Genomic DNA, 56,593 nt, shown 5'->3' on the forward strand with positions numbered 1-56,593 from the left:
AGTTGAAAGTTCCGAAGAACTATCCTTGACGTCGAACCTTGCACATCTGTCATCCAATCCAAAAGGACCGGATAATCATCTGTTCATCGTCCTCACTTGCGTGAGCCGACAAACAGTGAAGCTGACACTCTCATCATCGCCGAAGCTAGAGAGCCGATATGCAAGACCTTAGTCGATTACGACCAAACCGCCCGCATATCCCTTCATAATTCCATCAATGTCAAAAAGCAGAGGAAACAAAATCGCGGAAGATGCGCCATTCAAGCGACGCCCCTACCGGTCAGTCATTCCCAGATTGTCTTGCCTTCGCCTTGCGCCATCTGACCGTCTGGCCTGTCTGGCCCGCCTCTCCGGCCCGTTCAGCGTGTCCCGCCGTTCGGTGAAGCGGTGTTTACGGTCAGAGATCAGAACCCGCAAGCAGAAAAATCACCCCGACAGGAAGAAAAGTTGCAACACACTGAAAATAAACAAATCTTCACGCCGCAAAATCCCCCAAAATCCCCACCCCCATCACCACACACCCCACCAGGCCCGCAGAACCCACAAAGCCCCAAACATCCCCAAACCCCCACCAAACCCAGCATATGCTGACAAAACACCCAAAAACCCGATTCCCAAAATGCAAAACAAACAACCAGAATCAGGGACGCGGTGAGCAGAACAACCGCAGAAAGGAATCGGCCCAACCCCGACCAAAGGGCGCAACTTGACCCAAAGCAGCCTTCTACGAAGAAGAAAGGCCACCCCAACCCGCAGGTGTTGATCTGTCCAAGCTTCGCGCCCTAACATCGGCGAATCTCGCAAGAGAACCCTCGCGTCTACGTCGTCGGGTCTGCCGATCTTGGATCGTGCCGCGCCTGAAACCTTTTGGGGAGGAAAGGTCATGATGTGTTTTGAGGAGTTCAGTTCCTGTGTGCTCAGCAATTGCGGGCACTATTACAGCACGCCATTGAAGCGTAGCCGCGGCAGCGCGGGTGTCTTCAACATCCGCCGGCGTCACGGCATCGATATCGCGGACATGGAATGCACCATCGACCGGATCGACCGGACCCGCGCCGCCATCCGCCGCGACGACAACGAATACCTGTTCCTGATCATGCAGAGATCCGGCGAGACGGGGTATGTGCATAATGGCCGCGAAGAGACGCTGACCCCGGGCGACTGCCTTCTGATGGATTCCTCGCGCCCGGCGGAAATCCGGTTCGAGGGTCGCGCCGCGCATTTCCTGTCGGTTCACCTTCCCCGCGCCCTGTGCCTGGAGGGGCGGCAGGCGGTGCCCGAAACCGGCCGGCGGATCGCAAGGTCGCATCCGTTGCAGGCCAGCCTGCGCAGCCTGATTACCGGCAAGGGCGGCGAATCCGAGGGGATCGACGCTGAATACCTGTTCGACTTCGTCGCCATGATGTTTCGCGCCGAAGGCGGAAATCCGGGCGCGGCGGGCTTTCGCGACCGCGAAGGCCGCTATCGCTATGCCCGCGAAACGGTCGAGCGGCACCTGTCGGACCCAGAATTCTCGATCGAGATGCTGGCAAATCTGGTGAATATGTCCCGCCGTCAGTTGCAGCGCGACTTTACCGATCACGGCACCACCTTCACCCGGTTCGTGTCGGAACGGCGGGCGTCGCTGGTCGCTTCGCATCTCAGGCGTGCGGCCAGGATGGGGCAGCGCCCCGCCATCGCGGATCTGGCATTCCGCGCGGGCTTCAACGACCTGTCGCATTTCAACCGGACCTTCCGCCAGCATTACGATCTGACGCCGGGCGATTTCCACGCCCGCCACGCGACTCCGACAACGAATTGAATTTGTGCATTTTGTTTGGCGCAGCCCGCCCATGTCATGGCGCGGGCGGCCAAGACCGCACGCGGTTGGCGGACATATCCTGACGTCAGAAGCCGGCCGAGGACCGGCAAATGCGGAGGAACCCCATGGATATGAAAATGCTCATCGACGGGCAGCTGGTCGGTGCCGACCGGATGCTGGATGTCATCAACCCGGCGACCGAGGATGTCTTTGCCCGCGTGCCCCACGCAACCGAGGCCCAGCTTGATCAGGCGGTCGAGGCCGCGCGTCTGGCCCAGATCGAATGGGCCAGGACCTCCATGGCGGACCGCCGCGCCAAGGTCGAGGCGCTGGCCGCCGCGATCGGCGAACACGCCGATGAAATCGCCCGCATCATCACGCAGGAACAGGGCAAACCCCTGCCCGAGGCCGCCGGAGAGGTGGAATGGAGCCAGGGCTACCTGATGCACACGGCCAGCCTGCAACTGCCTGACCGGGTGATTCAGGACGATGCGCAGTTCCGGATCGAAACCCGCCACAAACCGCTTGGCGTGGTCGGCGCGATCATCGCCTGGAACTTTCCGCTGCTGCTGGCCTGCTGGAAGATCGGCCCCGCGCTGATGGCTGGCAATGCCCTGATCCTGAAGCCTGCGCCCACGACCCCGGTCGCGGCGCTGAAGCTGGGCGAATTGTGCGCCAAGGTCTTTCCTGCCGGGCTGGTCAATATCCTGACCGACAACAATGATCTGGGCCCCAAGATCACCACGCATCCGGGCATCGCCAAGATCGGCTTTACCGGCTCGTCAGAGACCGGCAAACGGATCATGGCCAGTGCCGCCAACACGATGAAGCGCGTGACACTTGAGATGGGCGGCAATGACGCGGCCATCGTGCTGCCCGATGTCGATGTGCGCCAGACGGCCGAAAAGGTCTATGGCGGCGCCTTCTTCAATGCCGGGCAGGTCTGTCTGGCGGTCAAGCGGGCCTATGTCCATGATGCGATCTATGACGAATTCTGCGACGCGCTGGCCGATATCGCCGCGACCGCTGTGGTCGATGACGGGCTGAAGCAGGGCACCACCGTTGGCCCGATCCAGAACAAGGCCCAGTTCGAAAAGGTCAAAGGCTATCTGGAGGACGCGCGCTCCAGCGGCAAGGTCATCGCGGGCGGCGACACGCGCGACGGCAAGGGCTATTTCATCAGCCCGACGATCGTGCGCGACGTACAGGACGGCCAGAAGATCGTCGATGAAGAACAGTTCGGCCCGATCCTGCCGGTCATTCGCTTCGACGATATCGACCAGGTGATCGCCCGTGCCAACGCCTCGGATTACGGGCTTGGCGGTTCGGTGCATTCGGCGGATCTGGACCGGGCGACCGATATCGCGGGCCGGATCGAGGCCGGAACGGTTTGGGTCAATCAACAGTTGAACATCGGACCACATATCCCGATGGCCGGGTTCAAGGGCTCGGGCCTGGGGGTGGAACAATCGGTCGAAGGTCTGGCCGAATACACCCAGATGCAGGTCATCAACGTCGCGCGCGCCTGAGGCAGCGCATGGGATAGACGGGGCGGGAAGAGGAGCCCGCCCCGTTCACATCAGGAGGAACAGATGCAGCCGACCCCTGCGCCGGACATGATACCCCAGAACGGGCTGTCCCATGTCATCGGCCCGACCGACCAGCCCCTTTACTGGGCCACGATCCCGCAATTGCTGCGACAGGCCGTCGACCAGAACCCCGAGGCCGAGGCGCTTGTCTTTCGTGAAAGCGGCCAACGGCTGACCTATCGTCAGTTTGCGCAGCGCGTGGATCACTGCGCGGCGGGTCTGCTGGCCCTGGGCATCGGCAAGGGCGACCGCGTCGGCATCTGGTCCCCGAACCGGCTGGAATGGGTGCTGACGCAATTCGCGACCGCCCGCATCGGCGCCATTCTGGTCAATATCAACCCGGCCTATCGGGTGTCGGAACTGGAATATGCGCTGCAAAAGGTCGGCTGTGCCGCCATCGTCGCGGCGCGGCGGTTCAAAAGCTCGGACTATGCGGCGATGCTGGCGCAGCTGATCCCCGAACTGGCCGAGGGCGCACCGCTGCGCAGCGCCACCTTCCCCGAGCTGCGCCACGTGATCCTGACCGAGGGCGAGGATCCCGGCACGATCAGCTTCGACAGCCTGTGCGACCGGGCGACCCCCGACCTGCTGGCGCGGCTGGATGACATCACCGACACGCTGTCGCCCGACGACGCGATCAACATCCAGTTCACCTCGGGCACGACCGGCGCGCCGAAGGGCGCAACGCTGTCGCATCTGAACATCGTCAACAATGCCCGCTTCGTCACCGACCGCATCCGCCTGACCCAGACCGACAGCCTGGTGATCCCGGTGCCGCTGTATCACTGCTTTGGCATGGTCATGGGGGTGCTGGGCGCGGTCAGCAAATCCGCGCGGATGATCTTTCCCGGCGAGGCCTTCGACCCATTGCAGGTGCTGGACGCCGTGGCCGAGGAACGCGCAACCGCCCTTTACGGCGTGCCGACGATGTTCGTCGCCATGCTGCAGGAACTGGACAACCGGCCCCGCGACCTGTCCAGCCTGCGCACCGGCATCATGGCCGGATCGCTTTGCCCGATCGAGGTGATGCGCCGAGTCACCCGCGACATGCATATGGATCAGGTCACGATCTGCTACGGCATGACCGAAACCTCGCCGGTCTCTTTCCAAAGCCTTACCGACGACCCGACCGAAAAGCGTTGCGAGACCGTTGGCCGGATCCATCCGCATTTGCAGGTCAAGATCGTCGATGCCGACGGCAATGCGGTCCCGGTCGGTCAGCGCGGCGAGATCTGGACCCGTGGCTATTCGGTGATGCAGGGCTATTGGGGCGATGATGCCGCGACCGCGAACAGCATCACCGATGGCTGGATGCAGACCGGCGATCTGGGCGTGCTGGACGATCAGGGCTTCTGCACCGTGGTCGGCCGGGTCAAGGACATGATCATCCGTGGCGGCGAAAACATCTACCCGCGCGAGATCGAGGAATTCCTGATCCGGCACCCGCAGATCAGCGAAGTTCAGATTTTCGGCATCCCCGATGAGAAATACGGCGAAGAGGTCTGTGCCTGGATCGTCGCGCGTCCCGGTGCGGGCCTGACCCCCGAAATCGTGCGCGACCATTGCAAGGGGCAGATCGCGCATTACAAGATCCCGCGCCATGTCCGCATCGTTGCCGCGCTGCCGATGACCGTCACCGGCAAGCCGCAGAAATTCGTGATGCGTGACCAGATGCAGGACATGCTGGCCAGCGAAGCCGGCTAGAAATCGTGGTCGGGCACGTGGCAGGCGCGGCATTGCCGCGTCGGCCCGCTGTCCTGTCCGGCATGCAGGGTTTCGGTGTGACAGCCCTGGCACAGGTCATGGAACTGCTGTTGCAGCCGGGCCGCAACGGTGCGGTCGGTGACATGGCAGGTCATGCAGGGCGGCCCGCTGCGACGCTCCACGAATTCATGGTGACAGTCATGGCAGGCCTGCCCGGCGTGATCGTCGTGCGAAAACCGCATCGGCAGGACCGCGTGCTGCCCACCAAATCGCGGGGCCCGGTCGCCCGGGCTCCACGGATGGCCAAGGACGATCAGCATGGTCAGAACCAGTGCCGCCGCCGCGATGAAACGGGGCAGCCTCATGGCAGACGCATCAGCACGAAGATCAACGTCGCTGCTGCACCGCCAAGGCCAAGGCAGCTTGGTGACAGGCCTGCCCATGCCGGGCGAAGCAGCGCCACAAGGATCAGCGGCAGCACGGCGATCAGCCCTGCCCCCGCGACATAGTACCCGCTGAACAGGACGTGGATCGCAACCGCCGCGATTGCGCAAAGGGCAGCGTGCCGATGCGCGCTGCGAAAGGCGCGATAGGTGGGATAAAGGCGAAAACGTTCGGGCAGCCGCGCCTGCAGGATCAGCCCCGCAAGGACAGCAAGCCCAGCCAATGCCGCCCACAGATGCACCGCACCGCCATTGCGCAGGTCAAAGCGCGTGATCGGGTCGACGATCAGGAACCACAGCGCATGGACAAGGCACAGCGCCAGAACCCACGGCGCCAGAAATCGATGTCGCTGGAAGGCGATCCCGTCGCGACATGGCAGCATTTGCAGAACCAGCCCGGCCAGCGCCCAGAACCCCAACGCGGCACCCAGATCCCAGACCCACCCCGCCGACCGATGGATCGGAATGGGCGCAAAGACCAAGATCAGCAGGGCAAGACCAAAGGCCACCGCCCTGCCGTCGTTCTTATGGCCAGGGATATTCGGCCAGCTCCACGCCATCGGCCCGCAGCTCCTCGACCACGCGGCGGCGGTAGACGACCACATCGCCGATCTCTTGCGCGCGACGCGCGGTGACCTCATCGGCCGAGAAATGCCCCTCGCCCTCGCCCCACTGATCCAGGATATAGTTCAGCACGGCGGCAATCTCGGCATCGCTCATGTCGTTCGAGATGACCCCCGGCACATGGACCATGTAGGTCCGACCGTTTTCCAGCCCGGCGATATGCTGGATCGAGTCGGGAAAGGCCGGGATGCCACCATTGACCGTGCCTTCCCCGGTCAGCGTATGACAGCCCGAGCAGTGCAGGATGTAATCCGACCTCGTCTTGCCATGTTCGCCGGCCCAAAGGGGCGCGGCGGTCAGGCAGGTCAGGGCGGCAGTCAGCAGCATCCGTGTCATGGCATCACTCGGTCTTGGGGCGCATGTCTTTCAGATCGGCATGCGTCAGATCGCTGTCACGGGCGGCGGTCACCTCCTCGGGGGTGATGGATTGCTCGACCTGCCCCAGATCGGCCAGAACCCAGTTGCCGATCTGGGCCAGTTCCTCGGCCGAGGCGCCGTTCACGCCGGGCATGACCATGCCCATGAAGCGTTCGCCGCGCACGGTGATCGGGGCGGCAAAGCCCTTGACCATCACGCCGGTCAGATAGGGCGCGGCATCCTCGCCCAGGTCCTGCCAGAACTCGGGACGGTCCAGCGCGGGGGCGAAGCCGGGCGTGCCGACGCCACCGCTGCTGTGGCACGCGGCGCAATGCGCCTCGAACAGGGCCGCACCATCCTGATCGGCCAGTGCCGGGCCGGACATCAGCCCGGCCACGACCATCGTCACAAAGGCGGAACGCATCATTCGGCCAGCCCGACGACGACCGACACCGTGCAGTGATAGCCCTTGTCCTCGTTCGCCATGCACCAGTTGATGTCGTTATACAGGCCCATCTTGTAGCCCGGACGCTCGCCTTCGTTGTTGTTGCAGAAGGTCGCGGTCGGGATCGCGGGCTTGCCGCAGCAATCGTTGTAGCTGACCAGATAGTCCTTGCCGTCATCGGGGTTGGTGCACGTGCCGACCCAGGACACCGCCGACACGGTCGAGCCCGGCGGGCAGGTCGTCAGCGAACCGCCCGATTCCGAACACAGGAAGCCATCGATGGCGCATTGCCGCCAATAGCTGCAGGCATCCTCGGCGGTCGAGGCATTGGCACGGCGGTCGAAAGGCAGGATCGGCGTGATGGCCGCTGCCCCCAGCATGGCCGAACCGGTGCGCGCCAGAAACGACCGGCGGCCATGATTGCGGGCCGAAGAACGGATATTCGCTTCGATGGTCTTGTCGAAACGCTTGAACAGAGTGTCGATGATGCGGGACATGATCGGTTTCCTCGTGAGATGCGCGTAAGATTAGGATGTCACACCGGCAACGGCCGCCTGATAGGACGGGATGCCGGTTTCGGATGCGGTGAACAGGCTTTCCAGCTGCTCGCGGCTGTTGACCAGGCCCTTGGCGGCCACCTTGCCGTCACCGTCCAGAAGGACGGCGAAGGGCAGTTTGGCGACCTTGAAGCTCATCCCCAGTTCAGAGGACAGCACATAGGGGAACTGGCTCAGTTTTTCGGCCTCGATCAGGCGGCGATGCAGCGCCTCGCGGCCATCGGATGCCAGAACGACATCCAGCCAGCGGCCTTCGTCCTCGGCAATCGATTTCAGCGCGGGCAGCAACGCCTTGCAGATCGGACAGCTGGTCGACAGGAAGAAGATCAGCTGCGATTTCCCCCCTGCCCGGCCAAGCGTCAGGCCCGGACCGTTCAGGTTCGGCAGATCCATCGCGGGCACCTTGTCGCCCAGGCCCGGCCCCATGTCCGAAACCATCGCGCCGACGGGCGAGACGCGCTCGAACAGGATGCCGATCTGGCGGGCCAGCGCAAAGATCACGCCGATCTGGATGACCACCACGATCCACAGCAAGATGTTGGAAAAGACCAGTAGGTTCATGTCAGAATTCTCCCTGCCTGATATGGGGCAGATGCGACGCCAGCTTCTCGATCGTGGCATAGATGGCCGACAGAACCAGCGCGGCGGCGATCGCCACGGCGGCGCCGCCCGGACTGACGCGATCGGCGGGCAGAACCGCCACCGTCAGCGCAAGCACGGTCAGCACGGCATTGCGCGACAGCGTAAAGGCCGACACGATCTGCGGCGCGCCGCCGCAACCGCAATCGATCTGCCGCCGCCCTTGCCACAGGGCCATTGCCATCAGCCCGCCATAGCTGGCAAACAGCGTCGCCGCCGAGACTGCGCCAAGGCTGCGAAACCAGGGCAACAGCAGTGCCAGGACGGTCAGCGCCTCGATCGCGGTCAGCGTCCGGACGATCGGCCCGGCCCAGCCATCAGGCACCAGCCCATAGCCCTGGGCAAAGCCGACGGTTTCCAGAAAGCTGTCGGCCTTGTGCCACGCAGCCCGCGCCAGAATGATCGCCAGAAAACTGGTGATCGTGACCGAAGCGAGTGAGGCCAGCGTCACCATATCAGTAATCGGTTGCAACGATGGTCGGGAAGAACGCCACGCCCTCGGCGGCGACGGCTTCGGTCAGGGTCACGCTGTCACCCATCTCGACCTCATAGCGATGCACGCCGCCCAGATGGTCGATGGCGATGACCTCGGGGGTTTCGCCCGAGGACACGGCAATGCTGGATTCGCCATGCGCCTCGGAACGGCCGACGACCTTCTGGCTTTCCATGTCGATGGCCCAGATCTCCTCGGCGGGAAACTTGTGTGAGCCGTCGCTGGGGTTCGAATGCATCAGCACGAACAGCGTGTTTGTCGGCGCGTTGTAACCCATCAGATTATAGCCCGACGGCGCCCAGCCTTCCTCGGCGAAATCGATCTTGGCCGACAATTCGGGTGCCTCGCCATTGTCATCGACGACATACAGGCTGCCACCGTAGGACACATAGACCAGCTTGTCGCCGACCCGCATCGCATCGCCCCACAGCGGATCGTCTTCGGCATCGAAGATCTTTTCGGATTTGGCCGGCTGATCAAAGCTGCCGTCATCGGCCCAGCTGTATTTGGCGATGGTGCCATCGCCGCACAGCGTGGTGAAGGACGATCCCTCGACCGAGGGATAGGCGGTCCAGCAGCCCGGCGTCGGGATCTCGACCAGATCCGCGCCTTCGGCCAGATCGACGATGTTGACCGAAGTTGCCGGCGTCGCGTTCTGAATCACCAGGAACTTGCCATCCGCCGTGATGTTCACCATGCCCTTCTGGCTCAGCGACTGGGCGTATTTGTTCGACACCATGAATTCACGGCGGGCCTTCAGGGTGACCGGGTCCCATTCATGGACCACGGCCTCGACCTCGCCATAGGTATAGCGGCGCAGATAGGCCGACAGCGAATACAGCGACGAATGATCCTTGGTCATCATCATCTGGGCAAAGGTGCCGGTGCCGATGCTGCCTTCCAGCGACAGGTCATCCGCGTTCAGCACATAGATCGGGCTGGACCCGTTGATCCCGAAATCCATCACGAATACATGCTCGCCTTCCGAGATGCGTTCCTCGACGGTCAGGGTTTCCGGTTCGATATCGACCTCTTGCGCGGCAACGAAAGTGCCGGACGCGACAAGCGCCGAGAACGAGGTAAGAAGCAGATGTTTCATGCGCGACCTGTTGGTGAGTGGGTGAAAGGACAAGGGCCGCCGGCGATCAAGCACAGGCGGCCGGAAAAATGACGCAGAAGGATGCCGTCGGCCGCATCGGCGCGGATCACGCGCCGGACATCGCGGTCCGGGATGCAAAAAGCTTGCATGGCTTACCTCCTATTGGCGGGCGCGCTGACGGCACCCTTGGCGATCATCACAGCAGGAACACCGACGCCCGTCTTGGACGAAAGCGCCATAGGTCCGGCACCATGCGCCAAAAGAACCCAGCAAAAACAATACTATCTGACGGCGACGGGCAGAACTTGGACCTTCAGCATAGCACGCGCGGTGCGCATCGCACGCCCATGCCCGCAGGCAAGCGCAAAAAGACGGCGCGGCCCGGCGCAACGACCGGGCCGCGAGCAGCCTTGCCTGATTTTTCGGCGCTGACCGGCTTAGGTCAGCAGCCGGGCCACCTGTTGACGCACCTGATCGGCAGCCTTGTGGCGTACCGGACCATAGCCCCGGATCTCGAACGGGGCCTGAAGGATCTGCCGGGCGCGATCCTGACCAAGACGGTCAAAGTCACGCTCGACCCGGTCCAGAACATCGCGGAACCATGCCAGCAATTCGCGGTCCAGTTTGCGGTCATCGGTGCGGGCGAAGATGTCCCAGCGCGTTCCGCGCAGATGCTTCATCCGCGCCAGCATCGCCATACCGTGTCGCATCCACGGGCCGAATGCCTTTTTCAGCGGCCGTCCGCGCCCATCCGTGCCGGTGGGCAACATCGGCGGCGCAAGGTGATAGCGGATGCGGTAATCGCCTTCGAAATGTCGCGCGATCTCTTGTTCGAAACCGGTCTGGCTGTGCAGACGGCCGACCTCGTATTCATCCTTGTAGGCCATCAGCCGGAACAGCGACCGCGCCGCCGCCATGCGCAGGTCGTCCGACGCATCCGGCAGCGCCTTACCGAATTTCGCGATCCGATCGCGGAATTCGTCCGCATAGGCCTGATCCTGATATTCAACCAGAAACGCCGCGCGATGATCGATCAGATCGGACAGCCCCTGCGGCATCTGCGGCGCCTCATCCACCAGATCGGCGGCCAGGGCGGTTGGATCGGCGGCCATCACCCGGCCCAGATCGAAGGCCATGGCGTTCTTTTCCACCGCAACGCCATTCAGCAGGATCGCCTGTTTCATCGCCACCTCGCTGACCGGGACCAGGCCCTGCTGCCACGCCGCACCCAACAGCATGATATTGGCAAAGACCGCATCGCCCATCAGCCGCTCGGCCGCGACATTGGCGTCAAAGCCCAGCAGGTTCGCGGCCCCCACGGTCTTTTCGATCAGCGCCTGCCGTTCGTCGATGCGCAGATCTGCATCGCGATGCAGAACCAGATCGCCGGTGGGCATTTCCGCACGGTTCAGCACGATCCGCGTGCCGTCCCGGTAATGGACCGAAGCCTTGGGCGAAGAACAGACCACCGCGTCGCAACCGATCACCGCATCCGCATGCCCCCGCTCGATCCGGACTTGATGGATGGCGGCAGGATCGCGTCCGATCCGGACATAGCCCAACACGGTTCCGAATTTCTGCGCAAAGCCGGTAAAATCCAGCACGCTTGAACCCTTGCCCTCCAGATGGGCGGCCATGGTGATCAATGCGCTGACCGTCACGACGCCGGTGCCGCCAACCCCGGCCACCAGCAGATCGAAAGGCTGGTCCAGATCGACCTGTTCGGGCTGCGGCAAACGGGCCACCAGCGCCGCGACATCCAGCCCGGCAGGTTTCGGCTTGCGCCGCTGACCGCCCTCGATGGTGACGAAACTTGGGCAAAAGCCGTTCAGGCAGGAAAAATCCTTGTTACAGCTGGACAGGTTGATCCGCCGTTTGCGCCCCAAGGGCGTTTCGACAGGTTCGACGCTCAGGCAGTTCGATTCCAGCGAACAATCGCCGCAACCCTCGCAGACAGCCTGATTGATGAAGGCGAATTTCGCCGGATCCTTCATCTTGCCACGCTTGCGGCGGCGCCGCTTTTCGGTGGCGCAGGTCTGTTCATAGATCAGCACCGTGACGCCCTCGATCTCGCGCAGTTCGCGCTGCAGGCTGTCCAGTTCGGCCCGGTCATGCAGGGTGGTGCCCGCCGGGAAATCACCCATGTCGAACCGCTGCGGATCGTCCGAGACCAGCGCGATCCGCGTCACCCCCTCGGCCCTGCAGCTTTGCGCGATCGCAGCGACGCTGACCGGACCGTCCACGGGCTGACCTCCGGTCATCGCCACCGCATCGTTATACAGGATCTTGTAGGTGATGTTCGCACCCGCGGCGACGGCCTGCCGGATCGCCAGGGACCCAGAGTGATACCACGTCCCCTCGCCCAGATTCTGGAACATGTGCCTGCCGCCGTTCCAGCGTTGGGCAACGGCCAGCGTCACCCCCTCGCCGCCCATCTGGGCATAACCGACGGTATCGCGATCCATCCAACCGGCCATAACGTGACAGCCGATGCCACTGGCCGCAGCGCTGCCTTCGGGCAGCTTTGTCGAACTGTTATGCGGACATCCCGAACAGAAATAGGGCGTGCGCGTGGCCCCCGGCACCTGCAGCACGGGAGCGGGATCCCTGGTCAGGGCCTTGGATCTGGTCAGCAGATCCTCGTCAGGGAAAAACGCGTGCAGCCGTTCCGCCAGAACCGGGACCAGCATCAGCGGCGTCAGCTCGCCCGTCCAGGGCAACAGCGGATCGCCCGCCGCGCGGTGCTTGCCGACCATCTTTTTCGGCTTCGCACCGGGCCAATCGTAGAAATATTCCTTGAACTGGCTTTCGATGATCCCGCGCTTTTCCTCGATCACCAGCACCTCTTCCTTGCCGGTGACAAAAGCCAACGCATCACGCCGCGCCAGCGGCCAGACCATGCCGACCTTGTAGATATCGATGCCAAGGCGGCGGCAGGCAGCCTCGTCCAGCCCCAGCAGGCGCATGGCCTCGAGGGTGTCCAGATAGGCCTTGCCGGTCGTCACGATCCCGAACCGCGCGTCGGGCAGGTCAAAGATGCGGCGGTCGATCGGGTTCGCCTCGGCAAAGGCCTCGACGGCGCGCAGCTTGTGGCCAATGCGGGTTTCGATCTCTGGGCTGGGCAGGTCCGACAGCCGCACATGGATGCCGCCCTGCGGTCCGGTGAAATCCGGCTGCACGAAGTCCCGGTCCGCAGGCAGGTCGACCGACTGTCCCGCCTCGACCGTTTCCGAGATTGCCTTGAAACCGACCCAGGTGCCGGAAAACCGCGACAGGGCAAAACCGTATTCCCCGAATTCCAGGTATTCGGCAATGCTGGCAGGGTTCAGCGTCGGCATGAACCACGACATGAAGGCGACATCCGACTGATGCGGCATGGATGAGGACACGCAGCCATGATCGTCGCCCGCAACGACCAGCACACCCCCTTTCGGCGCACTGCCATAGGCGTTGCCATGTTTCAGCGCATCGCCCGACCGATCGACCCCGGGCCCCTTCCCGTACCACATCGAAAACACGCCCTCGACTTGACAGGCGGGATCAAGGCTAGCCTGCTGCGCGCCCAACACGGCGGTTGCGGCCAGATCCTCGTTGACGGCAGGCAGAAACTCGATCCGCTGATCGGCCAGACGCTTGCCGATGCGCCATAGCTCCTGATCCAGACCGCCAAGGGGCGAGCCCCGATAGCCCGACACGAAACCGGCCGTGTTGCGCCCTGCCGCGCGGTCGCGCCGCGCCTGATCCAGCATCACCCGAACCAATGCCTGCGTGCCCGTCATGAAGACCCGGCCCGTGACCCGGTCATATCGGTCGTTCAGCTGATAGGTGTCGAACCGTGAATCGTGATGGGTCATGGGCTGCGCCTTTCCTCGGGGTCGTGGCTGTGATCAGTCTACGCCTGCCCGACTGAAAAATCTGACCAATCTTCTTTCATTTACCTCGATGAAAGGATAATTATTCCGTAATATCCAGAAAGCTGAAAGATGATACCGCGCATGGACGATATCGACCAAAAGCTTGTCAACGCGCTGCGCCGTGACAGTCGCATCTCGAACGCCGATCTGGCGGCGCAGGTCGGCCTGTCGCCCTCATCCTGCTGGCGACGCACGCGCGCGTTGGAAGAAAGCGGGGCGATCCGCCGCTATACGGTCGAACTGGATGATGCTGCGGTGGGGCTGGGTTTCAAGGCCTTCGTGCATGTGCAGATGACCCGGCACGATCAGGGGCTGGTCAAGGAATTCATCCGCATGATCGGCACCAAGGAAGAAGTCCGCGCCTGCTATGCGACGACCGGCGCGTCGGATTATCACCTGCATGTCGTGTGCCGCGACCTGGAAGCCTATAACCGCTTCCTCGAGGATTTCCTGTTCCGTATTCCAGCGGTCGCCAGTGCCCAGACAAATCTGGTTCTGCGCACGGTCAAGGATTAGCGCGGGGTCGGGGGGGCCGGGGGGCAGACAGCCCCCCGGCGGCCGCGGGACGCAATCAGCGCGACCGGGCGGCGGCAAACATCGGCCCGCCGGTCCAGCGCGGAAAGCCATAACCGTGAATTTCAACCAGATCGATGTCCGAAGCGCGGCTGGCGATCCCCTCGGCCAGGATCTTCCGGCCCTCATCCGCCATTGCATCGACCAGACGTGCCGCGATCTGCGCCGACGACAGCCCGCCCGCACCCGCGATATGAGGTGCCAGCACCTCCTGCGCCGCGGCCGAGGGTCTGGGTGTCCGATCGCCCTTGGCATAGTCATACCAGCCGCCTGCGGTCTTCTGACCCTTGCGGCCAGCGCGAACCAGCCGGTCGCTCAGCGTGTCGGGCACGTCCTGACCCTCGGCGCGCAGCCCTTCCCGCTGCAGGAACGCAATGTCCAGCCCACTCAGGTCCTGCGCCTCGAACGGCCCCATGCGAAAGCCAAAGTCACGGGCGGCGGCGTCGACCTGCTGGACCTCATGGCCCTCGACCAACAGCTTCTCGGCCTCGGCGCGATAGCGTTTGAAGATCCGGTTGCCGATGAAGCCTTCACAGATCCCGGCCCGCACCGGCATCTTGCCCAGACGCCCCGCCAGCGCAAAGGCCGTCGCCAGCACGTCCGGCGCCGTATCGGGCGTCGGGACGATCTCCAGCAGTTTCATGATATGGGCAGGGCTGAAGAAATGCAGCCCGACACAGCGATCCTGCCCCGGCACACCCTCAAAGATCCGGCGCGGATCCAGATACGAGGTGTTGGTCGCCAGAACCGCATCCGCCCGGCAGACACGGGCCAGTTCGGCAAAAACCGCCTGCTTGACGCCGATCTCTTCAAAGACGGCCTCGATCACCAGATCGCAGGGGGCCAGCCGCGCATAATCGGCACTCGCCTCGACCCCCGCCAGGCGGTCGGCCATCTGCGCCTCGGTCAGTTTTCCGCGCTTGACGCTGCCCGCAAGGATGGCGCGGATATTGGACACCCCCCGTGCGGCGGCCTCGTCATCGCGTTCGACCATCACCACCGGCACCCCGGCATTGCGACAGGCAACGGCAATGCCCGCACCCATCGTGCCCCCGCCGACGATACCGACGCGGGCAACGCCGCGCGGGGTTACGCCTTTCAGTTCGGGCGGACGCGGTGCCGCGCGTTCGGCAAAGAACACATGGCGCAGCGCCGCGGCCTGATCGCTGTCACGTAATGCAACGAAGATCCGGCGCTCATTCCGCATCGCACTGTCGAAGGGATGTTCCGTCGCATAGCGCAGCGACTCGACCGCCCGCGCCTGCGCCTGCTGACCCGGCCCGGCGAATGCCGCGGCCGCGCGGTCCCAGACCGCCGCATCCAATGGCGCCACGGGTCTGACCGATACCGGCAGAGGCAGTTCGGCCGACAGCGCAGCGCGGGCAAATTTCACCGCACCCTCGGGCAGATCGCCTTCGACGACGGCGTCGATCAGACCTGCGGTCAGCGCCTGCTGCGCCCGCCATGGCCTGCCCGATGTGACCAGACCGATCGCGGCCTCGGCCCCGATCAGACGCGGCGTCCGCACCGTCCCCGAGGCCCCCGGAATGATGCCCAGATTGACCTCGGGCAATCCCAATTTCGCGTCCGGCGCCGCCACGCGGAACCGGCAGCCCATCGCGATTTCCAGCCCCCCGCCCAGGGCGGATCCGTGAATGGCTGCGACCCAGGGCTTTTCGGCCCGCTCGATACGGTCCACCAGATCAGGCAGATGCGGCTCGACCGGGGGCTGGCCGAACTCGCGCACATCGGCCCCCGCGATAAAGGTGCGGCCCGCGCATGTCAGCAGCACCGCGCGCACCGCTGGATCGGCATCCAGCCGGTCGACGGCCTGCCACAATTCCTGCCGCATCTGCGCCGAGATCGCGTTCACTGGCGGGTTGTCCACGGTCAGGACGGCAATATCGCCGTCCATATGCTGCTGAATTATCTGCATTTCAAAGTCCCAGATAGGCTTCGCGGATCCGTGGGTCGGCGATCAGTTCGTCGGCCGCCCCCTCGATCGTGATCCGCCCCGTTTCCATGACATAGCCCCGGTCGGCGATCTTCAACGCGCCAAAGGCATTCTGTTCGACCAGCAGCACGGTCACGCCCCGCGTGCGCAGGCTGGTCACCACCTCGAAGATCTGGGCAACCAGCAAGGGTGCCAGACCCATCGACGGTTCATCCAGCAGCAGGCATTTCGGCCGCCCCATCAGGGCGCGTGCGATGGCAAGCATCTGTTGCTGCCCACCCGACAGGCCGCCCGCCGCCAGATTGCGCTTTTCCTTCAGGATCGGAAACATGGCAAAGGCCTCGGCCATGTCCTGATCGACCCGCGTATCCGTGAACAGGAACGCGCCCAGTCGCAGGTTTTCCTCGACCGACAGGTTGGTGAAGATCTGACGCCCTTCGGGCGATTGCGCCAGCCCCCGTTTCAGCCGTCCGTGCGCGGGCACGACGCCCAGATTGTCGCCCCGGAAGGTGATCTTGCCGTCACTGACCGGCTGGGTTCCCGACAGGCATTTCAGCAGCGTGGTCTTGCCCGCGCCGTTGGCCCCGACAACGGTAACGATCTCACCGGAATCAACCTGCAGATCCAGCCCATGCAGCACCTCGATCCGGCCATAACGCGACCGCAGCCCCTCAACCGTCAGCATCGGCGGCCTCCGTTTCCTCGGCACCCAGATAGGCGGCGATCACCTGCGGATCGCGGCTGACCGTGGCGGGGTCGCCCTCGGCGATCTTTTCGCCATGATCCAGCACCACGATATGGTTCGAGATGCGCATAACCAGTTTCATGTCATGTTCGACCAGCAGGATCGCGATGCCCGACGCGGCCAGTTCCGCGATCAGGTGGTCGATTTCCTCGGTTTCGACGGCGTTGCAGCCGGCGGCAGGTTCGTCCAGCAGCAGGATACGCGTGTTCAAGGCCAGGGCACGGGCGATTTCCAGGCGTTTCAGCGCCCCATAGGACAGGCTGCCGGCCTCTTGCGACGCCGCCTTGTCCAGTCGCACGCGGGTCAGCAAGCCCATCGCCCCGTCCCGCGCCTTCGCCGCGCGGCGATGCATTCCGGGCAAGGACAGCAGATCCGCCAGGATCGAGCCGCTTTCCTGAAGGTGATAGCCCGCAAGGACATTGTCCAGGACAGTCATGTCCTGAAAGATCTGCAGGTTCTGGAAAGTGCGCGACAATCCCATCCGCGCCAACAGATGCGGCGGCGTGCCGGTGACGTCCTGCCCATCCAGTTCGACCTTGCCGCGACCGGGCATGTAGACACCCGAAATCATGTTGAAAAGCGTGGTCTTGCCCGCACCATTCGGCCCGATCACGGACACGATCTCGCCCGGTTTGACGGCAAAGCTGACATCATCGACGGCTTTCAGCCCGCCGAAGGTGATGCCCAGCCCGGTGACGTTCAGAAGGCTCATTCCCCCCTCCCCCGGATGCGGCGCGCGATCGAGGGCAACAGCCCCTGCGGCAGGAAGATCATCACCACGATCATCACCGCACCCAGCACCAGTTGTTCATATTCGGCGAAAACGGTCAGCACCTGCGGCAGCAAGGTCAGGATCGCGGCGCCCAGGGTGGCGCCCAGCACCGATCCGACGCCGCCCAGAACGGCCATGGTCACCATCTCGATCGAGTGCATGAAGCCCGCGACATCGGGCGTGATATAGCCGTTCTGCAAGGCCAGCAGCGATCCCGCGACCGAGGCATAGACAGCCGAGATCACAAAGGCCCGCAGCTTTTGCCGCGCCACATCCACCCCGACGGTCGAGGCCGCGACCTCGGACCCGTGCAGCGCGCGCATGGCGCGGCCCGTCGGACTGTCAAACAGGTTCAGCGCCAGCCACGCCCCGATCAGCAGGACGAATCCGCTGACCCCATACCAGAATTCGCCACCCGACAGCCGCCATCCCAGATCGCGCAACAGGGCGCGCAGGCCCAGATCCTCGACCGACATCCCGTCCGGACCGCCGGTCAGCGCACGTTCATTGGTCAACACCATCGACACCAGAATGCCGAACCCCAGCGTCGCGACCGCCAGATAATATCCCTTCAGCCGCAGGATCGGTCGCCCGATCAGCAGCGCCATGATCCCCGAAACCACGGCGCCCAGGATGACCGCCAGTCCCGGATGCAAGCCCAGATGTTCAGGCGCCAGCGCGCAGGCATAGGCACCGATCCCGGCGAAACCGGCATGGCCCAGACTGATCTGCCCCGCATATCCGATCAGGATCACCAGCCCCACCACCGACAGCGCGTTCACGAAGATCAGCGCGCCGACGCGGTAGTAATAGCCCGAAGGGAAGAACAGCGGCAGCAGCGCAATCACCAATGCCAGGACGGCCAGTTGCGTCCATTTTCCACGGGCGGTCATCATACACGCTCCGTCGATTTGTGCCCGAAGATGCCTTGCGGCATCACGAACAGAACCCCAAGGATGACGATGAAGGCAACCGCGTCCTTGTATTGCGAACTGAGATAACCCGCCGTCAGCGCCTCTAGCAGGCCCAACAACAGCCCGCCCAGCAATGCGCCCTTGGGGTTGCCCATGCCACCGAGCATGGCGGCGGCAAAGCCTTTCAGCGCCAAGGCGACCCCGACATCATAGCTGACCAGCGTGATCGGCGTGACCAGAACCCCGGCCAGCGCACCGATGGCCGCCGACAGGCCAAAGGACAGGGTCATCACCCAGCCGGTATTGATCCCGACCAGTTGCGCCGCGACGCGGTTGTTGGCGGTGGCCAGCACGGCCTTGCCGGTCAGGGTGCGGGTAAAGAACAGCCACAGCGCGACAAAGACCGCGACCGCGCCGCCGATCACCCACAGGCTTTGCGGCAGGATCGTCGCGCCCATCACCCGGATCGGATCATCGCCCGAAAAGGACGGAAAGCGGTGCAGCTGCTTGTCGAAGATCAGCTGTGTCGCGCCCCGGATCAGGATCGAGGCACCGATGGTGATGATGATCAGCGAAACGACCGGGGCGCCGCGCGCGGGTTCGATCGCCAGCTTGTTTAGCGCCACCCCAAGGGCAGCGGTCGCCAGGATCGCCAGCACCGCCGCCAAGGGCAGCGGCAGTCCCGCCTGATGGGCGAAAACCGTGATCATGCCGCCCAACATGACGAATTCGCCTTGCGCGAAATTCACCACATCCGAGGCGTTGTAGATAATCGTGAATCCCAGCGCGACCAGCGCGTAGACCGCGCCGACGGTCATGCCGGAAAAGATGAATTGCAACAGGGCGTCCATGGCCTCTCCTGAAGGTCAGGGGCGGGCCGGCCGGACATCCGGCCGGCGCGTTGTCGATCAGTCCAGCTGTTTCCAGCCGCCATCGGTGATTTGCAGCATCCGGAACGCGGTCAGATCCAGACCCAGATGATCCTTTGGCGAAAAGCTGTAGGTGCCGGTGGTGCCGACAAAGCCCTGGGTTTCCTCCAGCGCGTCACGGATGGCATCGGGATCGGCCTCGCCCGCGCGGGTGATCGCATCGACCATCAGCGCCACCGCATCATGGGCATAGCCCGCAAAGGTCGACGGGGCCTGATCGTATTTCGCCTGATAGGCAGCCGCATATTCGGTGACGACCTTGTATTGGGGGTCGTCCTCGGCCAGCAGATCGCCGATCAGCAGCGCGGTGCCCGGCAGCCGCACGCCTTCGGCGGCGTCGGCCCCGGCCAGTTCGATGAAGGCATCCGACGCGACACCGTGACTTTGATACAGCGGGATGTCGAAGCCAAGCTGGGCAAAGTTGCGGGTCACGATGGCCGGACCCTGACCAAAGCCCGGATTCAGCACCGCCTGCACACCCTCGGTATTGCGGATGCGCGTCAGCTGCGGTGTCATGTCGGCATCCTGCGGGCCATAGGTCTCGTCCGCGACGATCTCGACCCCCTGCGCGCCGGCCACGTCCGAACATTGCGCCTGCATCGACGCGCCGAAACCGTCGGTGCCCGAAATCATGCCGACCTTCGTGATCCCCTGCGCGATCATGTCGGCAAAGATCTTTTCGCAGGCCATGCGGTCGGTATGCGGGGTCTTGAACACATAGTCGCGCACCGGATCGACGATCGAGATCGCCCCCGCCAGCGAGATGAACGGAATGCCCTCATCCTCGGCCACGTCCAGAATGGACATGGTGGTGCCGGTGGTCGAACCGCCGATGATCGCCACGACCTCGTCATCCTCGACAAGGCGGGTGGCAAAGGTGCGGGCCTTGTTCGGATCGCCTCCGTCATCATACAGCGTCAGGGCGATTTCCTCGCCATTGATGCCGCCGGCTGCGTTGATTTCCTCGACCATCATCTCGATGGTCTTGGCCTCGGGATCGCCCAGGAACGCGGCAGGGCCGGTGGCCGAAACGCTGGCCCCCAGCCTGATTTCAGCCTGCGCGGCGATGGGTAGGGCGACGCCTGCCGCCAGAATGCCAAGGGTCGTCCGAATCGCGAGTTTCATATCCAACCTCCCAAGAATGAACCCGGTTTTCAGGGCGCGGTCCGGTTGATCCGGCTCCTCTCCACCCCCTTGCCGATATCATTGACCGACCGGACGGTTTATGCAACAGTTATTCTTGCAAGGCCCCGCGGAGGGGGGCCGCGGAGGATCATATGACGACATCGCAAACCGTTCTCGCGGCCGTTGAATCGGGCGTGCTGAAACTGACGCTGAACCGGACCGACAAGCTGAATTCCTTCAACGAAGAGATGCATCAGGCATTGCGCGCCCAACTGGACCGGGCGCATCAGGATGTCGCGATTCGCGCGCTGCTGCTGACCGGTGCCGGGCGCGGCTTTTGCGCGGGGCAGGATCTTGGCGACCGCGATCCGCGCAAGGGCGGTGACAAGCCCGATCTGGGCCGCACGCTGGACAGCTATTACAACCCCACCATCCGCCTGATTCGGTCGCTGAACAAGCCAGTCATCTGTGCGGTGAACGGCGTCGCGGCGGGCGCGGGCGCGAATATCGCGCTGGCCTGCGACATCGTCATCGCGGCCAGATCGGCGCGGTTCATTCAGGCGTTTTCAAAAATCGGGCTGGTTCCGGATGCCGGTGGCAGCTGGTCCCTGCCCCGCCTGATCGGCGAGGCGCGGGCCAAGGCGCTGGCGCTGACCGCCGAACCCCTGAGCGCGGAAACCGCCGCCGATTGGGGGCTGATCTGGCAGGCCGTTCCCGACGAGGATCTGATGCCGCAGGCAACCGCGTTGGCCGGAAAGCTGGCAGCCGGGCCAACCCTTGGGCTTGGCCTGACCAAGCAACTGATACAGGACGCGGCCACCAGCGATCTGGACAGCCACCTTGACCGCGAACGCGATTGCCAGCGCGCCGCAGGTCACAGCGACGATTACGCCGAAGGCGTGACCGCCTTTCTGGAAAAGCGCCCGGCGCAGTTCAAGGGACGTTAAGATGCGCGACGCCGCCCGGATGACCCCGCAAGAGCTGGCCGAAGCCTGCGCCGAAGTGATGTGGAACGATGACAGCGCGTCGCAACGGTTGGGGATGAAGCTGATCCATATCGCGCCCGGCCACGCGACACTGGAAATGACGCTGACCGACCAGATGACCAATGGCCACGGCAATGCGCATGGCGGCTATCTGTTCACGCTGGCCGACAGCGCCTTTGCCTTTGCCTGCAACACTTACAACCAGCGCACCGTCGGGCAGCATTGCTCGGTGACCTATCTGGCCCCCGGCGCGCTGGGGGACCGCCTGACGGCAACCGCGCGCGAGGTGACGCGCAGGGGTCGCTCGGGCATCTATGACGTGCAGATCACCCGCGAGGACGGCACCGTGATCGTCGAATTCCGCGGCCATTCGCGCACCGTCACCGGCACATTCCTGCCCCAGGGCAGCGACAGATGACAGACATCTCAGGGAGGAGCCTGATGAAAGACCTGACCCCAAGCACCGATATCCTGGACCCGATCGAGGTCGCCAGCCGCGACGAGATCACCGCCCTGCAACAACAGCGCATGGCATGGTCCTTGCGCCATGCCTATGAAAACTCGCCCTTCTATCGCCAGCGTTTTGATCAGGCAGGCGCCCATCCCGACGATTTCAGGACGCTGGCCGATCTGGCGAAGTTTCCCTTCACGATGAAGCAGGATCTGCGCGACACCTATCCGTTCGGGATGTTCGCGGTTCCGCGCGATCGGCTGATCCGCATCCATGCCTCGTCGGGAACGACGGGCAAGCCGACGGTGGTGGGCTATACCAGAAACGATATCGACAACTGGGCCGCGATGGTCGCCCGCTCGATCCGGGCAAGCGGCGGTCGCAGGGGCGACATCGCCCATATCGCCTATGGCTATGGCCTGTTCACCGGCGGGCTGGGGGCGCATTACGGGGCCGAAAAGCTGGGCTGCACCGTGGTCCCCATCTCGGGCGGGATGACCGAACGGCAGGTGACGCTGATCACCGATTTCAAGCCGCGCATCATCATGGTGACGCCGTCCTACATGTTGTCGATCCTGGACGAGTTCCGGCGCCAGGGACTGGACCCGCGCGAAAGCTCGATCGAGGTCGGCATCTTCGGGGCCGAACCCTGGACCAACGCCATGCGCGAGGAAATCGAACAGGCGTTCAACATGCATGCGGTCGATATCTATGGCCTCAGCGAGGTGATGGGTCCCGGCGTCGCCAATGAATGCGTCGAAACCAAGGACGGGCTGCATGTCTGGGAAGACCACTTCTACCCGGAAATCATCGACCCGCAGACGGGCGAGGTTCTGCCCGACGGCCAGATGGGCGAACTGGTCTTTACCACGCTGACCAAGGAAGGTCTGCCGATGGTCCGCTATCGCACACGCGATCTGACGCGGATCCTGCCGGGCACGGCCCGCTCGATGCGCCGGATCGAAAAGATCACCGGGCGCTGCGATGACATGATCATCCTGCGCGGCGTCAACGTGTTCCCCACCCAGATCGAGGAACAGATCCTGAAATGCGCCGGGCTTGCGCCGCATTTCCAGATCGAACTGACCCGCAAGGACCGGATGGACGTGATGACCGTCCATGTCGAATGCACCGCCGCGCGCGCAGCATCCGAGGCACGCACCGCCTCGGCCAGGGAACTGGCGCATCACATCAAGTCGGTGGTCGGGATCTCGACCAGGATCGAGGTGCATGACCCCGACCGGATCGCGCGCTCGGAAGGCAAGGCCAAGCGCCTGCTGGACAACCGCCCCAAGTAAGACCGGGCACGACTGGAACAGATCGCGGTCCGGGGATAAGAGGTCGCAGCCCGACCCCCGGACCGCATGACAAAGGAGCAGCCTCGCCCATGGCACGGACGCGCGCAGAGGATTTCGAGGAAAAGCAGCATCAGCTGTTGCTGACGGCTGCGCATGTCTTCGCGACGCAGGGGATGGACAAGGCGTCGATGTCGCAGATCGCGGCCGAGGCCGGCGTGTCGAAATCGCTGCTGTATCACTATTATCCGTCCAAGGATGCGCTGATCTTCGCGATCATCCACACCCATCTGGAGGAACTGGACGACGCGCTGGGGGCGGCGATCGACCCCGCCCTGACCCCGCGCGGACAGTTGGAAACGCTGGTTCTGACGGTGCTTGAATCCTATCGTGGCGCGGATGATCAGCACAAGGTTCAGCTGAATGCCGGCCCTGCGCTGTCAGACGATCAGAAGGCCCGCATCCACCAGGTTGAACGCCGGATCGTCAAACGCTTTTCCGCCATCATCCGCGACATCCACCCCGAACTGGACCGCCCCGAACGGCCTTTGCTGATGCCGGTGACCATGTCGCTGTTCGGCATGATGAACTGGGTCTATATGTGGTTCCGCGATGGCGGCCCGGTCAGTCGCGAGGATTATGCCCAGGTCGCCACCACGCTGATCCTTGAAGGGGTCAAGGCCGTTCGCTGAAACCGCGGCGTTCCAGAACCAGCGGGTCATATTCGGGCGCCTTCACCCGTCGCCGGTCAGGTTCCGGTGCGCGAAGGGGCTGCGCGGGCGCAAGCTTGGCCGGTGCCTCGATTGCCAGTTGCTGATAGACGCCGGTTCCGCGCCGTTTCCAGTCGATCTCTTCCGCGGACAGTTGGCGGATCACCTTGGCGGGCGATCCCACGGCCATGCTGTCGGGCGGGATCTGCGCGCCCGCCTTGACGAATGCCGCGGCCCCAAGGATCGAGTTTTCGCCGATCACCGCCTCGTCCATGACGACCGCGTTCATCCCGACCATCGCATTGCGCCCGACGCGGCATCCATGCAGCACCGCGCCATGGCCGATATGGCCCAGTTCCTCGACCAGCACGTCCTTGCCCGGAAAGGCATGGGCCACGCAGGTTTCCTGAAAATTCGAGCCCGCGCACAGGGTGATCCGCCCGAAATCGCCGCGCAGCACGGCCCCCGCCCCGACATAACAGCCGGGGCCGATGATCACGTCACCGATCAGGACCGCGTCGGGATGGACGAAGGCCGTCGGATCGACGACCGGCACCACCCCGTCCCAGGACCAGACGCTCATGCCTGGGCCACCGGCCAGGTCTTGGCGACCATGGTCAGAACGTCATATTGGGCAACCACCTCATCCTTCTGGTTGCTGACCCGGCAATCCCAGCGCACCTCGCCATAGACGGCATTCTCGCGCGGGTTGATATCCTTGCAGGTCAGCCGCACCCGCAGGCTGTCGCCGAAATAGACCGGCGTCAGAAAGCGCATGTTGTCCACACCGTAATTGGCCAGAACCGGGCCGGGATCGGGCTGCACGAACAGGCCCGCCGCGAAGGACGCGATCAGATAGCCATGGGCCACGCGGTCCTCGAAGAACGGGTTTGCCTTGGCGGCGTCGCTGTCCATATGGGCATAGAACGTGTCGCCGGTGAAATGGGCGAAATGTTCGACATCCTCCTCGGTGATCTCACGCGCCTCGGTCACGATCTGATCGCCGATCCGCAGTTCGGCTAGGGATTTGCGGAACGGGTGCTGATCGGCACGTGCCGGGGCTCCATCGGTCCATTGCCCGGTCACCGCCGACAGCAGGCGCGGCGTGCCCTGAACGGCGGTGCGCTGCATGAAATGCTTGACCCCGCGCATGCCACCCATTTCCTCGCCGCCACCGGCACGCCCCGGACCGCCATGAACCAGCGGTGCCAGGGGCGAACCATGCCCGGTCGAGGTCTTGGCGCTGTCGCGGTTGCCGATCATCACGCGACCATGGAAACACGCCATGCCCAGAACCATCTGCGCGGCAATGTCGGGATCATTGGTAAAGACCGATGAGACAAGCGACCCCCTGCCCTTCTGCGCCAGTTCGACCGCCTGATCGATGCTGTCATAGGGCATGATGGTGGCGACCGGGCCGAAGGCCTCGATCTCATGCGGGGCGGTGGCGGTCATCGGGTCGGCGCAGTGCAAAAGCACCGGGGACATGAAGGCGCCCTTGTCTGCATCGCCCGAAATCACCTGAACCTTGCCCGGATCCCCAAAGACGATGGACGCTTCGGCCGCGATGGCGGCGATCTTGGCGCGGACATCGTCGCGATCCCCGCAGGAGGCCAGCGCCCCCATCCGTGCGTTCTTGTCATCGGGCAGACCGATGGCGGTCTTCGCCAACCGTTCAGACAATGCCGCGATCAGCGCGTCCTGATGGTCGCGCGGCACCAGAACCCGGCGGATCGCGGTACATTTCTGCCCCGCCTTCGAGGTCATCTCGCGCGCGACCTCTTTGACGAACAGATCGAATTCCGGCGTGTCGGGGGTCGCATCCGGGCCAAGCACGGCGGCGTTCAGGCTGTCGGCCTCCATCGTGAAACGGGTCGAGTTCGCGACGATCGCCGGATGGGTCCGCAGCTTTTGCCCGGTGCTGGCCGAACCGGTGAAGGTCACGACATCCTGCCCGGTGACATGATCCAGCAGATCGCCGACCCCGCCGCAGATCAGTTGCAGCGCACCTTCGGGCAGGATGTTCATCTGCAGCATCCGGCGCACGACAAGCTCGGTCACATAGGCCGTCTGCGAGGCGGGTTTCACGATGCAGGGCATCCCCGCGATCAGGGCCGGCGCGATCTTTTCCAGCATCCCCCAGACCGGGAAATTGAAGGCGTTGATATGGATCGCGACCCCGCGCAGCGGCGTCAGGATGTGCTGGGCGACAAAGCTGCCATCGCGGGACAGCCCTTCGACCGGGCCTTCGGTCAGCACCTTGGCATTCGGCAATTCGCGCCGCGCCTTCGACGCAAAGGTCAGCATCGTGCCGATGCCGCCGTCGATATCGGGCCACGCATCCTTGGGCGTGGCGCCGGTCGCCAGGCTTTCGACGTGGAACTCATCCTTCATGTCCATCAGGCGCAGGCCGATTTCCTTCAGCATCAGCGCACGTTCATGGATGGTCAGACGACGCAGGCCCGCGCCTCCGACCTCGCGGCCCCAAGCCAGCGCCGCGGCGAAATCGATCCCGTCAGAGGAAATCAGCGCGTGGGTTTCGCCCGTGGCCGCATGGGCAAGGGGCTTGCCCTCGCCATTTCCTGCGCGCCAAGCGCCCTGCACAAAGCTTTCCAGCCGCCGCGCGGTGCGTCCCGTATCCAGCATGTGCTGTCCTTTCCCTAGTCCAGTCCCAGCGCGGTCAGAACCGACCCCGCCTGGGCGCGCCAGCTTTGGCGCAATGTCTCGTTATCGGTATGGCGCAAGCCCATGCCGCGCTGTTTTTCAAAGCGTTCGGATTGCGCCGGACCAAAGGTTTCGGCCACGCGCGGCATCCAATAGGCAACCGACGCCCTGACACCGTCGCGGTCGCTGCGGGCCAGCCGCTCCAACCCCTCCTGGCCCAGTTCCATGTGACGCCGTTCGCGCGGCAACAGGTCGCGCATCACCTCGGCCAGCGGCTGATAGGAACTGCGCTGCATCTCGGTCAGGGCATGCAGCGTGGCCATGCCCATCAGCACATTCATCACCACCGCATCGGTCCAGCCGGTCAGGGGATAATAAAACACCGACAATCGCATGTCGCCACCCTGCCGGCGCGGGTCGATACGGTCATCGCGCGACACGCGGGCAGCCCAGTCATGCGCCTGATTATACAGCGCCTTGTCGGTGCCAAAGCCCTGCATCAGATCCAGAACGCGTTCCGCATGATCGGCCTTTTCCAGCGTGATCCGGCTGGCGGCGATGCGTTCCTTGATGCCCGGCGCCCAGTTGATCGCCGCGGCAAAACCGGCCGATCCGGCCAGCTCGCTGTCCACAAAGGAAGACATCAGCCGCAGCAACTCGCCGCGATAACGCGGCGGCACATTTTCGGGCGAGGTCAGCTTGCCCCCCTGGGCCAGATACTCGGCGATGGGCATGGCTGCGGCATCATTCGTCATAGCTGAGCACCAGTTTGTCCGACAGCGGGATACATTGACAGGACAGGACGTAACCGGCGCGGACCTCGTAATCCTCCAGCGCGTGGTTCACCTCCATCTCGACCTCGCCTTCCAGAACCTTTGCGCGACAGGTCGAACAGACTCCGGCCTTGCAGGAATAGGGCGCGTCCATATCGTGATCGATGGCCGCATCCAGAACCGAGGTTCCGTCCTTCGGCATCCGGAAGCTGCGCGTGGCACCGTCCAGCGTGACCGACACCTCGCAGCTGTTGGCGGCATTGACGGCCTGCTGCGACACCGCGCGTTTCTTAGCCCGACCGGGCTGAGAGGATGCGAACAGTTCGAACTTGATCTGATCGTCGCTGAGGCCATGTTTGCGCAGGCTGTCGGCGATGGTCAGCATCATCGGCTCGGGGCCGCAGATAAATGCGGTATCGACGGTCTCGGCGTCGATCCACATGCGAAACAGCATCTCCATCTTGTCGGCGTCGATGCGTCCGGTGAACAGGTCGATCTCCTGCCCCTCGCTTTCAAGGATATGAACGACCGAGAACCGGCCCAGATAGGTGTTCTTCAGATCCTCAAGTTCCTCGCGGAACATGATCGAACCGACCTGCCGGTTGGCATAGACCAGCGTGAAGGTGGATGCCGGTTCGCGCGACAGCACGGTCTTGATGATCGACAGGACCGGCGTGATCCCGGACCCACCCGCAAATCCCAGATAGCTTTTCGCGGTCGCAGGATCCAGCGCGGTGAAGAACCGGCCTTGCGGGGTCATCGCCTCCAGCATGTCGCCGGGTTTCAGTTCCTCGTTCGCCCAAGTCGAAAAGGCGCCGCCATCGACCCGCTTGATCCCGACCCGCAGGCAACCCTCGTCCAGTCCGGCGCAAATCGAATAGGACCGGCGCAGTTCCTCACCGTCGAACTCGCGGCGAAAGGTCAGGTACTGGCCCTGGGTAAAGGCAAAAGCCCCGGCATCCTGCGGCTTCAGCGTAACGACCACGGCATCGCGGGTCTCTCGCCGGACCTCGGTCACTTCCAAGGGGTGAAAACGTGGCATCTCTGACCTCCTCCGGACAGAACCAGGGCAGCCGGCCCTAGTGGCATTTGAAATAGTCGAACGGCTCCAGGCAGTCCTTGCAGCGATAGCTGGCCTTGCACGGGGTCGAGCCGAACTGGCTGACCCGTTCGGTATTGCCCGACCCGCAGCGCGGGCAGGCGATCACCAGATTTGACCGCCCGGCCAGCCGCGCCGCCCGTGCCGCCGTGCCCCCGTCGGATGCGGTGCCATCGACGGGCGGCGCGATCCCATAGGCGCGCAGCTTGTCGCGGCCCTCTTGCGTGACCCAATCTGTGGTCCAGGGCGGTGACAGCCGACGTTCCAGCCGCAGATCGCCGATCCCGCGATCGCGAAGATGGCTTTCGATCGCCAGATCGATCACCGCCGTTGCGGGACAGCCGGAATAGGTCGGCGTGACCGCAACGACCAGCGTGTCGCCATCCCAGCGGATATCGCGCACGATCCCCAGATCGGTGACCGAGACGACCGGTATTTCGGGATCCGGCACCTCGGCCAGCCAGTCCCAGATCTGCGCATCGCTTGGTGTGGACATGGCGCGGCCCGTTACCAGCTGGCGCCCGGATAGGCGCGTTGCAGGAACTGCATCTGCGCAAGGATATAGCCCAGATGCTCGGTGTGGCGCCCCTGCTTGCCACCGCGATGGACATCCGCGCGCCCTTCGGGTCGGGTCAGCGTGGCCTCGGCCAGAACCTCTTCGACGGTCTGTTGCCATGCCGGTTGCAGATCGGCCAGCACCGGCGCGATCCCCGCATTGGCGACGGCATCATCCACGGCATCGGCAACGAACATCTCGCCGGAATAGGGCCACAGCCGGTCCAGCGCCTCCTGCATCCGGGCGTGGCTTTCCTGGGTCCCGTCGCCCAGCCGCACCACCAGATCCGAGCTGCGTTCCAGGTGATAGCTGACCTCTTTCAGCGCCTTGGCCGCGATTTCAGCCACGCGCGGGCTGGCAGAGCGGGTCAGCGCCGTCAGCATGTGGAAATGCCACGCATCGAACAGGAATTCGCGCATCAGGGTGACCGCCATGTCGCCATTGGGCAACTCGGCCAGTTGCAGGTTGCGGAACTTCATCGCATCGCGAAGAAAGGCCAGATCGTCGGCAGTGCGCCCCTCGCTCTGAACCTCGGCCGCAAGACCCAACCACATCTGCGTGTGACCGATCAGATCCAGCGCCGTGTTCGCCAGCGCGATGTCTTCTTCCAGCGCGGGACCGTGGCCGCACCATTCCGAAATGCGATGCCCCAGTATCAGGGTGTTGTCACCCATGCGGCACAGCCAGTCGAAGAAGGCGGGCTTCAGATCCACGTCCTGCACATGCGGGTCGTGGCTCTGCGCGGCAGCGGCGCTTTCGGCCAGCGCCACCACATCGGGCGTGGTCATATCGGGCAGCGACGGCATCACATATGCCCCACTTCGTCCGGGATGTCGAAGAAGGTCGGGTGCCGATAGACCTTGCTTTCCGCCGGGTCGAACAGCGGCCCCTTGTCGGATGGGGCCGAGGCGGTGATCTCGGCCGATCTGACCACCCAGATCGAGACGCCCTCCTTGCGGCGGGTATAGACATCACGCGCGTTGTTGATCGCCATTTCCGCATCGGGGGCATGCAGGCTGCCGACATGGCGATGGTTCAGACCATGCTGTCCGCGAATGAAGATTTCCCACAGCGGCCATTCCTTTTTGGACATCGGTAGCTTCCTTCCTTATTCGGCGGCAACGGTCGCGGCACGGCGGCGCGCGGCGGATTTGTCGGCATAGGCGCTCAGCCCGTCGCGGAACCACTGGCCGTTGTCCCAGGCGGTGCGGCGGGCTTCCAGCCGCTCGCGGTTGCAGGGACCGTTGCCCTTGATCACCTCGAAGAACTCTTCCCAGTCGGGCTCGGCGAAATCGTAATGGCCGCGTTCATCGTTCCAGCGCAGGGTTTCGTCGGGCACGGTCAGGCCCAGATATTCCGCCTGCGGCACCGTTTCATCGACGAATTTCTGGCGCAGCTCGTCGTTGGTGTTCATCTTGATCTTCCACGCCATCGACTGCGCGGAATGGACCGAGTCCTTGTCGGACGGGCCGAACATCATCAGCGCCGGATACCAGAAGCGGTTCAGCGCGTCCTGCGCCATTTCCTTCTGCTCGGGCGTGCCTTCGGCCATCTTCATCATGATCGCGTAGCCCTGCCGCTGGTGGAAGCTTTCTTCCTTGCAGATGCGGATCATCGCGCGGCTATAGGGGCCATAGCTGGTGCGCTGCAACGGCACCTGGTTCATGATCGCGGCACCGTCGACCAGCCAGCCGACCGCGCCCATATCGGCCCAGGTCAGCGTGGGATAGTTGAAGATGCTGCTGTATTTCATCGCCCCGGAATGCAGCTTTTCGAACAGCTCATCGCGGCTGACGCCAAGCGTCTCGGCGGCACTGTACAGATATAGGCCGTGGCCGGCCTCGTCCTGGACCTTCGCCAGCAGGATCGCCTTGCGTTCCAGCGTCGGCGCACGGGTGATCCAGTTGCCTTCGGGCAGCTGGCCCACGATTTCGCTATGCGCGTGCTGGCCGATCTGGCGGATCAGCGTCTTGCGATAGCCTTCAGGCATCCATTCCTTGGGCTCGATCTTTTCATTGCGGTCGATGCGTTCCTGAAAGGCGCGTTCCTCGGGCGACATTTCGTCGGCCGATTTCATGCCTTCCGACTTTACCATCTGTGCATACATGGTCCTGCCTCCTGTCAGACCCGTTCAAGGATCATCGCGATCCCTTGCCCGACGCCGACGCACATCGTGCACAGCGCATAGCGACCGCCGTTCCGTTGCAGCTGACGGGTCGCGGTCATCACCAGACGCGCCCCCGACATGCCAAGCGGATGCCCCATCGCGATCGCCCCGCCATTCGCATTCACATGCGGCGCGTCATCGGGCAGACCCAGATCGCGCAGCACCGCCAGGCCCTGCGCGGCAAAGGCCTCGTTCAATTCTATCACATCCATCTGGTCCAGCGTCAGCCCCGCCCGCGCCAGAACCTTGCGCGTGGCCGGAACCGGCCCGATGCCCATGATCCGCGGCGACACGCCGGCAGCCGCCATCGCCACGACCCGCGCCTGCGGGGTCAGCCCATGCGTCCGCGCCGCCGCCTCGGACGCCACGATCACGCCCGCCGCGCCGTCATTCACGCCCGAGGCATTGCCCGCCGTGACCGTCAGATCGGGTCCGTTGACCCCACGCAGCTTGGCAAGTTGTTCGATTCCGGTGCCGGGACGGGGATGTTCGTCGGTGTCGATCACCACCGGATCACCCTTGCGCTGCGGGATGGTGACCGGCGCAATCTCATCGGTGAAAAAGCCCGACTCCTGCGCAGCGGCCCACCGGGCCTGACTGCGCGCAGCAAAAGCGTCCTGATCTTCGCGACTGATGTTGTAGTCCGACGCGACATTGTCGGCGGTTTCGGGCATGGAATCGGTGCCGAATTCGCGCTTCATCCGGGGGTTCACGAAACGCCACCCGATGGTGGTGTCATACGTCTCGGCATTGCGTGAAAAGGCGCTGGTCGCCTTGGCCATGACAAAGGGGGCGCGGCTCATGCTTTCGACGCCACCTGCCAGCATCAGATCGCCGTCACCCGACCGGATCGCGCGGGCGGCCATGCCGATGGCGTCCATCCCCGACCCGCACAGGCGGTTGATCGTCGTGCCCGGCACCTCGATAGGCAACCCGGCCAGCAGACCCGCCATGCGCGCGACATTGCGATTATCCTCGCCTGCCTGATTGGCACAGCCAAGGATCACGTCATCGACCGCCGCCCAATCGACCGAGGCATTCCGCGCGACCAGCGCCCGCAACGGGATCGCCGCCAGATCATCCGCCCGAACCGAGGACAGCGCCCCGCCATAGCGCCCGATCGGGGTCCGCAATGCGTCACAGATGAATGCGTCGGTCATAAAGCTCTCCTCCGGTCGATGGTCGATCATTCATCGACCGCTCGGTCACCAATATACGGATCAAAACATCACTCGCAAAGACAATTTTTGATGAATCGCGTGATGCTTTTTCGGAAGGCATGAAAATGACCGGAAAGCAAAGCCTTGCAGTTTTCAGCGGGACAGGGCTTTCATCCGCGCGCGGGTTTCCGGCGTCGCCTCGGGCAAGGGGCCGACAGAATCGGCAAAGCTGTGACCGACGCAGCGATCCGCGCCTGCGGACAGGCGCAGATACAGGTCGCGAAACAGATCATGCGCCTGCGCCGCAGGCCAGTCGACCGGGGTCGCGTCTTGCGGCAGGCGCGGGTCGGCAAGGGCGGCATGGCGGTATTCATCGATCAGTCGCAGACGCAGCGCCAGGGCGTCCGCATCGGCCAGGCCCTGTGTCCGCTGCGGTGTCAGCCCGCCGAAGCGGTCCAGAAATCCGCGATAGCCCTGCGCGACCTCGGCCAGCGGCCAATGCCCCGCCGCGAAACCGGGCAGATCATTCGCCCCCGATATCGTCGCCGCCCGCAGAACCGGCCCCGCCGGCAGCACGAGACCCGCGCGAAAGGGCGCAATCGCCCCGCTGCCGAAGGCAACCCAACCGGGCAATGGATCGCCCGACAGCGCAATCGCCCAGTCGGCAGGCAGCGAGGGCGGGGAGAACAGGATCTGACCGGCCTGCCGAAATTCGGTCTGCGCCGCAGCGGACAGGCGATAGAAACTGCGCCTCCCGATCCGCTCGCCCTGCAAACGCCCTGCCGCGACCAGACGCGATACGGCGGTCCGGACAAGGCTTTCGCTGATCCCGTGGCGGGCGCAGCATTCGATCAGCGTGCCCATCCACAGCACGCTGCCGCGCGGTTCGACCACATCGCCATAAATCGTGACGATGAAAGAACTCGCCCGCGGCGGGGCCGATGTCAGGATGCGTTGGACAGGATCGGTCACGGCCATGCGTCTTCAAAGCGGAACTGCCGCCCAACCTAGCCAGCCGGGCGGCACATGTCACCCGCAGGCGGGGGATGCCCCGGACCGGTCGGGCCCGGGGCCGTGGATCAGGCGGTTTCCGCCAGAACCTCTTTCAGCGTGTCCGCGATGGTCCCGATCTGGGATTCGTTGATGATCAGTGGGGGCGACAGCGCAATGATATCGCCCGTCACGCGGATCATCAGGCCCTTGGCCCAGGCGCGTTTCATCGCCTCATAGGCCCGCGCACCGGGTTTGCCGTCGCGGCTGGCCAGTTCGATGCCGCCGACAAGGCCGATCGTGCGGATATCGGCCACGTTCGGTGCGCCCTTCAGGCTGTGCAGCGCATCGCCCCAGACGGTTTCAAGGCTGGCGGCGTTTTCGAACATCCCATCCTCGGCATAGGCACGCTGGGTCGCCAGCGCCGCCGCCACCGCGACCGGGTGGGCCGAGTAGGTATAGCCGTGGAACAGCTCGATCGGGGTTTCCGAATTCTCGACCACCGCGTCATAGATGAAATCAGCCGCCGCGACGCCGCCCATGGGGATCGCCCCGCTGGTGACGCCCTTGGCAAAGGTGATCATGTCCGGCGTCACGCCAAAGTAATGCGCGGCCATCGGGGTGCCCAGACGGCCAAAGCCCGAGATCACCTCATCAAAGATCAGCAGGATGTCGTGCTTGGTCGCGATTTCGCGCAGACGTTCAAGATAACCGACCGGCGGCGGCAGGATACCGGTCGAGCCTGCCATCGGTTCGACGATCACGGCGGCGATGGTTTCCGCACCGTGCAGCGCGACCAGACGTTCCAGATCCTCGGCCAGTTCGACCCCATGCGGCACCGGGCCACGGGTAAAGCTGTTACGGGCCGGGTCATGCGTGTGGCGCATGTGGTCGACGCCAGGAAGATGGGTGTTGAACTGCTTGCGGTTGGCAACGATGCCGCCCACCGAGATGCCGCCAAAGCCAACGCCGTGATAGCCACGCTCGCGCCCGATGAAGCGGGTCTTGCCGCCCTTGCCGCGCGCCTTGTGATAGGCCAGCGCGATCTTCAGCGCGCTATCGACCGCCTCGGACCCCGAGTTGCCGAAGAAGATGCGGTTCAGCGGGTTGGGAAATGTCTCGGCCAGGGTCGCGGCAAGACGAAACGCCTCGGGGTGGCCGAAATTGAACATCGGCGCGAAATCCAGCGTCTTGATCGTGTTGGTCACCGCCTCGACGATCAGCGGATGGCTGTGGCCCGCATTGGCGCACCACAGGCCGGCGGTGCCGTCAAGGATCTGCCGCCCGTCTTCCGACGTGTAATACATCCCCTCGGCGGCGACGACCATCCGCGGGTCCGATTTGAAATCCCGGTTCGCCGTGAAGGGCATCCAGTGATTTTCGAGTGTGTTGGGATTCATCGAATCCTCCCTGCCTGAGTCTCGCGATCAATCTGGAACGGCAGGAACGGAAAAAAAAGGAAATTATGCAGATGATGAAGAAAAGGCGGCATCCGAAGATGCCGCCCCTGTTCTTTAGGCAGTTATGCCCGCCTTACAGCGACTTGCCGAATTCCAGCTTGCGCGCGAAATGCAGTGCCAGAATGGTGCAGATCGCGCCCGACAGAAGGTACAGCCCCGACGCGAACAGCCCCAGATAGGCCGACAGCGCCAATGCGGCCAGCGGCGCGAAGCCTGCGCCGAACAGCCATGCCAGATCGGAGACCACCGCCGAACCGGTATAGCGATAGCGGCTTTCAAACAGCGAGGCGACGGCACCAGAAGACTGACCAAAGCTGATGCCCAGGATGATGAAGCCGCCGATCATGTAGACCGCTTCGCCAAAACCGCGACCCGCCAGCAGAAGCGGCGCGAAGATGCTGAAGACGGCAATCGCGATCGCGCCCCGGAACAGCAGCTTGCGATGCCCGATCAGGTCCGCCAGCACGCCCGACAGCACGATCGCGGCAAGGCCAAAGGCGGCGGCCACGGCCTCGATCACCAGGAACTGGGTCAGGCTTTCATCGGTGTACAGGAACACCCAGGACAGCGGAAACACCGTCACCATGTGGAACAGTGCAAAGCTGGCCAGGGGCACGAAGGCGCCGACAAGGATGGTCTTGCCGTCGATCTTGGCCACATCGCGCAGCTTCGTCGGCTCCAGCTCGCGTTGCTGGAACATGCGGGCATATTCCGGCGTCACCACGATCCGCAGCCGCGCGAACAGCGCCACGACGTTGATCGCGAAGGCCACGAAGAAAGGATAGCGCCAGCCCCAGTCAAGGAAATCGGCCTCGGACAGGTTCTGGACCAGATAGGCGAACAACAGGCTGGCCACGATCAGGCCAAGCGGCGCGCCCAGTTGCGGCACCATGACGTAGAACCGGCGGCGATCTTCGGGCGCACTTAGTGCCAACAGCGACGGCAGGCCGTCCCATGCGCCGCCAAGCGCAAGACCCTGACCGATCCGCAGCAGGCACAGGACCAAGATCGCATAATCCCCGATGCTGTCATAGGACGGCACCAGACCCATCGCCACGGTCGAAGTGCCCAGCAACAGCAGTGCCAGCGTCATCTTGACGCCCTTGCCATAGCGGCGGTCGATCACGGTGAAGATCGCGGTCCCGAAGGGGCGCGCGACAAAGGCCAGCGAGAAGATCGCAAAGGACCACAGCGTCGCGTTCAGCGGATCCAGAAACGGAAAATAGCGCAGCGGGAAGACGATCACCGTCGCGATTGCAAAGACGAAGAAATCGAAAAATTCGGACGTGCGCCCGATGATGACGCCGACGGCGATGTCCGAGGGCGAAATCGTGTGGCCCGAGGGGTCGGCCTCGGGGGGCATCTTATCGGAATGGGTCGTGGTAGGCTGCTGCATCTCGTGCGGACTCCTTCATCGGCCGATGACGGTCACGGTCGGTCGGGTGGAATTGGCGCGACCGTATGCGCCCGCGACCATGATAGAGCAATACAGCAAGTGTGTGACATAATGTCTGTGGCAAATTGTCTTATACCAGTCAGGGGTGGTCCGGGGTAGTGAACCGTCCCATCCAAGCGAACAGTGCGTGTCATTACACACAGGGACACGGGAACCATGCGTAACATGCCGAAAATGCCCACCGCGATCGCGCTGGCATCCTCTTTTCTTTTTCTGGGCGCCTGCAAGCCCGTCGTTCTGGCCCCGGCCGGCGACATTGCCGAGCGTCAGAAAGACCTTCTGATTGCCTCTACCGGATTGATGTTGATCATCATTATCCCGGTCATGGCCCTGACCGTCTGGTTCGCGTGGAAATACCGCGCCTCGAACCGCGATGCGACCTACGATCCCAACTGGGACCACTCGACCAAGTTCGAACTGGTGATCTGGTCGGCCCCGCTGCTGATCATCATCTGCCTTGGCGCGCTGACCTGGGTGGGAACACATCTTCTTGATCCCTACCGACCGCTGGACCGCCTGAGCGAATCGCAGGATATCGCCGAAGATCACGAACCCTTGAAGGTCGAGGTCGTCGCGCTGGATTGGAAATGGCTGTTCATCTATCCCGAACAGGGGATCGCGACGGTCAACGAACTGGCCGTGCCGATCAACCGCGAGGTCGAATTCAGCCTGACCGCGTCTTCGGTGATGAACGCCTTCTACATCCCGGCCATGGCCGGCATGATCTATGCGATGCCCGGTATGGAAACCAAGCTGCACGGCGTCTTCAACAACGAGGGCGAATATCAGGGGCTGGCCTCGCATTACTCGGGCGCGGGCTTTTCGGGGATGCGCTTCAAGGCGCATGCCACCGACGAGGCCGGGTTCGAGGAATGGGTGCAGAAAGCCCGCGACGGGGACACCGCCCTGACCCGCGAGGAATATCTGCAACTGGAAACCCCCAGCGAGAATGTGCCCCCGCGTCGCTATGCCCGCGTCGATCCCGAACTGTTCGACCGCGCCGTGAACATGTGCGTCGAGGAAAACAAGATGTGCATGGCCGAGATGATGGCCATCGACGATCAGGGCGGACTGGGTCGGGAAGGCATGCTGAACATTCAGCCGGTCACCGATGACAAACATGCCCGCCGCGGCACCAAACCGGTTCTGGGTCACACGCCCTTCAACGTGGTCAGCATCTGCAACCCGGCCGAGGCCGCCGCGATGTTCGCCGACCTGGGCACGGACGAGCCGGTCGAACGCCGGGGCCGCGAGATCATGCAAAGCCGCGCGCTGCCGATCCCGACGACGCTGTTCCAGCGCCTGCAAGACACCACCATCCGAGACGCCCGGGCAAGCGGCGCCTCCGAACAGAAACTTTGAACGGAATTTCGCGATGGCCGTACCTGCCAATGTCGAGACCACTTTCCTGTTTGGTCGCCTGACCCTGGACGCGATCCCCAAGGATCCGATCGTCTGGGCCACCTTCGTCGTCGTCGCCATCGGCGGCGCGGCGCTGGTCTGGGCGCTGACCAAATACCGCCTGTGGGGCTATCTGTGGCACGAATGGTTCACCTCGGTGGACCACAAGAAGATCGGGATCATGTACATGATCCTTGGCCTGATCATGTTCGTGCGCGGCTTTGCCGACGCGATCATGATGCGATTGCAGCAGGCCCTGGCCTTCGGCGGGTCCGAGGGCTATCTGAACGCGCACCACTATGACCAGATCTTCACCGCCCATGGCGTGATCATGATCTTCTTCGTGGCGATGCCCTTCGTCACCGGGATCATGAACTATCTGGTGCCCTTGCAGATCGGCGCGCGCGACGTGTCCTTTCCGTTCCTGAACAACTTCTCGTTCTGGATGACGGCAGGTGGCGCGATCATCGTCATGGCCTCGCTGTTTCTGGGTGAATTCGCGCAGACCGGCTGGTTGGCCTTTCCGCCACTGTCGGGCCTGCACAAAAGCCCTTATGTCGGTGTCGATTACTATATCTGGGGCCTTCAGGTCGCGGGGGTCGGCACGACCCTGTCGGGGATCAACCTTCTGGTGACGATCCTGAAGATGCGCGCGCCGGGCATGACCATGATGAAGATGCCGATCTTCACCTGGACCTCGTTCTGCACCAACATCCTGATTGTCGCCTCGTTCCCGGTCCTGACCGCGACGCTGGTTCTGCTGACGCTGGACCGCTATGTCGGCACGAATTTCTTCACCAATGACCTTGGTGGCAATCCGATGATGTATATCAACCTCATCTGGATCTGGGGCCACCCCGAGGTCTATATCCTGATCCTGCCGCTGTTCGGCGTGTTTTCCGAGGTCACCTCGACCTTCTCGGGCAAACGGCTGTTCGGCTATACCTCGATGGTCTACGCGACCGTCTGCATCACGGTCCTGTCCTATCTGGTCTGGCTGCACCACTTCTTTACCATGGGGTCGGGCGCGTCGGTGAACTCGTTCTTCGGGATCACCACGATGATCATCTCGATCCCGACGGGCGCCAAGATCTTCAACTGGCTGTTCACGATGTATCAGGGCCGAGTCCGGTTCGAACTGCCGATGATGTGGACCATCGCCTTCATGCTGACCTTTACCGTCGGCGGGATGACAGGAGTTCTGCTGGCCGTGCCGCCCGCGGATTTCGTTCTGCACAACTCGCTGTTCCTGATCGCGCATTTCCATAACGTGATCATCGGCGGCGTGCTGTTCGGCAGCTTTGCGGCGATCAACTTCTGGTGGCCCAAGGCATTCGGGTTCCAGCTGAACCAGTTCTGGGGCAAGGTCAGCTTCTGGTTCTGGGTCGTCGGCTTCTGGGTTGCCTTCATGCCGCTTTATGTCCTGGGCCTGATGGGCGTTACGCGCCGGATGCGGGTCTTTGACGACCCCAGCCTGCAAATCTGGTTCATCATCGCGGGCATCGGCGCCGTCATGATCGCCATCGGTATCGCGGCCATGTTCGTGCAGTTCGGCGTCTCGATCTGGAAACGCAACGAGAACCGCGACCTGACCGGCGATCCGTGGAACGGGCGCACGCTGGAATGGGCCACCTCGTCGCCGCCGGCGCATTACAACTTTGCCTTCACGCCGGTCGTGCACGGTCTTGACGCCTATGCCGACATGAAGGACGCCGGTGCCGCCCGCGGTCAGGGGAAATACCTGCCGATCCACATGCCGCGCTATACCGGGTCCGGGGTCATTCTTGCGGGCCTGTCCACGGTCTGCGGCATGGCCCTGATCTGGTATGTGTGGTGGCTGGCGGCGCTGTCCTTCATCGCGCTTGTCGGCTACGCGATCTACCACACCTTCAACTATGACCGGGATTACTATGTCCCCGCCGAAGAGGTGCGCCTGACCGAAGAGGCGCATGCCCGGCAGATGGCACAGGGAGCCTGATCCATGAGCACGCCCAGCACTCAGCCCGCCGCCTATTGGGAGGTCGAGCCGCATCACCACGAGGATGGCGCATCGACCAACATAGGCTTCTGGGTCTATCTGATGAGCGACTGCCTGATGTTCGCGGTTCTGTTCGCGACCTTCGGGGTCCTTCATGGCAGCTATGCCGCAGGCCCCGGCCCCAAGGAACTGTTCGATCTGGAACTGGTGGCGCTGAACACGGCCTTCCTGCTGTTTTCCTCGATCACCTATGGTTTCGCGATGCTGTGCATGGCGCGCGACGATCAGCGCGGCACGTTGCGCTGGCTGGGGATCACGCTGGTTTTCGGCCTGCTGTTCCTGGCGGTTGAACTGTACGAATTCCACCACCTGATCCATCTGGGCGCCGGCCCGCAGCGATCGGCCTTCCTGTCGTCCTTCTTCGCGCTGGTCGGCACCCACGGCCTGCACGTGGCCTTCGGCTCGATCTGGCTGGTGACGCTGATGGTGCAGGTCAACCGCAAGGGGCTGATCCCGGCGAACAAGCGGCGGCTGTCCTGCCTGTCGCTGTTCTGGCACTTCCTCGACGTGATCTGGATCGGGGTGTTCACGCTTGTCTATCTGATGGGGATGATCTGATGTCGGCACATTCGCATGACCATGACAGCCACGACCACGGCAGCTTTCGCGGCTATGTGACCGGCTTCGTCCTGTCGGTGATCCTGACCGCAATTCCCTTCGCGGTGGTGATGGGCGGCGGTTTCGACAGCCGCGCGCTGACCGTATTGGTGGTGATCGGCTGCGCCATCGTTCAGGTTCTGGTCCACATGGTCTATTTCCTGCACATGAACAGCCATTCCGAAGAGGGCTGGACCCTGATCTCGACCCTGTTCACGGTGGTGATCGTGGTGATCATGATCGCGGGTTCGCTTTGGGTGATGTTCCACCTGAACACCAACATGATGCCGCAGATGAACCATGACCTGCTGCCCATCGGGCCGCAATCATGACGGATCGGCCCCGCTCTCGGGCGGGGCTGGTCGCCCTTGGCGTGGTGGCGGCCTGCCTTGTCCTGATCCTGGCTGGTCTGGGCGTCTGGCAGGTTCAGCGCCTGCATTGGAAGACCGACCTGATCGCCCGGACCGAGGCGCGGCTGGCCGGTCCCGTCCAGAATGCCCCGGCCCCGGAGGACTGGGCCAAACTGGCCGCCGATGACGAATACCGCCGCATCACCCTGACCGGCCAGTACCGGTTTCAGGACGAGGCGCTGGCACAGGCCGTCACCCAGTTCGGCGCAGGCTTCTGGGTGATGACGCCGCTGGAAACACCGCAGGGTTGGATGGTCTGGGTCAATCGCGGCTTCGTGCCGCAGGATGCCCGCGACCCCGCCGACCGCAGCCAGCCGCAAGGCGACCAGCAGGTCACCGGGCTGATGCGCATGTCCCAACCAGATGGCGCGTTTCTGCGATCGAACGATCCGGCCAATGACCGCTGGTATTCCCGCGACACAGCCGCGCTGGCGCAATCGCGCGGGCTGGACCGTGCCGCGCCCTATTTCATCGACCGCGCCGATGACCAATCCGCCGATCTGCCGCGTGGCGGATTGACCGTGGTTCAGTTCCGCAACAGCCACCTGTCCTATGCGCTGACATGGTTCACGATGGCGCTCGGCCTGGCTCTGGCGTCGGGCTATCTGCTGCGCCGAGAGTGGCAGAAAAATCCGTCGCGATCCGATCCGTGATCCAGTCGCGAAAGGCGGCAATCGGTTTCAGCCCCGATTTCGCCTGCGGCCATGCCAGCCAATATGCCCCGGTCCCCGTCACCGCACGGCGCAGGATCGGGCGCAGGCGCCCTTCCGCGATCTCGATCTGGGCCAGATAATCCGGCAAAAGCGCCACCCCCAGCCCCGAAATCGCCGCCTGGATCATCATTGAAAACTGATCCATCCGCATTCGGTTACCCTCGCCCGGCGGCTGCCCGCCCTGCCCCGCAAACCATGCCGACCACGCCGTCGGGCGGGTTTCCAGCTGCAACAGGGTCAGCCCCGCCATATCGCCGACATCGCGCACCGGATGATCCGCCAGCAGCGCGGGCGCCGCACAGGCCGTCACCCCTTCGTCGAACAGTTTGACGTGGTCCGCACCCGGCCAGTCGTCGCGCCCGAAATAGATCACCGCGTCATAGGGTTCGACATCGAAGCTGAACGGCTTGAACCGCGTCGACAGATTGACCGAAATTCCGGGATTGGCCGACAGGAACTGTGGCAGGCGCGGCGCAAGCCAGCGGGTCGCGAAGGTCGGCAGAACCGCCAGATCCAGCCCGCCACCATCCGGATTCGCGATCAGCGACATCGACGACCGCTGGATCAGGTCCAGCGCCTGACCGATATCGCCCGCATAGCGCCGGGCCGCCTCGGTCGGGATCAGGCGTTTGCGGTGGCGCAGGAACAATTGCTGGCCCAGCTGCGTCTCTAATGTCTGGATCAGTCGGCTGACCGTGCTTTGCGTCAGGGACAGATCATGCGCCGCGGCGGTGACCGATCCGCTGCGCATCACCGCATCGAAGGCCAGCAGCAGGCTGAGATTGGGCAGGAACCGCCGGACACGCATCATTCATCCCATACATGAACTAATGTGGATTATCCGTTTTTAGCCCCGCTTGCCAAGCGTTAGAAGTTGCCTTCAGAATGACGTGACCCGTCAAGGAGGATTCAGATGTCCACGAAATCGCACAAGGGCGCAGCTTTTACCTGGGACGATCCGTTCCTGCTGTCGGACCAGCTGAGCGAAGAAGAACGCATGATCCGCGACAGCGCGGCCGCCTTTGCCGCCGAAAGCCTGGCCCCGCGGGTGCAGGACGCCTATCTGAACGAACATACCGACCCCGAAATCTTTCGCGAGATGGGGGCCGCCGGAATGCTGGGCGTCACCGTCGCCGAGGAATATGGCGGCGTCGGCGCGTCCTATGTGTCCTACGGGCTGGTTGCGCGAGAAATCGAACGCATCGACAGCGGCTATCGCAGCATGGCCTCGGTCCAGTCGTCGCTGGTGATGTTCCCGATCGAGGCCTATGGCAGCGAGGAACAGAAGCACAAGTTCCTGCCGAAACTGGCATCGGGCGAGTTCATCGGCTGTTTCGGCCTGACCGAACCTGACGCGGGATCCGACCCCGCCGGGATGAAGACCCGCGCGAAAAAGACCGAGGGCGGCTATGTCCTGAACGGGTCCAAGATGTGGATCAGCAACGCCCCCATCGCCGATGTCTTCGTCGTCTGGGCAAAATCCGAGGCGCATGGCGGCAAGGTACGCGGCTTTGTTCTGGAAAAGGGGATGAAGGGCCTGTCCGCCCCCAAGATCGGCGGCAAGCTAAGCCTGCGCGCCTCGATCACCGGCGAAATCGTCATGGACAATGTCGAGGTCGGCGAAGACGCGCTGTTGCCCAATATCGAAGGCATGGGCGGCCCGTTCGGCTGTCTGAACCGTGCGCGCTATGGCATCAGCTGGGGCGCGATGGGCGCGGCCGAGGATTGCTGGTTCCGCGCCCGCCAATACGGTCTGGACCGCCATCAGTTCAACAAGCCGCTGGCCGCAACGCAGCTTTATCAGAAAAAGCTGGCCGATATGCAGACCGAAATCGCGCTTGGCCTGCAGGCCAGCCTGCGCGTCGGACGCCTGTTCGACGAAGGCAAGTTCGCGCCCGAGATGATCTCGATAGTCAAGCGCAACAATTGCGGCAAGGCGCTGGATATTGCCCGCACCGCCCGCGACATGCATGGCGGCAACGGCATTCAGGTGGAATATCACGTGATGCGCCACGCCCAGAACCTGGAAACCGTGAACACCTATGAGGGCACGCACGACGTGCACGCCCTGATCCTTGGTCGCGCACAGACCGGGTTGCAGGCCTTTGGCTGACGCGCCGCTGAAAGGGCTGAAGGTCGTCGAGCTGGCCCGCATTCTGGCCGGTCCATGGATCGGTCAGACACTGGCCGATCTGGGCGCCGAGGTCATCAAGATCGAGGCGCCCGAGGGCGACGACACCCGCCGCTGGGGCCCGCCCTTCATCGAACGTCCCCGCGCCGATGGCAGCAACGAAACCGTCGCCGCCTATTTTCACGCGGCCAATCGCGGCAAACGCTCGGTCACCTGCGATTTCCGTGATCCCGCGGATCTGAAGCGGCTGAAAGGCTTGATCGATCAGGCCGATGTCGTGGTCGAGAATTTCAAGCTTGGCGGCCTTGCGCGCTTCGGGCTGGACTATGACAGCCTGTCGGCACGCAATCCGGGGCTGGTCTATGCCTCGATCACGGGGTTCGGGCAGAACGGTCCCCGCGCGGCGCAGCCGGGGTATGACTTTCTGATCCAGGGCATGTCGGGCGTCATGGACCTGACCGGAGAGCCGGACGGCGAGCCGCAAAAGGTCGGCGTCGCCTGGATCGACATCTTCACCGGCCTTTATGGGGTGATCGCCGTCCAGGCGGCACTGGCCGAGCGCGCGACATCGGGTCGGGGCCAGCATCTGGACCTGTCGCTGATGGATGTCGGCGTCACGGTTTTGGCCAATCAGGCGACGAATTATCTGCTGGGCGGTCAGGTGCCGCACCGTCTGGGCAACGCGCATCCCAATATCGTGCCCTATCAGCTGTTCCCGGCCAGTGATGGCCACCTGATCATCGCCTGCGGAAACGACCGCCAGTTCGCCGCGCTGTGCCGGGCGCTGGATCTGCCCGATCTGGCCGCCGATCCAGATTATGCCACCAACCCCGCCCGCGTCGCCAATCGCGCCGCGCTGGTGCCGCTGCTGACGCAGGCCACGCAGCTGCGCAGCCGGGCCGATCTGATCGCGGCGCTGGAACAGGTGGGCGTGCCCGCAGGCCCGGTCAATGACGTGTCCGAGGCGCTGGCCGATCCGCAGATCACCGCACGCGACTTGCAGATCGCGCCCGAGGGGATCGCGGGCCTGCGCAGCCCGATGCGGTTTTCCCGCAGCGACCTGGTGACAGACCGCGCCGCCCCCGCCCTGGGCGAAGGCGCGTGGCAGTTTCAGGACTAGCCCGCGCTAACCTTTTCGCGATGGAACACATAGACGCCCGATCCCAGAATGATCGCGGTCCCCAGCCATGTGATCGCATCTGGAAATTCCGAAAACAGCAAAAGCCCGACAAGGGTCGCGCCGACGATTTCCAGATATTGCAACGGGGCCAGCAGGCTGGCCTCGGCCTTGCTGAAGGCAAAGGTGATCAACAGGAAGGTCAGCGCCGCCAGAACCCCCGCAAAGGCGACCAGCCCCCAGACCCATCCCTCGGCCTGGGTCAGCGCCGCAGGCTGACGTCCCAGCAATGCCCCCGCGCCGCTTGCCAGAAGGAACCCCATCGCCGCAAAGAATGTGGCTCCGATCTGCAAGGCCAGCGGCGAACGGCTGCGCGTGGCACGCCGCAGGATGATCATGTTCAGCGCATAGGCCAGCGCCGCCAGAAACGGAAACAGCGCCACCGGCCCGAATACCGCGAAATTCGGACGGATCACGATCAGCGCCCCGATCATCCCGACCGCGACCGCCGCAAACCGGCGCGGTCCCGGACGTTCACCCAGAAGCGGCCAGGACAGAAGGGTCAGCAATAAGGGCTCGACAAAGAAGATCGCGATGGCGGTTGCGATCGGCATGACCGCGAAGGCGCTGACAAGGCTAAGCATGACGATCGCCAGACAGGCGCCCGAGGCAGCTGCCGCGCCTGAAAAGATCCCGCCTCGCAGCCGTTTGCGGTAAAGGATTGCGATCGGCAGAAAGAACAGCGCCTGCGCGGTGGTCCGCCAGACCGACACATCGAAGGGCGAAGCAACCGTCGTCAGGATCTTCGAGACCGCGTCGCCGATGGGCAACATCCCCATTGCCGCGATCATGGCGATCATGCCCAAGCGCATTTGCGGGTCAGGGCGGTCGATGGCATCTGTCATGGGCACCTCCTGCACCGGCGCTATCACGCTTTGCGACCGGCGTCAGGGGGATGTGAAACGGCCCGCGACATTTGCGCGGGCCATTCGGATTCTCAGTTCTGCGTGGCGGTCGAGGCCCCGCCTGTCGGCACCTCGATATTGATTTCCAGACTGGACAGGTCATCGCCACGTTCCAGACGGATATCAACGGCATCATCGGCCACCTTCAGGTGGCGGCGGACGACCTCCAGGATTTCCTTCTGCAGGATCGGCAGATATTCCGGGCTGGAACCACTGCCGCGTTCATGGGCCAGAAGGATCTGCAATCGCTCTTTCGCGGTCTGGGCGCTGTTGGCCTTGCGGGGACGAAACGAGAATCCGAACATGGTCAGGCCGTCCGCCCCATCAGGCGCTGCCACAGGCCGCGACGCTCGCCCACATCCATGCGGATCTCGATCTGTTCGCCCAGCAGGCGGCCGACGGCCTCGGTATAGGCTTTGCCGGCGGCGGATTTGTCATCCATCACCACGGGCATGCCCACGTTCGAGGCTTTCAGCACGGTCTGGCTTTCGGGAATGATGCCCAGCAGCGGGATGGCCAGAATGTCCAGCACGTCCTCGACGCTCATCATCTCGCCGCTAGCGCTGCGACGGTTGTCGAACCGGGTCAGCAGCAGATGCGCACGAATGGCCGAGCCGTCGCCGCGTTCAGCGATATGGGTCTTGCTGTTCAGCAGGCCCAGAACCCGGTCGCTGTCACGGACCGAGGACACTTCGGGATTGGTGACCACGATGGCCTCGTCGGCGAAATACATCGCCAGATGCGCGCCGCGTTCGATCCCGGCCGGACTGTCGCAGACGATATAGTCGAATTCCTCGCGCAGTTCGTCCAGAACCTGCTTGACGCCTTCCTTGGTCAGCGCGTCCTTGTCGCGGGTCTGCGAAGTCGGCAGCACAGACAGCGTGTCGATCCGCTTGTCCTTGATCAGCGCCTGCTTCAGCTTGGCATCGCCCTGAATGACATTGATGAAATCGAACACGACCCGGCGCTCGCAGCCCATGATCATGTCCAGATTGCGCAGACCCACGTCGAAATCGATCACGCATGTCTTGTGACCGCGCATGGCAAGCCCGGCGCTGACGGCGGCGGCCGAGGTGGTCTTGCCCACGCCGCCCTTGCCCGAAGTGACTACGATGACCTTGCTCACGAACCCATCCCCTTCGATCAGGTTTCAACCGATTGCTTCGATACGCAGGACGTCGTCCTGCAAATATGCCTGCACGTTCTTCTTGCGCATGTCCGCGGGCAGATCGTCACTGGTCCGGTAAAGACCGGCGATCGCCAGCAGTTCGGCATCAAGGCTGTGACAGAAGATGCGGGCGTTGTGATCGCCATTCACCCCCGCCATCGCCCGGCCACGCAGCGTGCCATAGACGTGAATATTTCCCGAGGCGATCAGCTCGGCCCCCGAGCTGACCGGCCCGACCACGACCAGATCACCGCGGTCGGCAAAGATGGTCTGGCCCGAACGGACCGGTTCGGTAATCAGCCGCGACGCGGGTTCTGGCGCCTTCTGGGCCGGCGTCTCGGCCTGGGCGCGCGGCGGGCGCTGACGGTCCAGCGGCTTGTCCTTGCCGCCGCTCATCGGGATCAGGCCCGCGCCACGCGCGGCCTGCATCTGCTGATCGGTGCCGTGCTGGATGCCGAACACCAGCAGGTTGCGCGACCGCATCTGTGCGACCAGCAGGCCCATTTCCTCGGAGCTGCCGAATCCGGCAGCGTTCTGCAGGTCCAGAACGATGGGTGCGCTGTCGAAGAACTGCGGCGTCTGCCCGATCTGGGTGTCCAGCGCCTGATAGAAAGCCGCGTCGGCGGGACCGGTCAAATGCACTGCGACGGCGGTGAAGAATCGACCGCGGATCTCGAATGGCTTGAGGGTCGTGACCCTTTTTGCCGGGTTTTGTTGCACTTGCTGTGACTGCACGCCTGCCTGCCTGCTTCTTGTTCGTCCGGGACTTTGCCGGGCGCCCTTTGTTTTCCGACTCCCTAAGCGTTTCGCGCGCTCAGGTCCACGCCTATTGGGTCAATTTTCCGATGTCGGCAAGGAAGCGCCGGTGATTTTCTGGCCGATCCGCGCAGAAATCGGGCAGGCCGTTCGGATGATAGACAGAACGGTTCATCCCGCTTAGGGTGTATGAAGGTGTCTGGTTACCGTGTTGCAGTTCGGGTCATGTCAGGATGAACAAACAGGTTCATGGCGACAGCTTTCTTGCCTTTCGCGAGGCCCCTGACCCGCGCATGTATGTCGAGGCCGCGACCCATCGCGATGCGCTGACCCACCTGATCCGTGCCGCCGAACGGGCGCGCGGGGTGACACTGCTGACCGGTCGGGCGGGGACCGGCAAGACACTGCTTCTGCGTGTATTGGCGACGCGGCTTGGCCGCGACCGGCTGCTGACGCTTGGCCAGAACGGCGCCGATGGTTCAGATCCCCTGCGCTGGATCCTGTCGCTGACCGGCCATGCCACAGCCGCTGACGACACCGACCTGACGGCCCGTGCGATGGCGGCGATAGGGCAAAGGTTGCTGGTCGTGGACGAGGCGCAACGACTTGACGACCTCGATCTGGATCAGTTGCGACAACTGGCCGACGGTCCGAACGCCGTCCCGATCATCCTTGCCGGGCTACCCGATCTGCCTGGAAGGCTGGCCGCGCCATCATGTGCCGGATTTCGCGCATTGATTACCGATCGCAGCGTGCTGGAACCGCTGAGCGCGACGGAAACCGAAACCTATCTTGCCCATCGTCTTGTAAAAGGCGAGGGCAACCCCGGCTTCGATCAGGCGGCGGCCGCACTGATCCACAGATCTGCCGCAGGCATTCCGCGCCGTATCAACCAGATCGCCCAGCAGGCCATTTTCGAGGCGCTGACAGAAGGCCGAACCCGGATCGACGCCGCGTTTCTTGATCGCTGCATCCGGACCCCGTTCTGTCTGTCCCCGCCAAGACCCGCGCGGCCTGCCGACAGCCCCGCCGCATCCGAACCCGCGCCAGCACCCCGGCCACGCTCAGCACCGCCGCCCGCCAGACCCCCGAGACGCCTTGCACGACCCGCCGCCCTTGTGGTGCTACTGGCCATCGGCACCGGGGCCTATTTCGGGCTGTCGTCCCCTTCGCCCGAAGCGCCCCTGCCCTTCACGGCACCGCCCGTCGGCATCGTCCCTGCCGCGGATGCCGCGACCCTGATGGAACGGGCATTGGCAGCCGAGACAAGCGCCCCGACGCAAGCCGCGTTGCTGTATGAAAGCGCCGCGCTGCTGGGCGACGACCGCGCGGCCTATTTTGTCGGGCAACTTCATGAAACCGGGCTTGGGGTGCCGATGGATCTGACGCGGGCGCGGGCCTGGTATCAGCAGGCTGCCGGGGTGGGCGGCGCGCAGCGACGGCTGTCGGCCCTGCCCCAGGCCGACCCGGTCGCCACACCCTCGGCAGCAACGGTCGTGCAGCAAAGCCTTTATCCGGATGGCCGGTTGCAACTGCATTGGCAGGCGTCCGCCGCGCGTTTCGTCGTCGAATATGTGATGGCCGGCCAGCCCGACACCGTCCTGCGCCATGAGACCGATCTGTCCGCCGCGCTGTTGCCGGGGCCGATCAGCCGCTGGCGCATCCTGTCGCAAGGCCCCGATGGAACCACCGTCGCCGCGACTGGGTGGAGCGCCGCCGCCCCACCCCCGCGATGATCAGCACCCCATCACGGCACAGATGCTGCGGCGATATGCGGCATTCGCATCGCTTTCGCTGTCGCTGACGGCGGGCACAGGCGCGGTGCAGTTGATCTCATATCCCGGATCGATACCGCGATTGACGCAGGCACCGATATCCCAGCCGGGCGGGATCGCGGACAGATCGACCGATTTCCATTTGGGGTGGCCGGTCTCGCGCAGATCCTCCAGCTTGGTCAGGATCAGGCCCGACAGATCGGACACCGCATCGCAACTGGCGCGGTGATAGGCGTTGCGGCGCATTTCATATTCATAGGTCATCAGCACGGCCTTGACCGCGACCAGACCAACCGGCTGTGTCTGGAAGTCATAGGTGCCGGCCGGGATCTCGCCAGGGGTGTAGACGGTGCGCAGCGTGTCATTGTTGATGGGCAGCAGGTGGAACCGCTCGCCATCAATATCGCCATCCGCGAACAGCGAAGCCGGGGCACCGGCCACATAGAAGAACGCGTCCAGCTGTCCGGCCTTCAACTGCTGCAAACCCTCGGCCGGGCTGATCTGCAGCTTTTCGGCAGGCTCGATCCCGGCCAGAGACAGCATCAGCGAGGCGGTCAGAAAGGTGCCGCTGTTCTCGACCCCGATCGCGACCCGCTTGCCCGCCAGATCGTTGAAGCTGGCGATGTCGCGGCTGCCAAGGATGTGCACCTCTTCGTCGTAAAGCGGAAAGGCAATGCGAACCCCGGTGATCGCGCGGGCGACGGCGGGGTCTTCACTTGCAAAGGTCTGCATATATTCCAGAACGTCGCTTTGAACGATGCCGAACTGCGTATTGGGCCGCTGCCGCACGCCAAGAAAATTTTCCAGAGAGCCGGCGGATTCGACCACCTCGACCTGCTGCCCGCACTGGGCCATCAGCGTCTGCATGTCGCGACCGAACTGAATATAGGTCCCGGTGGGCGATCCGGTCATGATGCTGACCCCGGTATCCTGTGCCGTGGCGGGCTGGGTCATGGCGGCGGCGAACCCCGCCACAAGGACCAGACGTCGCGCAAGTTTCAAAACAGTCATGGCGCTTTCCCCTTCCATGTCGCGATACTCGTTAACAGCCGTCCAGCCGCGACAGCAGGACCAGCAAAGTTTGGCGATTGATCGGCGACTGCACTTGCGACAGCGCCTGTGCGGCGCAGGCCCCCTCGATTAGCGATTGCCGCAACTGGCCGCGCCGCGCCGGATCGTCGGGCAGGCCGGGGGCAAGCGACATTGCGGCATCGACCGCGGCGGCCGCGCGCCCCGCCGGGCCATTGGGCGCGGCCGACGCGGGGTCTGGCGTGGCGGCAGCGGCCTGTTCCTGCGCCGCGGCCAGTTCATCCTGCACCTGCTGCAACGCCTCGCGATCCTGGGTCAGACGGGTCGCAATCTGTTCGGCGTCGGCAATTTCGGCGCGCAGGCTGTCGCGGCTTTCGGCCAGCCCCGTCAATTCGCCCCGAATCGCCTGCGCCTGCTTGCGCAGATCTTCCGCCTGCGCCTGTTCTTCCGCCACCGCCGCACGAGCACCTTCCAGTTCATCGCGCAGCGCCGCTGACTGCGCCTGAAGATCGCTCAGATCACCCTGCTGCGCGGCGATCTTTTCTGACAGATCGGCGCTTTCGGCCGTTTGCGCCTCGGACGCCGCAATCTGCGCCTGCAGCGCCTCGCGCGCTTGGCCCAGTTGGGTCATGTTGGCGTTCAACGCCTCGAACTCGGCCTGTTTCGCGGTCAGCGACTGTTCCAGCTCGGCCAGCTGCCCGGCACGGTCCCGCAGCTGATCCCGCTCATCAGCGACCTGCTGCAACTGTGCCTGCGCCTCGGCAAGTTCGGACTGGGCGGCGGTCAATGCCTTGTTTTCGCTTTGAACCTGCGCGGCAATCTGATCCTTCAGTGTCGTCAGTTCAGTCTTGGCGTCCTCGATCAGGGCGGTGATCTCGTCAAGCTGGGCTTTGGCCTGATCGCGTTCTTCAAGCGCCGCCGTGGCCTGTGCCTGTGCATCCCGCTGTTGGGCGTTCAGGTCCTTCAGGCGCGCTTCGGCATCGGCAAGCCCGGTCTGCGCGGTATCCACATCCGACAATTGCCCGCGCAGCGCCTCGGCCTCGGCGGTTGCGCTGTCCAGCTGCGCCTGAAGATCGGCGATCCTGTCCTGCGCCGTGGTCAGGCTTGCCTGATCTTCTTGATCCTGCGCTGCCATCTGGTCGCGCAGCTGCGCCAGCTCCTGTTCGGCGGCGGCCACCTTGGCCTCGGCGGCTTCGGCGCGGTCCTGCGCCTGGGCCAGTTCAGCCGCGCCGCTGGACACCTGCTGTTCCAGATCCGTCGTCTGGGCGGTCAGCTGTTCGAAATTTGCCTGTGTCGCCTCGGCCGCGGCGGCAGCCTGCGCCAGCCGGTCCCGTTCCGCCGTCAGGTCGGACAGGTCCTGACGCAGCGCGGCAAGTTCGGCTTCGGCGGCGGCGGTCTGTTCGGCATCGGCCTGATCTTCGGCGGCGCGGTCACGTTCGATCTGGGCCGCGACGGCGTCGGCCTCTTGGCGCAGCGCGTCCAGCCGGGCCTGCGCCTCGACCGTCTGCGCCTCTAGCTGGGCGGCTTCATCTTCCATCGTGACGATGATCTGCCGCAAGGCCTGTGCGCGCTGCTCATCCTGTGATTGAGCGACGGCGAACAGGGGAAAACCACTTAGCAGCCCGGCCAATACGGCAGCCCGGGCCTTCGTTCCACAAAAGCGCACCAGTAAACCTCCGTAACTGCTTTGATCATGAAGGACGGTGACGTTATGTCAACTTCTTAGTTCACTTTCATGCGATCAAACCCCGCCGGATACGTGTGGGGTCCGCACCTGTTTGGCGCTTGTGAAGGCCGGGGCGGGCTGGCAAATTCGCGCAGCCGATTACACCCATCCGGACAACGAGGCCGCACAGATGCAAGACATGTTCCCGACCAACGCGCCGCAGATCCGGATGGAATCGCCGTTGTCGGACGATCTGGACCAGATTTTTGCCAGCCATGTCGCCGCCATGCATGCCGATACCCCGCCGGAATCGATCCACATGATGCCGCGCACGGATCTGGTGTCGGACCGGATCGCCTTCTTCGTGCTGCGCGTCGATGGTCAGCCCGCGGGCATGGCGGCATTGAAGCTGTTGGATGCGGGCCACGCGGAACTGAAGTCCATGCATGTCCTGGCCAGCTATCGGGGGCAGGGTCTGTCAGGCGCGCTGTTGCGGCATCTGCTGGACCATGCAGCCGCGCATCACATCGGGCGGCTGTCACTGGAGACCGGCATACAGCCGACCTTCATCGCCGCCCGGGGGCTGTACAGAAAGGCGGGCTTTGTCGAATGCCCGCCCTTCGGCGATTACAGGCCCGACCCCAACAGCGTGTTCATGACGATCGAACTGCCGGCACCCTGACGGCCCGCGCTACACGGCGCGGACCTGGCTGGGATGGGCAAGTGCATGCCAGGCATCGTATTGCGACAGGTAGACATGGCCGTTCAGCCCATCGATCAGGTGGGATCGGCGCAGCTTGTCCATGACCGGGCCCTTCACCTCGGACAGATGCAGGCCGACACCCATGTCCCGCAGACGGTGGTTGATCGCCTCCAGGCTTTCCAGCGCCGAGAAATCGACCTCGTTCACCGCCGAAAACATCAGCACGACATTGCGGATCGCGCAGCCTTCGGTCACGCGCTTCTGGATCAGGTCCTCCAGAAATCGGGCATTCACGAAATACAGGCTTTCATCCACGCGCAGGGTCAACAGCGTGCCGTCGGTCTGCACATCGTGGCGGTCGATATTGCGGAAATGCTGGGTGCCGGGGACAAGGCCGACCTCGGCGACATGCGGGCGCGAGGTTTTGTAAAGATGCAGCAGCACCGAAATGCCCACGCCCGACGCCACGCCGATCTCGACCCCCAGACCCAGCGTCAGCAGGATCGTCGCGGCGACGGCGGTGAAATCGGCACGCGAATAGCGCCATGTCTTTTGCAGGATCGAAAGATCGACAAGGCTTAGCACCGCGACGATGATCGTTGCCGCCAGCGTGGCATTGGGCAGGTAATAGACCAGCGGCGTCAACGCGATGGCTGCCACGGCCAGCCCGATGGCGGTAAAGGCACCTGCGGCCGGGGTTTCGGCACCCGCGTCGAAATTCACCACCGACCGCGCAAACCCTCCGGTCACAGGATAGCCGCCGGTCAGCGCGGCGCCCAGATTGGCCGCGCCCAGACCGATCAGTTCCTGATCCGGGTCGATCCGTTGCCGCCGCTTGGCCGCCAGGGTCTGCGCGACGGAAACGGATTCCACGAAGCCGATGACCGAAATCAGGATGGCAGGCAGCAACAGTGCCCGCCACAGATCCGGCGAAAGCCCCGGCAAGGTCAGTGGCGGCAGGCCCTGCGGAACGTCGCCCACGATGCGCACGCCCCGTGCCTGCAGATCGAGTGCCCAGACGGCAAGGGTCGATACCACCACCGCCGCGACCGGCCCCGCCTTGGTCAGGATATCGGCCAACAGCGGCGGCACACCCAGCCGCGCCAGCGTCGACCGCAACCGCCGCCGCGCCCAGAACAGGAACCCGGTCGCGGCACCCCCGATGACCAGCGTCGGCAGGTTCACCTGATCCAGATGCGCAATGACCAGGCCCAGCATCTGCGGCAGGTTGTGCCCACCGGCTTCGACGCCAAGGATATGTTTCAGCTGGCTGACCGCGATCAGGACACCCGATGCGGTGATGAACCCCGCGATAACCGGATGGCTGAGGAAATTCGCCAGGAACCCCAGGCGCAGCACCCCCATCAGGATCAGGAAGCCGCCCGACAGGAAAGCCAGCGTCAGCGCCGCGACCGCATATCCGGCGGTGCCCTGCTGCGCCACCTGACCCACTGCCGAGGCCGTCAGCAGCGACACCACCGCCACCGGCCCCACGGCCAGCGACCGGCTGGTCCCGAACACCGCATAAAGCAGGATCGGCGCGATCGAAGCATAGATCCCGGCCTCGGGCGGCAATCCCGCCAGCAGCGCATAGGCCAGCGATTGCGGAATCAGCATGATCGTGACGATCAGCGCGGCGATCAGATCATTTGACAGGGTCGCGCGGTCATACCCGCGCCCCCAGTCGAGAATGGGAAAATACTGGCGCAAAGCGGGGCCTTCCTGCCTTCATTCCGCCGAAGCGGTCAGTTTCTGCGGCTTGGCCATCCATTCCCTGCCGCGCAGCATCGCCTTCCAATAGATCGGCGGCAGCATCTTTTCCTTCAGGAACCAAGCCGCGCGGGTCGGTCGCGTGCCATCGACCAACCATCGTGGAAAAGAGGGTTTCAGCGCGCCGCCATAGCCGAATTCGGCCAGCACGATCTTGCCGCGCTCGACCGTGAGGGGACAGGACCCATACCCGTCATATTGCGCCACGGCGGATCTGCCGTTCAGATCGGCCACGATGTTTTCGGCCACTATCGGGGCCTGCTTGCGCGCGGCTGCCGCCGTCTTGGCATTGGGCGCGTTCATCACATCGCCAAGCGCCCAGATATTGTCATGCGCCTTGTGCCGCAGCGTGGCCTGATCGACATCGACCCAGCCCGCAGCATCGGCCAGCGGCGAGACACGGATGAAATCGGGCGCGACCTGCGGCGGGCAGACATGGATCATGTCGAAATCCACCGTCACCTGCGCAGGCTGGCCGCCGGGAACGGCAACGTCGAAGGTCGCGCGCCTTGCGGGACCGTCGATGGCGACGAGGTTGTGAAAGAAGTTCAGGGTCGCGTCATATTTGCGCACATATTCCATCAGCGCGGGCACGTAATCCTTGACGCCGAACAGAACGCCACCCGCGTTCATGAACTGGATGTCGATATCCTTCAGCACGCCCCGTCGCAGCCAGGCATCCGCCGACAGATACATCGCCTTTTGCGGCGCGCCCGCGCATTTGATCGGCATTGGCGGCTGGGTGAACACCGCACGCCCTCCGCGCAGCCCCTGCACCAGATCCCAGGTGTAGGGCGCCAGATCATAGCGGTAATTCGAGGTCACACCATTCCTGCCTAGCGTTTCTTCCAGCCCCTCGACGGCGGCCCAGTCCAGCTTCAGCCCCGGGCAGACCACCAGTCGGCCGTATTTCACCACGCGGCAACCATCCAGAACGACGGCATCGTTCTGCGGCTCGAAGGCGGCGACGGCGGATTTGATCCAGGTGACGCCGCGCGGGATCAGCGACCCCATGGTTCTGGCCGTCTGACCCGGCTGGAAGATCCCGCCTCCGACCATGGTCCAGCCGGGCTGGTAATAATGGATGTCGGCCGGGTCGATCACCGCGATGCGCAGATCGGAACGCCGCGACCGCAGGCTGGCCGCGACCGAGATCCCGGCCGCGCCTGCGCCGACGATCACGACGTCATAAGCCGCATCGCCGGTATCCGTCGGCGTCCTGCCGCCATTCGCGATCCGCCGCGCGACCCCATTCATGTCGTAACCCGCCGCCCGTGTCGCCGACAGGATATCGGCCATGGGTCGCGTGCCGGCCTGCGACAGCGCCCAAAGCGTGGCCGAACGCGTGCCCGTGCGGCAATAGGCCAGAACCGGGCCGGGCAGATCGCGCATCGCCATCTCGAAATCGGCGGCATCTTCATCCCGGACCATGCCACTTGTCACGGGCAGATAGTGCGCCTCAAGTCCCTGCGCCTGCGCCGCGGTCAGGATTTCCCCGAAGCCGGGCTGATCCGCGCCTTCGCCATCGGGGCGATTGCAGATGATCGCGCGAAAGCCCTGATCTTTCAGCGCGGCCATATCCGCCGCCGTGATCTGCGGGCTGACCGACAGGCCAGGGGTGATCTGTTTGACGTCCATTCCCATTCCTCCCTTGTCCGGCGCGGCTTACAGCCCGTTCAGCGGCACCTTCAGCATCGGCCGTCCGTCCTTGTCGGTGGGGACCTCGCCCGCACGCATGTTGACCTGCAACGACGGGATGATCAGCTTGGGCATGGCCAGGGTGGCATCGCGTTCGGTGCGGAACTTGACGAATTCCTCTTTGGTCCTGCCACCGCCGACATGGATGTTATGGGCTTTTTCGTCGCCAACGGTAGTTTCCCACTGAATGTCGCGGCCATTCGGGCCGTAAT

General features: G+C 63.8%; 54 protein-coding genes (1 of these 54 cut by a window edge). 17 read left to right on the forward strand and 37 right to left on the reverse strand.

Annotated elements, in window-relative coordinates; all coding sequences use genetic code 11:
- Positions 1 to 883: 883 nt before the first annotated feature.
- The 3 genes from BMX67_RS13315 to BMX67_RS13325 all read left to right on the forward strand — a co-directional run bounded on the left by BMX67_RS13315 (position 884) and on the right by BMX67_RS13325 (position 5,094).
- The gene (locus BMX67_RS13315) at positions 884 to 1,801 is read left to right on the forward strand and encodes a helix-turn-helix domain-containing protein (RefSeq protein ID WP_090735867.1); all 918 of its coding nucleotides are present in this window, start codon (positions 884 to 886) and stop codon (positions 1,799 to 1,801) included.
- A 125-nt stretch (positions 1,802 to 1,926) separates the two neighbouring features.
- Positions 1,927 to 3,330, forward strand: a complete 1,404-nt coding sequence (locus tag BMX67_RS13320) for an aldehyde dehydrogenase family protein (protein ID WP_090735869.1) — start codon at positions 1,927 to 1,929, stop codon at positions 3,328 to 3,330.
- A 63-nt stretch (positions 3,331 to 3,393) separates the two neighbouring features.
- On the forward strand, positions 3,394 to 5,094 hold the full coding sequence (locus BMX67_RS13325; protein ID WP_090735872.1) for an AMP-binding protein: 1,701 nt from the start codon (positions 3,394 to 3,396) through the stop codon (positions 5,092 to 5,094).
- Here the strand turns inward: BMX67_RS13325 and BMX67_RS13330 are convergent.
- From BMX67_RS13330 to BMX67_RS13370, 9 genes are all read right to left on the reverse strand, one after another.
- Entirely contained in the window at positions 5,091 to 5,459 is a 369-nt protein-coding gene (locus BMX67_RS13330) for a cytochrome c3 family protein (RefSeq protein ID WP_175479902.1), read from the reverse strand. The two genes, BMX67_RS13325 and BMX67_RS13330, sit on opposite strands and share 4 nt — an antisense overlap.
- Positions 5,456 to 6,097: a hypothetical protein gene (locus BMX67_RS13335; RefSeq protein ID WP_175479903.1), complete on the reverse strand. Its 642-nt coding sequence runs from the start codon at positions 6,095 to 6,097 to the stop codon at positions 5,456 to 5,458. Before BMX67_RS13335 ends, BMX67_RS13330 begins: the two co-directional genes overlap by 4 nt.
- Positions 6,063 to 6,497, reverse strand: a complete 435-nt coding sequence (locus tag BMX67_RS13340) for a c-type cytochrome (protein ID WP_090735880.1) — start codon at positions 6,495 to 6,497, stop codon at positions 6,063 to 6,065. The genes BMX67_RS13335 and BMX67_RS13340 overlap by 35 nt, the downstream gene beginning before the upstream one ends.
- 4 nt (positions 6,498 to 6,501) lie before the next feature.
- The gene (locus BMX67_RS13345; protein ID WP_175479904.1) at positions 6,502 to 6,942 is read right to left on the reverse strand and encodes a c-type cytochrome; all 441 of its coding nucleotides are present in this window, start codon (positions 6,940 to 6,942) and stop codon (positions 6,502 to 6,504) included.
- Complete coding sequence (locus BMX67_RS13350; protein ID WP_090735886.1) at positions 6,942 to 7,460, reverse strand: methylamine dehydrogenase light chain; 519 nt, start codon at positions 7,458 to 7,460, stop codon at positions 6,942 to 6,944. The genes BMX67_RS13345 and BMX67_RS13350 overlap by 1 nt, the downstream gene beginning before the upstream one ends.
- A 30-nt stretch (positions 7,461 to 7,490) precedes the next feature.
- Positions 7,491 to 8,081, reverse strand: a complete 591-nt coding sequence (locus BMX67_RS13355) for a redoxin domain-containing protein (RefSeq protein ID WP_090735890.1) — start codon at positions 8,079 to 8,081, stop codon at positions 7,491 to 7,493.
- A gap of 1 nt (position 8,082) precedes the next feature.
- Positions 8,083 to 8,613: a MauE/DoxX family redox-associated membrane protein gene (locus BMX67_RS13360; RefSeq protein WP_090735893.1), complete on the reverse strand. Its 531-nt coding sequence runs from the start codon at positions 8,611 to 8,613 to the stop codon at positions 8,083 to 8,085.
- Between the two features lies 1 nt (position 8,614).
- Positions 8,615 to 9,751: an amine dehydrogenase large subunit gene (locus tag BMX67_RS13365; protein WP_090735896.1), complete on the reverse strand. Its 1,137-nt coding sequence runs from the start codon at positions 9,749 to 9,751 to the stop codon at positions 8,615 to 8,617.
- A gap of 437 nt (positions 9,752 to 10,188) precedes the next feature.
- The gene (locus tag BMX67_RS13370) at positions 10,189 to 13,605 is read right to left on the reverse strand and encodes an indolepyruvate ferredoxin oxidoreductase family protein (protein WP_090735898.1); all 3,417 of its coding nucleotides are present in this window, start codon (positions 13,603 to 13,605) and stop codon (positions 10,189 to 10,191) included.
- A gap of 141 nt (positions 13,606 to 13,746) precedes the next feature.
- Here BMX67_RS13370 and BMX67_RS13375 point away from each other — a divergent pair, with 141 nt between their 5' ends.
- Positions 13,747 to 14,181, forward strand: coding sequence for an Lrp/AsnC family transcriptional regulator (locus BMX67_RS13375; protein ID WP_245739452.1), 435 nt, complete (start codon positions 13,747 to 13,749; stop codon positions 14,179 to 14,181).
- Positions 14,182 to 14,236: 55 nt separating this feature from the next.
- Here the strand turns inward: BMX67_RS13375 and BMX67_RS13380 are convergent, their stop codons facing one another.
- The 6 genes from BMX67_RS13380 to BMX67_RS13405 are packed head-to-tail and all read right to left on the reverse strand — an operon-like array spanning position 14,237 to position 20,677.
- Complete coding sequence (locus BMX67_RS13380; RefSeq protein ID WP_090735904.1) at positions 14,237 to 16,174, reverse strand: 3-hydroxyacyl-CoA dehydrogenase NAD-binding domain-containing protein; 1,938 nt, start codon at positions 16,172 to 16,174, stop codon at positions 14,237 to 14,239.
- 1 nt (position 16,175) lies between these two features.
- Positions 16,176 to 16,877, reverse strand: coding sequence for an ABC transporter ATP-binding protein (locus BMX67_RS13385; protein ID WP_090735906.1), 702 nt, complete (start codon positions 16,875 to 16,877; stop codon positions 16,176 to 16,178).
- Positions 16,864 to 17,649 carry an ABC transporter ATP-binding protein gene (locus tag BMX67_RS13390; protein WP_090735909.1) on the reverse strand — a complete coding sequence of 262 codons (786 nt, stop codon included), beginning with the start codon at positions 17,647 to 17,649 and terminating at the stop codon, positions 16,864 to 16,866. The genes BMX67_RS13385 and BMX67_RS13390 overlap by 14 nt, the downstream gene beginning before the upstream one ends.
- Positions 17,646 to 18,602, reverse strand: a complete 957-nt coding sequence (locus tag BMX67_RS13395; protein ID WP_090736110.1) for a branched-chain amino acid ABC transporter permease — start codon at positions 18,600 to 18,602, stop codon at positions 17,646 to 17,648. The genes BMX67_RS13390 and BMX67_RS13395 overlap by 4 nt, the downstream gene beginning before the upstream one ends.
- On the reverse strand, positions 18,602 to 19,474 hold the full coding sequence (locus BMX67_RS13400; RefSeq protein WP_090735912.1) for a branched-chain amino acid ABC transporter permease: 873 nt from the start codon (positions 19,472 to 19,474) through the stop codon (positions 18,602 to 18,604). The genes BMX67_RS13395 and BMX67_RS13400 overlap by 1 nt, the downstream gene beginning before the upstream one ends.
- Before the next feature lie 57 nt (positions 19,475 to 19,531).
- Complete coding sequence (locus BMX67_RS13405; protein WP_090735915.1) at positions 19,532 to 20,677, reverse strand: ABC transporter substrate-binding protein; 1,146 nt, start codon at positions 20,675 to 20,677, stop codon at positions 19,532 to 19,534.
- 152 nt (positions 20,678 to 20,829) lie between these two features.
- Between BMX67_RS13405 and paaG the strand changes: the two genes are divergently transcribed.
- From paaG to BMX67_RS13425, 4 genes are all read left to right on the forward strand, one after another.
- Positions 20,830 to 21,624, forward strand: coding sequence for a 2-(1,2-epoxy-1,2-dihydrophenyl)acetyl-CoA isomerase PaaG (gene paaG / locus BMX67_RS13410; RefSeq protein ID WP_090735916.1), 795 nt, complete (start codon positions 20,830 to 20,832; stop codon positions 21,622 to 21,624).
- Positions 21,625 to 21,643: 19 nt separating this feature from the next.
- Positions 21,644 to 22,081, forward strand: a complete 438-nt coding sequence (gene paaI, locus BMX67_RS13415; RefSeq protein ID WP_090736113.1) for a hydroxyphenylacetyl-CoA thioesterase PaaI — start codon at positions 21,644 to 21,646, stop codon at positions 22,079 to 22,081.
- A 23-nt stretch (positions 22,082 to 22,104) separates the two neighbouring features.
- Positions 22,105 to 23,412, forward strand: coding sequence for a phenylacetate--CoA ligase PaaK (gene paaK / locus BMX67_RS13420; RefSeq protein ID WP_090735919.1), 1,308 nt, complete (start codon positions 22,105 to 22,107; stop codon positions 23,410 to 23,412).
- 89 nt (positions 23,413 to 23,501) lie between these two features.
- Complete coding sequence (locus tag BMX67_RS13425; RefSeq protein ID WP_090735921.1) at positions 23,502 to 24,101, forward strand: TetR/AcrR family transcriptional regulator; 600 nt, start codon at positions 23,502 to 23,504, stop codon at positions 24,099 to 24,101.
- Here BMX67_RS13425 and BMX67_RS13430 read toward each other — a convergent pair.
- The 12 genes from BMX67_RS13430 to BMX67_RS13485 form a co-directional block, all read right to left on the reverse strand.
- Positions 24,085 to 24,702, reverse strand: coding sequence for an acyltransferase (locus tag BMX67_RS13430; protein WP_090735923.1), 618 nt, complete (start codon positions 24,700 to 24,702; stop codon positions 24,085 to 24,087). The genes BMX67_RS13425 and BMX67_RS13430 overlap by 17 nt on opposite strands.
- Positions 24,699 to 26,765 (reverse strand): phenylacetic acid degradation bifunctional protein PaaZ, encoded by a 2,067-nt coding sequence (gene paaZ, locus BMX67_RS13435; protein ID WP_090735926.1) that lies wholly within the window; start codon positions 26,763 to 26,765, stop codon positions 24,699 to 24,701. The genes BMX67_RS13430 and paaZ overlap by 4 nt, the downstream gene beginning before the upstream one ends.
- Positions 26,766 to 26,779: 14 nt before the next feature.
- Positions 26,780 to 27,538, reverse strand: coding sequence for a Phenylacetic acid catabolic protein (locus tag BMX67_RS13440; protein ID WP_090735929.1), 759 nt, complete (start codon positions 27,536 to 27,538; stop codon positions 26,780 to 26,782).
- Positions 27,528 to 28,598: a 1,2-phenylacetyl-CoA epoxidase subunit PaaE gene (paaE, locus tag BMX67_RS13445; protein WP_090735931.1), complete on the reverse strand. Its 1,071-nt coding sequence runs from the start codon at positions 28,596 to 28,598 to the stop codon at positions 27,528 to 27,530. The genes BMX67_RS13440 and paaE overlap by 11 nt, the downstream gene beginning before the upstream one ends.
- Before the next feature lie 37 nt (positions 28,599 to 28,635).
- Positions 28,636 to 29,151 (reverse strand): 1,2-phenylacetyl-CoA epoxidase subunit PaaD, encoded by a 516-nt coding sequence (gene paaD / locus BMX67_RS13450; protein ID WP_090735934.1) that lies wholly within the window; start codon positions 29,149 to 29,151, stop codon positions 28,636 to 28,638.
- A gap of 11 nt (positions 29,152 to 29,162) precedes the next feature.
- Positions 29,163 to 30,017, reverse strand: a complete 855-nt coding sequence (gene paaC, locus BMX67_RS13455; RefSeq protein WP_090735936.1) for a 1,2-phenylacetyl-CoA epoxidase subunit PaaC — start codon at positions 30,015 to 30,017, stop codon at positions 29,163 to 29,165.
- A complete protein-coding gene (paaB, locus tag BMX67_RS13460) occupies positions 30,017 to 30,304 on the reverse strand; it encodes a 1,2-phenylacetyl-CoA epoxidase subunit PaaB (RefSeq protein WP_090735939.1) in 288 nt (95 codons plus the stop codon). Before paaB ends, paaC begins: the two co-directional genes overlap by 1 nt.
- Before the next feature lie 15 nt (positions 30,305 to 30,319).
- Positions 30,320 to 31,318, reverse strand: a complete 999-nt coding sequence (paaA, locus tag BMX67_RS13465) for a 1,2-phenylacetyl-CoA epoxidase subunit PaaA (protein WP_090735941.1) — start codon at positions 31,316 to 31,318, stop codon at positions 30,320 to 30,322.
- A 14-nt stretch (positions 31,319 to 31,332) separates the two neighbouring features.
- Positions 31,333 to 32,538, reverse strand: a complete 1,206-nt coding sequence (pcaF, locus tag BMX67_RS13470) for a 3-oxoadipyl-CoA thiolase (RefSeq protein WP_090735944.1) — start codon at positions 32,536 to 32,538, stop codon at positions 31,333 to 31,335.
- A gap of 153 nt (positions 32,539 to 32,691) precedes the next feature.
- Entirely contained in the window at positions 32,692 to 33,510 is an 819-nt protein-coding gene (locus tag BMX67_RS13475; RefSeq protein WP_175479906.1) for a PaaX family transcriptional regulator, read from the reverse strand.
- A 107-nt stretch (positions 33,511 to 33,617) separates the two neighbouring features.
- Positions 33,618 to 34,928 (reverse strand): omega-aminotransferase AptA, encoded by a 1,311-nt coding sequence (gene aptA / locus BMX67_RS13480; protein WP_090735950.1) that lies wholly within the window; start codon positions 34,926 to 34,928, stop codon positions 33,618 to 33,620.
- Positions 34,929 to 35,061: 133 nt separating this feature from the next.
- The gene (locus BMX67_RS13485) at positions 35,062 to 36,384 is read right to left on the reverse strand and encodes an MFS transporter (protein WP_090735952.1); all 1,323 of its coding nucleotides are present in this window, start codon (positions 36,382 to 36,384) and stop codon (positions 35,062 to 35,064) included.
- A gap of 234 nt (positions 36,385 to 36,618) precedes the next feature.
- Between BMX67_RS13485 and cyoA the strand changes: the two genes are divergently transcribed.
- The 5 genes from cyoA to BMX67_RS13510 are packed head-to-tail and all read left to right on the forward strand — an operon-like array spanning position 36,619 to position 41,543.
- Positions 36,619 to 37,806 (forward strand): ubiquinol oxidase subunit II, encoded by a 1,188-nt coding sequence (gene cyoA, locus BMX67_RS13490; protein WP_245739453.1) that lies wholly within the window; start codon positions 36,619 to 36,621, stop codon positions 37,804 to 37,806.
- 13 nt (positions 37,807 to 37,819) lie between these two features.
- Complete coding sequence (gene cyoB / locus BMX67_RS13495) at positions 37,820 to 39,823, forward strand: cytochrome o ubiquinol oxidase subunit I (protein ID WP_090735956.1); 2,004 nt, start codon at positions 37,820 to 37,822, stop codon at positions 39,821 to 39,823.
- A gap of 3 nt (positions 39,824 to 39,826) precedes the next feature.
- Complete coding sequence (gene cyoC, locus BMX67_RS13500) at positions 39,827 to 40,441, forward strand: cytochrome o ubiquinol oxidase subunit III (RefSeq protein ID WP_090735959.1); 615 nt, start codon at positions 39,827 to 39,829, stop codon at positions 40,439 to 40,441.
- Positions 40,441 to 40,812, forward strand: coding sequence for a cytochrome o ubiquinol oxidase subunit IV (gene cyoD / locus BMX67_RS13505; protein ID WP_090735961.1), 372 nt, complete (start codon positions 40,441 to 40,443; stop codon positions 40,810 to 40,812). The genes cyoC and cyoD overlap by 1 nt, the downstream gene beginning before the upstream one ends.
- Positions 40,809 to 41,543, forward strand: a complete 735-nt coding sequence (locus tag BMX67_RS13510; protein WP_090735964.1) for an SURF1 family protein — start codon at positions 40,809 to 40,811, stop codon at positions 41,541 to 41,543. Before cyoD ends, BMX67_RS13510 begins: the two co-directional genes overlap by 4 nt.
- Here BMX67_RS13510 and BMX67_RS13515 read toward each other — a convergent pair.
- Positions 41,458 to 42,411, reverse strand: coding sequence for a LysR family transcriptional regulator (locus BMX67_RS13515; protein ID WP_090736116.1), 954 nt, complete (start codon positions 42,409 to 42,411; stop codon positions 41,458 to 41,460). The two genes, BMX67_RS13510 and BMX67_RS13515, sit on opposite strands and share 86 nt — an antisense overlap.
- Positions 42,412 to 42,516: 105 nt before the next feature.
- Between BMX67_RS13515 and BMX67_RS13520 the strand changes: the two genes are divergently transcribed.
- Together BMX67_RS13520 and BMX67_RS13525 are read left to right on the forward strand one after the other, a co-directional pair.
- Positions 42,517 to 43,716, forward strand: a complete 1,200-nt coding sequence (locus BMX67_RS13520; RefSeq protein WP_090735965.1) for an acyl-CoA dehydrogenase — start codon at positions 42,517 to 42,519, stop codon at positions 43,714 to 43,716.
- Positions 43,709 to 44,854, forward strand: a complete 1,146-nt coding sequence (locus tag BMX67_RS13525; RefSeq protein WP_090735968.1) for a CaiB/BaiF CoA transferase family protein — start codon at positions 43,709 to 43,711, stop codon at positions 44,852 to 44,854. Before BMX67_RS13520 ends, BMX67_RS13525 begins: the two co-directional genes overlap by 8 nt.
- On the opposite strand, the gene BMX67_RS13530 is transcribed toward BMX67_RS13525, so the two are convergent.
- From BMX67_RS13530 to minC, 4 genes are all read right to left on the reverse strand, one after another.
- Positions 44,851 to 45,756 carry a DMT family transporter gene (locus BMX67_RS13530; RefSeq protein ID WP_245739454.1) on the reverse strand — a complete coding sequence of 302 codons (906 nt, stop codon included), beginning with the start codon at positions 45,754 to 45,756 and terminating at the stop codon, positions 44,851 to 44,853. The genes BMX67_RS13525 and BMX67_RS13530 overlap by 4 nt on opposite strands.
- 92 nt (positions 45,757 to 45,848) lie before the next feature.
- The gene (gene minE / locus BMX67_RS13535; RefSeq protein WP_090735971.1) at positions 45,849 to 46,121 is read right to left on the reverse strand and encodes a cell division topological specificity factor MinE; all 273 of its coding nucleotides are present in this window, start codon (positions 46,119 to 46,121) and stop codon (positions 45,849 to 45,851) included.
- A 2-nt stretch (positions 46,122 to 46,123) separates the two neighbouring features.
- Positions 46,124 to 46,942, reverse strand: coding sequence for a septum site-determining protein MinD (minD, locus tag BMX67_RS13540; protein WP_090735974.1), 819 nt, complete (start codon positions 46,940 to 46,942; stop codon positions 46,124 to 46,126).
- Between the two features lie 24 nt (positions 46,943 to 46,966).
- Complete coding sequence (gene minC / locus BMX67_RS13545) at positions 46,967 to 47,719, reverse strand: septum site-determining protein MinC (RefSeq protein ID WP_342707921.1); 753 nt, start codon at positions 47,717 to 47,719, stop codon at positions 46,967 to 46,969.
- Between the two features lie 254 nt (positions 47,720 to 47,973).
- On the opposite strand from minC, the gene BMX67_RS13550 reads away from it, so the two are divergent.
- A complete protein-coding gene (locus BMX67_RS13550; RefSeq protein WP_090735980.1) occupies positions 47,974 to 49,476 on the forward strand; it encodes an AAA family ATPase in 1,503 nt (500 codons plus the stop codon).
- Here BMX67_RS13550 and BMX67_RS13555 read toward each other — a convergent pair whose 3' ends face one another.
- The gene (locus BMX67_RS13555) at positions 49,477 to 50,526 is read right to left on the reverse strand and encodes a TAXI family TRAP transporter solute-binding subunit (protein ID WP_090735982.1); all 1,050 of its coding nucleotides are present in this window, start codon (positions 50,524 to 50,526) and stop codon (positions 49,477 to 49,479) included.
- A gap of 31 nt (positions 50,527 to 50,557) precedes the next feature.
- Entirely contained in the window at positions 50,558 to 52,081 is a 1,524-nt protein-coding gene (locus BMX67_RS13560) for a coiled-coil domain-containing protein (RefSeq protein WP_139206528.1), read from the reverse strand.
- 319 nt (positions 52,082 to 52,400) lie between these two features.
- On the opposite strand from BMX67_RS13560, the gene BMX67_RS13565 reads away from it, so the two are divergent.
- Complete coding sequence (locus BMX67_RS13565) at positions 52,401 to 52,892, forward strand: GNAT family N-acetyltransferase (RefSeq protein WP_245739456.1); 492 nt, start codon at positions 52,401 to 52,403, stop codon at positions 52,890 to 52,892.
- A 9-nt stretch (positions 52,893 to 52,901) separates the two neighbouring features.
- On the opposite strand, the gene BMX67_RS13570 is transcribed toward BMX67_RS13565, so the two are convergent.
- The 3 genes in view from BMX67_RS13570 to BMX67_RS13580 are tightly spaced (at most 27 nt apart) and all read right to left on the reverse strand, a layout consistent with a single transcriptional unit that may run on beyond the window.
- Positions 52,902 to 54,623, reverse strand: a complete 1,722-nt coding sequence (locus tag BMX67_RS13570) for a SulP family inorganic anion transporter (protein WP_090735987.1) — start codon at positions 54,621 to 54,623, stop codon at positions 52,902 to 52,904.
- An 18-nt stretch (positions 54,624 to 54,641) separates the two neighbouring features.
- Positions 54,642 to 56,321, reverse strand: coding sequence for a bifunctional protein tyrosine phosphatase family protein/NAD(P)/FAD-dependent oxidoreductase (locus tag BMX67_RS13575; RefSeq protein WP_090735990.1), 1,680 nt, complete (start codon positions 56,319 to 56,321; stop codon positions 54,642 to 54,644).
- A 27-nt stretch (positions 56,322 to 56,348) separates the two neighbouring features.
- Positions 56,349 to 56,593: the 3' portion of an MBL fold metallo-hydrolase gene (locus BMX67_RS13580; RefSeq protein WP_090735992.1), read on the reverse strand. 640 nt of this gene lie beyond the right edge of the window; 245 of the gene's 885 nt are visible here — the last part of the coding sequence; the start codon falls outside the window, past its right edge; its stop codon occupies positions 56,349 to 56,351.

This window comes from Paracoccus homiensis (genome assembly GCF_900111675.1).
Taxonomy (GTDB): Bacteria; Pseudomonadota; Alphaproteobacteria; order Rhodobacterales; family Rhodobacteraceae; genus Paracoccus; species Paracoccus homiensis.

Excerpts from the sequence above, each read along its gene's own strand:
- aptA (WP_090735950.1), bottom strand. The coding sequence starts at position 34,928 with ATGAATCCCAACACACTCGAAAATCACTGGATGCCCTTCACGGCGAAC.
- cyoB (WP_090735956.1), top strand. The coding sequence starts at position 37,820 with ATGGCCGTACCTGCCAATGTCGAGACCACTTTCCTGTTTGGTCGCCTG.
- BMX67_RS13400 (WP_090735912.1), bottom strand. The coding sequence starts at position 19,474 with ATGGACGCCCTGTTGCAATTCATCTTTTCCGGCATGACCGTCGGCGCG.
- paaK (WP_090735919.1), top strand. The coding sequence starts at position 22,105 with ATGAAAGACCTGACCCCAAGCACCGATATCCTGGACCCGATCGAGGTC.
- paaA (WP_090735941.1), bottom strand. The coding sequence starts at position 31,318 with ATGTATGCACAGATGGTAAAGTCGGAAGGCATGAAATCGGCCGACGAA.
- BMX67_RS13375 (WP_245739452.1), top strand. The coding sequence starts at position 13,747 with ATGGACGATATCGACCAAAAGCTTGTCAACGCGCTGCGCCGTGACAGT.
- BMX67_RS13430 (WP_090735923.1), bottom strand. The coding sequence starts at position 24,702 with ATGAGCGTCTGGTCCTGGGACGGGGTGGTGCCGGTCGTCGATCCGACG.
- BMX67_RS13515 (WP_090736116.1), bottom strand. The coding sequence starts at position 42,411 with ATGCGTGTCCGGCGGTTCCTGCCCAATCTCAGCCTGCTGCTGGCCTTC.
- BMX67_RS13330 (WP_175479902.1), bottom strand. The coding sequence starts at position 5,459 with ATGAGGCTGCCCCGTTTCATCGCGGCGGCGGCACTGGTTCTGACCATG.
- BMX67_RS13370 (WP_090735898.1), bottom strand. The coding sequence starts at position 13,605 with ATGACCCATCACGATTCACGGTTCGACACCTATCAGCTGAACGACCGA.
- BMX67_RS13575 (WP_090735990.1), bottom strand. The coding sequence starts at position 56,321 with ATGGACGTCAAACAGATCACCCCTGGCCTGTCGGTCAGCCCGCAGATC.
- BMX67_RS13520 (WP_090735965.1), top strand. The coding sequence starts at position 42,517 with ATGTCCACGAAATCGCACAAGGGCGCAGCTTTTACCTGGGACGATCCG.
- paaI (WP_090736113.1), top strand. The coding sequence starts at position 21,644 with ATGACCCCGCAAGAGCTGGCCGAAGCCTGCGCCGAAGTGATGTGGAAC.
- BMX67_RS13405 (WP_090735915.1), bottom strand. The coding sequence starts at position 20,677 with ATGAAACTCGCGATTCGGACGACCCTTGGCATTCTGGCGGCAGGCGTC.
- BMX67_RS13355 (WP_090735890.1), bottom strand. The coding sequence starts at position 8,081 with ATGAACCTACTGGTCTTTTCCAACATCTTGCTGTGGATCGTGGTGGTC.
- pcaF (WP_090735944.1), bottom strand. The coding sequence starts at position 32,538 with ATGACCGACGCATTCATCTGTGACGCATTGCGGACCCCGATCGGGCGC.
- minE (WP_090735971.1), bottom strand. The coding sequence starts at position 46,121 with ATGTTCGGATTCTCGTTTCGTCCCCGCAAGGCCAACAGCGCCCAGACC.
- BMX67_RS13390 (WP_090735909.1), bottom strand. The coding sequence starts at position 17,649 with ATGAGCCTTCTGAACGTCACCGGGCTGGGCATCACCTTCGGCGGGCTG.
- paaB (WP_090735939.1), bottom strand. The coding sequence starts at position 30,304 with ATGTCCAAAAAGGAATGGCCGCTGTGGGAAATCTTCATTCGCGGACAG.
- paaD (WP_090735934.1), bottom strand. The coding sequence starts at position 29,151 with ATGTCCACACCAAGCGATGCGCAGATCTGGGACTGGCTGGCCGAGGTG.
- paaZ (WP_090735926.1), bottom strand. The coding sequence starts at position 26,765 with ATGCTGGATACGGGACGCACCGCGCGGCGGCTGGAAAGCTTTGTGCAG.
- BMX67_RS13565 (WP_245739456.1), top strand. The coding sequence starts at position 52,401 with ATGCAAGACATGTTCCCGACCAACGCGCCGCAGATCCGGATGGAATCG.
- BMX67_RS13560 (WP_139206528.1), bottom strand. The coding sequence starts at position 52,081 with ATGGAAGATGAAGCCGCCCAGCTAGAGGCGCAGACGGTCGAGGCGCAG.
- paaE (WP_090735931.1), bottom strand. The coding sequence starts at position 28,598 with ATGCCACGTTTTCACCCCTTGGAAGTGACCGAGGTCCGGCGAGAGACC.
- BMX67_RS13325 (WP_090735872.1), top strand. The coding sequence starts at position 3,394 with ATGCAGCCGACCCCTGCGCCGGACATGATACCCCAGAACGGGCTGTCC.
- BMX67_RS13320 (WP_090735869.1), top strand. The coding sequence starts at position 1,927 with ATGGATATGAAAATGCTCATCGACGGGCAGCTGGTCGGTGCCGACCGG.
- BMX67_RS13385 (WP_090735906.1), bottom strand. The coding sequence starts at position 16,877 with ATGCTGACGGTTGAGGGGCTGCGGTCGCGTTATGGCCGGATCGAGGTG.
- BMX67_RS13555 (WP_090735982.1), bottom strand. The coding sequence starts at position 50,526 with ATGACTGTTTTGAAACTTGCGCGACGTCTGGTCCTTGTGGCGGGGTTC.
- cyoD (WP_090735961.1), top strand. The coding sequence starts at position 40,441 with ATGTCGGCACATTCGCATGACCATGACAGCCACGACCACGGCAGCTTT.
- BMX67_RS13425 (WP_090735921.1), top strand. The coding sequence starts at position 23,502 with ATGGCACGGACGCGCGCAGAGGATTTCGAGGAAAAGCAGCATCAGCTG.
- BMX67_RS13440 (WP_090735929.1), bottom strand. The coding sequence starts at position 27,538 with ATGACGAATGATGCCGCAGCCATGCCCATCGCCGAGTATCTGGCCCAG.
- BMX67_RS13345 (WP_175479904.1), bottom strand. The coding sequence starts at position 6,942 with ATGCGTTCCGCCTTTGTGACGATGGTCGTGGCCGGGCTGATGTCCGGC.
- BMX67_RS13530 (WP_245739454.1), bottom strand. The coding sequence starts at position 45,756 with ATGACAGATGCCATCGACCGCCCTGACCCGCAAATGCGCTTGGGCATG.
- BMX67_RS13360 (WP_090735893.1), bottom strand. The coding sequence starts at position 8,613 with ATGGTGACGCTGGCCTCACTCGCTTCGGTCACGATCACCAGTTTTCTG.
- BMX67_RS13365 (WP_090735896.1), bottom strand. The coding sequence starts at position 9,751 with ATGAAACATCTGCTTCTTACCTCGTTCTCGGCGCTTGTCGCGTCCGGC.
- cyoA (WP_245739453.1), top strand. The coding sequence starts at position 36,619 with ATGCCCACCGCGATCGCGCTGGCATCCTCTTTTCTTTTTCTGGGCGCC.
- BMX67_RS13485 (WP_090735952.1), bottom strand. The coding sequence starts at position 36,384 with ATGCAGCAGCCTACCACGACCCATTCCGATAAGATGCCCCCCGAGGCC.
- BMX67_RS13550 (WP_090735980.1), top strand. The coding sequence starts at position 47,974 with ATGAACAAACAGGTTCATGGCGACAGCTTTCTTGCCTTTCGCGAGGCC.
- paaG (WP_090735916.1), top strand. The coding sequence starts at position 20,830 with ATGACGACATCGCAAACCGTTCTCGCGGCCGTTGAATCGGGCGTGCTG.
- BMX67_RS13510 (WP_090735964.1), top strand. The coding sequence starts at position 40,809 with ATGACGGATCGGCCCCGCTCTCGGGCGGGGCTGGTCGCCCTTGGCGTG.
- BMX67_RS13350 (WP_090735886.1), bottom strand. The coding sequence starts at position 7,460 with ATGTCCCGCATCATCGACACTCTGTTCAAGCGTTTCGACAAGACCATC.
- paaC (WP_090735936.1), bottom strand. The coding sequence starts at position 30,017 with ATGCCGTCGCTGCCCGATATGACCACGCCCGATGTGGTGGCGCTGGCC.
- cyoC (WP_090735959.1), top strand. The coding sequence starts at position 39,827 with ATGAGCACGCCCAGCACTCAGCCCGCCGCCTATTGGGAGGTCGAGCCG.
- BMX67_RS13340 (WP_090735880.1), bottom strand. The coding sequence starts at position 6,497 with ATGACACGGATGCTGCTGACTGCCGCCCTGACCTGCCTGACCGCCGCG.
- BMX67_RS13395 (WP_090736110.1), bottom strand. The coding sequence starts at position 18,602 with ATGACCGCCCGTGGAAAATGGACGCAACTGGCCGTCCTGGCATTGGTG.
- BMX67_RS13380 (WP_090735904.1), bottom strand. The coding sequence starts at position 16,174 with ATGCAGATAATTCAGCAGCATATGGACGGCGATATTGCCGTCCTGACC.
- BMX67_RS13315 (WP_090735867.1), top strand. The coding sequence starts at position 884 with ATGATGTGTTTTGAGGAGTTCAGTTCCTGTGTGCTCAGCAATTGCGGG.
- BMX67_RS13335 (WP_175479903.1), bottom strand. The coding sequence starts at position 6,097 with ATGGCGTGGAGCTGGCCGAATATCCCTGGCCATAAGAACGACGGCAGG.